Origin of the sequence: Bacillus sp. S4 (assembly GCF_040838205.1) — a bacterium.
Taxonomy (GTDB): Bacteria; Bacillota; Bacilli; order Bacillales; family Bacillaceae_G; genus Bacillus_A; species Bacillus_A cereus_U.
The window spans coordinates 1-42,278 of sequence record NZ_JBFPJI010000011.1; the positions used below are offsets into that span (position 1 = coordinate 1).

Sequence of the window (42,278 nt, forward strand, 5' to 3'; positions counted from 1 at the left end):
ATACAGATGTATTGTTCTCTGACGTATTTTCTAAAATTTCTTTTACACGTCCTAAGAATTTACCACAAATTAAACCATCAAGTACACGGTGATCAAGTGATAAACATAAGTTAACCATGTCACGAGCACCGAACATACCATTATCCATAATTACTGGGCGTTTTACAATTGATTCAACTTGTAAAATAGCCGCTTGTGGGTAATTAATAATACCCATAGATTGAACAGAACCGAATGATCCTGTGTTATTAATTGTAAATGTTCCGCCTTGCATTTCATCAGCTTTTAATGATTTCGTGCGTACTTTTCCTGCAAGTTCTGTAATTTCGCGAGCGATACCTTTAATTGTTTTCTCGTCCGCGTGCTTAATTACTGGTACAAATAGTTCTTCCTCTGTTGCAACAGCGATAGAAAGGTTAATGTCTTTCTTCTGAACGATTTTATCGCCAGCCCACATTGAGTTAATTTGAGGATATTCTTTTAGCGCTTGTGCTACTGCTTTTACGAAGAAAGCAAAGAACGTTAAGTTAAAGCCTTCACGCTTTTTGAAATCGCCTTTAATTGAGTTACGGTATGATACAAGGTTTGTCACATCTACTTCAATCATCATCCAAGCATGAGGTGCCTCGTGTTTACTGCGTAACATATTTGCTGCAATTGCTTTACGCACACCTGTTACCGGAATCTCGATATCTCCAGGCATTGTCGGCACAGAAACTGGTTTTGCAGCTTCTACTTTTGACGCTACCGGGGCTACTGCCGCTGATTTTGGTGCTTCTGGACGCGCTGCTACTGCAACAACTGCCTCTTTCTTCGCACCTGCTTGCGGAATATTTCCAGATTCCACTAGCTTTAAAATATCTTTACGAGTAATACGGCCATTTGCCCCCGTACCTTCTACTAAATCTAAATCAACGTTATGCTCACCCGCAAGTTTTAACACAGCTGGTGAAAAACGTGGTTTTCCATCAGTTGGTTGTTTTGCTTTCGGTGCTTTTTCAGGCGTAGTTACTTCTGCCTTTGGTTCTTCTTTCGTTTTTTCCTCTACAGCTGTTGCTGCTACTTCATCTGCGCCTTCTACTTGAATGACACAAACAACTTCACCTACAGCTAACGTTTCACCTTCGCCAGCTATTAGCTCTTTCACAATACCAGTGAAAGAAGATGGTACTTCGGCATTTACTTTATCAGTCATTACTTCTGCAAGTGGATCATACTTGTTTACGTGATCGCCAACATTAACGAGCCATTTACTAATTGTACCCTCTGTAACGCTCTCCCCGAGCTGAGGCATTGTGATATTTTCTACAGCCATGTATAGTCCCCCCGATTAAAATTCCGCAAGTTCACGCATTGCTTTTTCAACTTTATCTGGATTTACCATAAAGAATTTTTCCATTGTTGGTGCATATGGCATTGCCGGAACGTCTGGGCCTGCAAGACGTGCGATTGGCGCATCTAAATCAAACAGACAATTTTCAGCAATAATTGCTGCCACTTCACTTATGATACTTCCTTCTTTATTGTCTTCTGTTACAAGAAGAACTTTACCTGTTTTAGAAGCTGCTTCAATAATCGCTTCTTTATCTAACGGATACACAGTACGTAAATCAAGAATGTGTGCAGAAATGCCATCTTGTGCTAATTTCTCAGCTGCTTGAAGAGCAAAGTGAACACATAATCCGTAAGTGATAACAGTAATATCATCACCTTCGCGTTTCACATCTGCTTTTCCGATTGGTAATACATAGTCATCTTCTGGCACTTCACCTTTAATTAAGCGATATGCACGCTTATGTTCAAAGAATAATACTGGATCTTCATCACGAATTGCTGCTTTTAATAAGCCTTTTGCATCATATGGTGTAGAAGGGATAACAATTTTTAAACCTGGTTGGTTTGCAAACATCGCTTCTACAGATTGTGAATGATACAATGCACCGTGAACACCCCCGCCAAATGGCGCACGAATTGTAACTGGACAAGTCCAATCGTTGTTAGAACGATAACGAATTTTTGCTGCCTCAGAAACAATTTGGTTTACTGCTGGCATGATGAAATCAGCAAACTGCATTTCAGCGATTGGGCGCATACCATACATTGCCGCACCAATTGCTACCCCAGCAATTGCAGATTCTGCAAGCGGTGCATCAAGTGCACGATCTTCACCAAATTGATCATATAAACCGTGTGTCGCTTTAAACACGCCACCTTTTTTACCAACATCTTCTCCTAAAACGAATACTTTCTCATCGCGTTCCATTTCTTCGCGCATTGCTAATGTAATAGCATCAATATAAGACATTACAGCCATGAAACGTTCCCCCCTATTCTGCGTATACGTGCTTCAATGCATCTTCAGGTGCTGCATACGGAGCATTTTCTGCATATTCTGTTGCTTCATTTACGATATGCATAATTTCATCTAACATTTGTTTTTCAAATTCCTCAGTTAACACGCCAACTTCTTTTAAATAAGCTGCAAATGTTATAATTGAATCTTTTTTCTTCGCTTCTTCTACTTCTTCTTTATCACGGTAAACACGATCATCGTCGTCACTAGAATGTGCTGTTAAACGATATGATACTGTTTCAATTAAAGTTGGGCCTTCACCACGACGACCGCGGTCTGCTGCTTCTTTAACAGCTTTATATACTGCAAGCGGATCGTTTCCGTCTATTGTATATCCAGGCATACCGTAACCAATTGCACGATCTGATACGTTTTTACATGCTAATTGTTTTTCAACCGGAATAGAGATTGCATATTTATTATTTTCACACATGAAAATAACAGGTAGTTTGTGTACACCAGCAAAGTTTGCCCCTTCATGGAAATCACCTTGGTTTGAAGAGCCTTCTCCGAATGTAACGAACGTTACTAAATCTTTCTTCTCCATTTTTCCAGCTAGTGCAATACCAACTGCATGTGGTACTTGTGTTGTTACTGGAGATGAACCTGTCACAATACGATTTTTCTTTTGACCGAAGTGACCAGGCATTTGACGACCACCAGAGTTTGGATCTCCAGCTTTCGCGAAAGCAGATAACATAAGTTCTTTTGCTGTCATACCAAACGCTAATACAACACCCATATCACGGTAGTATGGTAATGCATAATCTTTCTCTCTATCAAGAGCGAACGCTGCTCCAACTTGTGCAGCCTCTTGTCCTTGACAAGAAATTACGAATGGAATTTTACCTGCACGGTTTAATAACCACATACGTTCGTCGATTTTACGTGCAAGTAACATCGTACGGAACATTTCTAATACTTGCTCATCACTTAAACCAAACTCTTCATGGCGCTTTTCTTTTACTTCTGCCATTTTTCATAACCTCCTAAATCCACATTTTTATGCGTGTAACGCTCTTCCATCTACAGCTAATGCAGCTTCACCAATCGCCTCAGATAATGATGGATGCGGATGAATTGTATGTGCTACTTCCCAAGGTGTTGCATCAAGTACTCTTGCAAGACCCGCTTCAGAAATCATATCTGTTACGTGTGGTCCGATCATATGAACACCAAGAATGTCATTTGTTTCTTCATCAACTACAAGTTTTACAAAACCGTCTGATTCTCCGTATACAAGTGCCTTTCCGATTGCACGGAATGAGAATTTACCTACTTTTAACTTATAGCCTTTTTCTTTCGCTTCTCGTTCTGTTAAACCAACAGAAGCAACTTCTGGACTGCTATATACGCATTTCGATACCATAGAATAATCAATTGGTGTAACTTCTTTACCAGCAATATGTTCTACAGCAACAATTCCTTCATGCGAAGCAACGTGAGCAAGTTGTAGGCCACCGATTACATCTCCAATTGCGTAAATATGAGATTCCTTCGTTTGATAAAACTCATTTGTTTGAATGTATCCTTTTTCCACAACAATATCTGTATTCTCTAAGCCCATATTTTGCGTATTCGCTTGTCTTCCTACAGATACAAGCATTTTTTCTGCTTTAAATGCTTTATTCTCACCGTTATGTTCAGCTTGAATTGTTACTCCATTATCTTTTACCAATGTTTCCGGTAATACTTTTGCACCAGTTACCACTTTAATACCTTTTTTCTTGAATAGACGCTGCATTTCTTTTGAAACGTCATTATCCTCTAGTGGTAATATGTTTTTCGCATACTCTAATACTGTAACTTCTACACCGAAGTCAGCAAGCATAGATGCCCACTCAATACCAATTACACCGCCACCAACAATAATGATCGAACTAGGAAGCGTTTCCATTTTTAGGGCATGATCCGAAGACATTACATACTCTCCGTCTAACTCTAATCCTGGTAATGAATTTGGACGAGAACCTGTTGCAACAAGTACATTTTTTGGAATTAACATTTCATTCTCTTCTCCACTTGCAAGTTCAACTGAAATTGTACCTGGCATTGGAGAGAAAATAGATGGGCCAAGAATACGGCCAATACCTTCAAACACATCAATTTTACCTTGTTTCATTAAATGCTGAACGCCTTTATGAAGCTGCGTTACAATCTTCTCTTTACGCTCTTGTACTTTAGCAAAGTTTAGTTCTACGTTACTTGCAATAACTCCGAACTCTTCTCCTTTTTTAGCAGTTGCGTATACTTCCGCACTACGTAAAAGAGCTTTACTAGGAATACATCCTTTGTGTAAACAAGTACCACCAAGATTTTCTTTTTCAACAAGTGCAGTTTTTAACCCTAGTTGTGATGCACGAATAGCAGCAACATATCCACCAGTACCGCCGCCAACGATGACTAAATCATATTCTCTTGCCATTATCTCAACCCCTAGCTACTGTTTGTTTTTCTCGTACAACATATTCTTTTGGAGCTTCTTCTTCACGTAATACACGAAGTGCTCCTTCTGCTAACGCTTGTAATTCATCTTCTCCTGGATGTACGATAACATCTGCAATCCAGTGAACACGTTCTTTTATTTCATCGACAAGAATTTTACTGTACGCAAGTCCGCCAGTTAATACGATTGCATCGATTTTCCCGTGAAGTACAGCACTAGCTCCGCCAATCTCTTTTGCAACTTGATATGCCATTGCTTTATAAATAAGAGTTGCTTCAGGATCACCTTTTTCAACCATTTGTTCTACTTTAATTGCATCGTTTGTACCGATAAGACTTACAAGTCCACCTTGTCCGACAAGTTTTTTGACCATTTCGTCTCGGTAATACTCACCAGAGAAACACATTTCAACTAATTGCCCTACTGGTACTGTACCAGCACGCTCTGGACTAAATGGTCCTTCTCCGTTTAAGCCATTATTAACATCGATAACTTTTCCTTTTTTATGAGCACCAACTGTAATACCGCCGCCCATATGTGTAACTAATAAATTTAAATCCTCATATTTGTGATTTAATTCATCTGCTACTTTACGAGCAACCGCTTTTTGGTTTAATGCATGGAAAATACTTTTACGTTCCATACCAGCAATACCGCTAATACGAGCAATCGGTTCCATTTCATCTACAACGACAGGATCCACAATGAATGCAGGAATATTTAATCCAGAAGCGATTTCATAAGCTAGAATGCCTCCGAGATTTGAAGCGTGATGACCGCTAAACCCATTTTTTAAATCTTCTAACATCGCATTGTTTACTGTATACGTACCGCCTTCGATTGGACGAAGTAATCCACCACGTCCACAAACAGCGTTTAATTTTGAAATGTTAATACCATGAGAATGTAGAACTTCTAAAATCGTTTCTTTTCGAAACTCATATTGGTCGATAATTCGCTTATATTTCCCAATCTGTTCTACGTCATGACGAATAGTTTCTTCTAGAACGGGTCTTTCATTATCAAAAACACCAATTTTTGTGGATGTACTACCTGGGTTAATAACAAGAATTCGATTTACAGACAATGTTGCTACCTCCACTAATAAATTCAAAAGGAAGTGGGAACCTCATAAGAGGTAACCACACCTTTTGTAAAAGTTATATATGAATGATTAGCGACGGCTAATAATATCGTGACCGTTGCGTAAGTATGTGCTACGAGTGTTTTTCAAGCTTGCAATGCGCTCTTCAGCTAGACGATCTGCTGCTACATAAGTTGCTATGCCATCGCGTTTTGAAATTTCGATTACTTTTGCAATTGTGTCATAAATAGACTCAACACGTTTTAATGCACGTTCTCTATTGTATCCATATAATTCGTCTGCTACGTTAATTACGCCACCTGCATTAATAACATAGTCTGGTGCGTATACAATACCCATTTCATGAATGATGTCGCCGTGACGATCTTCTTTTAATTGGTTATTTGCAGAACCTGCGATTACTTTTGCTTTAAGTTGTGGAATAGTTTCATCATTAACTGTTGCGCCTAATGCACATGGTGCGTAAATATCACATTCAACACCGTAAATTTCATTTGGCTCAACTGCTGTTGCACCGAATTCTTCTACTGCACGTTGTACAGCTTCTTTATTAATATCTGTAACGATTAATTTTGCTCCTTCAGCGTGTAAATGTTTGCATAGGTGATATGCTACGTTACCAACACCTTGAATAGAAATTACTCTTCCTTCTAGGTTATCTGTACCGAACGCTTCTTTTGCAGCTGCTTTCATACCACGGTAAACACCGTATGCAGTTACTGGAGATGGGTTACCAGAAGAACCGAATGATGGTGAAATCCCTGTTACAAAATCAGTTTCTTCATGGATAATATCCATATCATCTACTGTTGTACCAACATCTTCAGCTGTAATGTAACGTCCGTTTAGTCCTTGAATGTAGCGTCCTAATGCACGGAACATCGCTTCGCTTTTATCTTTACGTGGATCACCGATAATTACTGTTTTTGCACCACCTAAGTTTAAACCAGCTGCTGCATTTTTGTATGTCATCCCTTTTGCAAGACGCAATGCATCTTCAATCGCCGCTTCTTCAGAATCATATGTCCACATTCTTGTTCCACCAAGAGCTGGTCCAAGTGTTGTATCATGGATTGCGATGATTGCTTTTAAACCAGATTCTTTATCTTGACAAAATACCACTTGCTCATAATCATATTTTTCTAAGTATTCGAAGATTTCTAATGTCATTGTCGTTTCCCCCTAATTGTTTTACCCTATTTGGTTTATTTTGAAGCAGTCGCAACTGCCAATGCTAATGAATATACTTTTGTTTCTGCTGAATCAGCACGTGATGTTAAAACAATCGGTGCTTTAGCGCCAGCAATCATCGCTCCTACCTTTGCATTTGCAAAATAGACGAGTGATTTATATAGCACATTTCCAGCTTCAATCGTTGGGACGAGTAAAATGTCTGCCTTACCTGCTACATCACTTACTATGCCTTTATGTTCTGCTGCAATTTGTGATACTGCATTATCTAAAGCAAGTGGTCCATCAACGACACAATTTTTAATTTGTCCGCGGCGATTCATTTGAGTTAACATCGCTGCATCAATTGTCGCTTGCATCGCAGGATTAACAACCTCTACCGCTGCAATTGGCGCTACCTTTGGCAAATCAATTCCTATTGCCTGGGCAACTTCTACAGTATTTTGTATAATAGCAGCTTTTTGTGTTACATCAGGTGCAATGTTCATCGCTGCGTCTGTAACAAAAATAAGACGATCGTAATTTGGAACTTCAAACGCTGCAACATGTGAAAGCACGCTGCCCTTACGAAGTCCCCACTCTTTATTTAATACAGCTTTCAAAATATTTGCTGTTGGGATGTTCCCCTTCATTAGTACATCTGCTTCGCCATTGCTTACAGCTTTAACAGAAAGTTCTGCAGCCTCAGCACTTGACGCTGCTGCAATCACTTCAATATGTTCTGAAGTTTGTAACCCATGCTCTTGTAGCATCCCTATTATTTTCTCTTGATTTCCATATAGACGAAATTGAGCTAGCTGTAACTTGATTGCTTTCGCTACAGCTTCAATTACTTCATGATCTTCAGCTACTGCTACAGCCATAGTTTTTTTAGGCTGTCCTGCTGCTTGATCAATTAAGTGTTCTAACTTCATATTTTGTAATCAACCCTTTCCGTCGTCCCTCGTCTATTCATTAAGCAAATACCGTGCCAACTTTTAAAATTGGTCTTACCAATAATGAAAACGCATTCAAAATGCAGTGAAATCAATACTTTGGAAAACAACTAAATATTCTGTCTCGTTTTGTCACTTTTTGTATACCATGCAATAAATTGCATGGTGCGCAATTTATTGCATGCTATTTTTTGCACAGTCGTGCTTTTCTATCTTGTAATATAAGTTTCGAACTGAAATCCCTAACGCTTTTGCAGTCTTCGTTTTGTTCCCATCAAATTTCTCTAAATATTCACGGATAATATTCCCCTCAAATTCTGTCACTAGGTGTTCAAGGGCCTTCTCTTCTAATTCAGGTAATAAATTATTTTGTTTCGTCTCTACTTGTTCTTCTTTATGTAAAGGCGGTAAATGATGTACATCAATATATATCTCGTTATAATTCATAAAGATAATAGCTCGTCCTAAAATATTTTCAAGTTCCCTAACATTCCCTGGCCATTCATATGATTGTAAATACGAAATGGCTGAATCGGTGAGTCCTTCTACATTACGACCATAATCTTGATTAATTTTTTGAATTAACCTTTCTGCAATCGCTGGTATGTCTCCTTTACGCTGACGAAGGGAAGGGATTTGAATCGGGATTTTATTTAAACGATAATATAAGTCCTCTCTGAACTTCCCTTCTAAAATAGCTTTTTCTAAATTCACATGCGTCGCAGCGATCACTCGAACATTAATAGGTATCGCTTTCGTTCCCCCTACTTTCACAATTTCTTTTTCTTGTAGTACACGAAGGAGCTTCGCTTGCGTATTTGCAGATAACTCTCCGATTTCATCTAAAAAAACACTTCCATTATTCGCTTCTTCAAAGAATCCTCGTTTCCCGCCTCTTTTCGCTCCAGAAAACGCGCCTTCCTCATAACCGAATAATTCACTTTCTAATAAGGTCTCAGAAATAGCAGCACAGTTTACTCGTACAAACTTATTGTATTTTCGATTACTACCGTTATGAATAGCGTGTGCAAATAACTCTTTCCCCGTACCAGATTCCCCTCTAAGCAATACTGTTGCCGGTGTATTCGCTCCAAGTTTTGCTTGTTCAATAGCTGCCGTCGTTTCATCTGAATCACCAACAATATCATCAAATGAATATTTTGCTTCTAACGTTCGAATGATTTGTCTTGCCCTATTCAATTCATTTGTTAACTTTTGAATTTCTGATACATCGCGAATTACCCCGACGCTCCCTTTCAATATTCCATCAACAATAACCGGTGCTACGTTTACAATTACATCTCGCTTTTTTTGCCCAATCTTCATATGTATTCCTCGTACCGCTCGGCGCGTCCGAAGTACTTTCATATGCATACTTTCACCTTCTACAATATCAGTTGTAGCTGGCTTCCCTATAATATCCTCTTCGGTTAAACCCGTTAACTTCGTATAAGCAGGGTTTATAACTAACCCTCTTCCTTTCTCATCAACAACCGAAATTGCTTCCTCAGATGAGTTAATAATCGCCTCAAGTAGCGTTTGAATTTCTTTTAAATCTGTAACTTCTTCCGCTAAATCTACAACTTCTGTAATATCTTTAAAAATCGCAAATGCTCCTTGAACCTCTCCATCTTCTTTTAATATTGGAATACGCGTTGTAATGATCTTATTTTCATTTTCTAGCGTCAGTTCATGATTCACTTCTATTTGTTTCGTACGTATAATCCGAAGCAACTTACTCGTTGGAATAACTTCTAAAATATATTTTCCTATCGCCTCTTCTTTCTTATATCCGATAATACGCTCTGCACTTTTATTAAACAGACGAACTTGTCCCTCTTGGTCTATAACAATCATACCGTCGTGCGTAGAATTTAAAATTAAATTCCCTTGTTGCGTCTGTTCTTCTAGCTTCCCAATTAAGCTTTCCTTCTCATGCGCTAGTTTCGTAACAATTTTTGCAATATCCCCTGGTATAAGAAGGGTGTCTTTATGCTTGCTTCCCAATAAAACTTTATGTAAATCATAATCACCTGTCATATCAAACATTACATCAATATGCATAGAAAGAAACGGAGTTACACTATCACCAATCGGAGTCCCATATTCCTTTGCGATTTGTAATCCTTTCGCAATTGGATTAATATCAATAACTCCTATAATTTGAAATATATTCGAATTTTGTAACAGACTCAGTAGTATACTCCCACCTTCACCCGCTCCAACAATTAACACCTTTTGTTTCATACATTACACTTCCTCTCGAAGTATCTCTGCAAAATTTTTCACATCCTTATCTTACTCGTTCAGCAATCTCTTGACAAACCCCCTTTTCATATAACATCATTAAAATAAACAAAATAATCTGAAAAGGGGCGTTATGTATGCAGCGTTACCTCGCTCTATCATTAGCACTCATCCCGATTTCATTAGCCGTGCTTGGTATTAAACTAATGAGAGATACTGTATTTGGGATTTTATTCTCCCCAATCCCTATATTATGGTTACAATTTTTAATCGGCGCTCTTTGCTTTGCACTCGGGTTTTATATTTTCGGCGGCTTCGTCTTACACAGAGATCGTAAGAGAAATAAAGTGCAAGCCCGCTTCAGAAGATAGAACAAAGTTTTCACATACCGATAAAAAAATGAGACCATTATATTAGGTCTCATTTTTTATCGGTAATAAAGTTCTTGCTGTTTCAGGATAATCAGTAATAATCGCCGATATGTTCATATCAAAATATTTACGCATAAGCGTTTCTTCATTTATCGTGTAAGGACGAACCTCTACACCACTTTCCATCGTTAATTCAGCGATGGCATCTTGAAGATAACGATAATTCGGATGCACTGCAGTAGCACCCATCTTTTTTGCATATGCCCACGGGCTATGCAAACCTTCCCGATACAAAATAGCTGTTTGAATATCAGGAGCCATCATATGGCACCGTTTCATACTATAGTGGTTAAACGAAGAAAATATAACACGATCCTCCAGACTAAACTTACGCACAAGTGTTATAACCTCTTCTTCTAAACCTCTGTATGGAATTTTATCATTTTTAAGTTCAATATTAAGTAGCAATTGCGTTTTTTCAAGCCATTCCAGTACCTCTTCTAAAAGAGGAATTTTACAAAAGCCTATTTTTTCACTAAATTTATAACTTGCATCTAACTTACATAAATCTTCGTATAAATAATTTCGAACAGCACCTTTTCCATTCGTCGTTCGATTCACAGTTTCATCATGAATAACGACAACTTTTCCATCTTTCGTTAATTGAACATCGAGTTCAATTCCGTCTGCCCCGAAAGCCTCTGCTGCTTCAAATGAAATCATTGTATTTTCCGGATACGTTCCCGCCGCACCACGGTGCGCAAATATAAGAGTCATCCTCACTCCCCCAATCTTATGCTATACTATACGAAAAAGGAGGTACTTCTATGAGACCATTACAAATTTCTCCAGACACTGCAGTCCGCCTATCAAAAGCGTTAGGTGTTCCACTTGAACAACTTATGCATATGCCTCAGCATATTTTAATCCAAAAATTAGTTGAATTAGAAAAACAAAATAAAGACGAAGAATAATATAGTCCTGTTTTGCAGGGCTTTTTATTTTTCTCTATTATATCACGGATAACTTACCCACTAAAATTATGAATGCATGGAACAACAAAATAAAAAGCCTCTATAAAGAAGCTTTTTCTACAAATTGCAAATTTTAATTTCCTCCAACCTATTGAAGGTCTCCAGATTTGTGTAATTCACCTGTTACTCCATCTCCAAAATTATTTAAAGAAAAAGTTTGCTCTTCTAGCGGATCCATAACTCCTGTAGCTTTTCCGATATTACCACCTTGCAGTTTCCAAAAGTAGTTATGATCGTCCACAACTTTACTAAAGTCTTTGTTTATCCATCTTTCAGCAATCGCTAAAAGTTCTTCTTTCGTTTCAAAATTACTCTCATTTAAGATACTTCTTACTTTTTCAGCATTCTCTTTAGACATCGGGATTGCTCCCCATTTTTGCTCAGCTATTACTTTTTGGTGAGTCATACTATGCATCGCTTTAACTAAGTCTTCTTCAGTAGAATCTTTTGTAATTTGAAGTTTCGCACTTGCGCCACCAATCTCACCAAACTGCGCTTCTTTTTCTTTTGGAACTGTTTTATATTCGCTTGTATCTATTTCAGCACTAGCTTGTTTGTCCGCCGGATTATCTGCAAGTTCTAACATTCCATAAGTTATACCAGCAGTAAGCCCAACTAAGCCTATTGCACATCCAATCCAAATTAAAATTTTCTTTTTCATATAAACCTCCCAATATTCCCTAACAAATATCATATCAAGAAATATCCCTTTATAGATAATCTTACTAAATATATGTTTTATTTTCCATATAAATAAATGAATCACCTTTAAATGTGTCATAATCATATTTCTTATGAAATACTACTTCAATATTATCCTTATAACAAAATAAAAGATCAACGAGTGTTTTAAACTCATTGATCTTTTATAAAAAAATTTATTTTGAATATACTAATCTCAGCTAGCCTTATGTTCAAGTCTTAGCTTATCCGCAACCATTGCGATGAACTCGGAATTCGTAGGTTTTGCTTTTGACATGGATACTGTATAACCAAATAAGGACGAAATAGAATCAATATTCCCACGGCTCCAAGCTACTTCAATTGCGTGACGGATTGCGCGCTCGACACGACTTGCTGTTGTATTATATTTCTTTGCGATATCTGGATATAATACTTTCGTAATAGATCCTAGTAATTCGATATCATTGTACACCATAGAGATTGCTTCTCGTAAGTACATATATCCTTTAATATGAGCGGGTACACCAATTTCATGAATGATACTTGTAATACTCGCATCTAAGTTTTTCGGTTTGCCATCAATCGTTGTTGCTGATCGGAAAGATGGTAATGGACGTTTGATGGTAGAATTTTCCTTACCACTAACTTGACGAATATGACTTGTTAAATTCTCCATATCAAATGGTTTTAATATGAAATATGATGCCCCTAAATCAACCGCTTTTTTCGTCACATCTTCTTGTCCGAATGCTGTCAACATAATAACGTTAGGTTGTCTTAACCTTTCAATATGTCGCATTTTCTCTAGCACAGCTAGACCATCTAAATGTGGCATAATAATGTCTAAAACGAGTATATCAGGCTGCTTTTCTTTCAATAAGTTTAAACATTCTTGACCATTGTAAGCAATTCCAATAACTTCCATATCATCCTGAGCAGCAACATAGCTCTCTAGCATCGATACCAATTCTTTATTATCATCCACAAGACATACTTTAATTTTCTCCACAGTTTTTCCTCCCTTACCGAATCGATTCTTCCGACATGTGTAAGCTTCTAGGCTACATGAATTGTTCGACAATTGTGTGAAAATTCCCTTTAAAGTTTCTTACTTTCCGATAAAATCACAAAAAAATATGTTTATCGTTCATTTTTTTCCTTTCGCAACACATTCCATCATAGAATTACAGCGAAACGTTCAACCCTTTGCTTATATTTTACAACAAAAAACAGCTCTTGCGGAGCTTTTACAAAATTTCAACGAATTTTTCAAAAGAAAAGCGAGCTAATATGTATTAGCTCGCTTTTTTCTCTTGATCATAAATATTAATTCCAGCCTCATGTAACATCCATTCAATATGAACACCGTATCCTGACGTTGGATCATTTACAAATACATGTGTAACCGCACCAATTACTTTCCCATTTTGTACAATCGGACTTCCACTCATTCCTTGTACAATGCCACCCGTTTTTGCTAGTAAACGTTTATCTGTCACTTTTATAACCATACCTTTTGTAGCCGGGAACTTTTGTGGTACTGTACTAACAACTTCAATATCAAACGCTTCCACCTTATCTTGATCAATAACTGTTAATATTTTCGCTGGCCCTTCTTTTACTTGATTGGATAATGCGATAGGCATTGCTTTATCCATTATGCCGTTTGTCATATTTGTATTTAATTTCCCAAAAATACCATACGGGCTATTTATTGTAATATTACCAATCACTTCACGATCCGGTGAAAATCTTGCTAATTTTTCTCCCGGGTTCCCGTGACTTCCTCTTTCAATAGACGTTACTGTCGAACGCATAATTTGTCCATCTTCTACTTGAATTGGCTTTTTTGTATCATTATCGGAAATTACATGACCAAGCGCTCCGTATTTCATAGAATCTGGATGTACAAACGTCATCGTTCCGATACCAGCTGCTGAATCACGAATATACAATCCAATTCGGTAAGAAGATTCACCATTGTCTTTTTGTGGTGTTAGCTTAGCACGAATATATTTTCCATCTCTTAATAAAACAAGATTAAGCGGTTCACCTGTTTCTCCACTATTATGAATAAATGGTGCTACATCACTCATTCTTTCAATTGTTTTACCATTGATTTCGGTAATCATATCTCCAATCTGTACACCAGCTGTTTCACCAGGAGATACTTTACCCTTTTCAGTTTGAATTAAATGATGGCCTACAACAAGTACACCTTTTGTGTTCAATTTTACACCAATCGATTGTCCACCTGGAATAACTTTAAAATCTTTTAATACTTTCACATTTACTTTTTTCACTGGAAAACCAGCAAGTTGAAACACCATATCAGCTTCACCATTTTGGTGAGAATTTACCATAAGTTCTTGTTCATTTGAACTTACAGTAAATACATTACGATTTGTAGATGAAGCCTTAAAAACTGGTAATGATGCTATTTCTGATTGTTGTCCTTCAAAAACAACAAGTTGCTTCGGCGATGAAATAAACGTTCGAAGCGGTTTAAAACATCCAATAAAAACTAGAGAAACAAGGAGACAAAGACCTATTATTTTTCGAAATCTTTCTAATTTCAATTTGTTCACTCTCCTCGCTCCTACCCACATTCAGCCTCTTGGCTTCACTTTTTAATCTCTCCTTGCAGTGCTTTATTTATAACCGGAAGAATTAAGAAATCGTCATTTGAGAAAAAAAAGCTATCCATTACTGGATAGCCTCTGCTGTCTGTTTGAAATGATGCGCTTGCGTAAGTAACTCTTTCGCATGCTCTGTCGTTAAATCTGTAATTTCAACACCAGAAATCATTCGAGCAATTTCTGTTACTTTTTCATCCGTACTTAACACAGTAACCGATGTAATCGTCCGATCATTCGCCACTTGTTTTCTAATAAATAAATGCGAGTCCGCCATTGAAGCTACTTGAGGTAAGTGCGTAATACAAAGTACTTGCGAGTTTACTGATACACGATAAATTTTTTCCGCAATAGCCTGCGCAACCCGACCACTCACACCCGTATCCACTTCATCAAAAATAACAGATGCAACACCTTGATGCTTAGAAAAAATGCTTTTTAAAGCTAAAATAATACGAGATAACTCTCCGCCAGAAGCGACCTTTGAAAGTGGCTTTAACGGTTCACCCGGATTCGTTGAAATATAAAATTCCACATGATCGTAGCCATCCGCCGTAAGTTTTACCGGTGTTCCTTCCACGAGAGGTTCTTCTACATTTCCTACCCTCTTCATAATTCTCACTTCAAATTTCGTTTTTTCCATATATAGTTCTTTTAATTCTTGATGAATAGCGCTTGTAAGATGATCCGCAAGCTCATGACGCATAGTACTTAACAACGTTGCTTCTTTTACAATAACACCTTCTAATTTCGTTAACTGCTTTCTCGTCGTTTCAATATGTACGTCTTTATTTTCAATCGTAAAAATTTCTTGTTCAATTTTATCAGCATACGCTAAAATCTCTTCTACAGTATTTCCATACTTTCTCTTTAACATACGGATTTCATTCAAACGTGTTTCAATTTCATCTAGACGTTTCGGATCATATTCCATCATATCTAACTTTTCTCTAAGCTGATATGCAACTTCTTCTAATAAGTAATAACTATTTGCAATGGAATCATGATTTTCTTGATACGCTTCATCTAAGTGCGTAATACTCTCCATTTGTCCCATTCCATTTCTTACGTGATCTAATCCCTGTCCGTCTCCACTTAACGAACGATACGCATCTCCTAATGCTTTATAAATCTTTTCAAAATTGGAGATTTTTAATCGTTCCTCAGTCAATTCATATTCTTCATCCATTTTTAAATCCGCCTTACGAATTTCTTCATGTTGGAATTGAATTAAATCTAGACGATGGGCCATTTGTTGTTCATTTTCACTTAAAGATTTTAGCTGTTTTTTTAACTTCTCATAGTCTGTATATACATTTTGATATATGGCCAATTGTTTAACAATGCGATTTCCATCAAAATGATCAAGCATAAACATATGACGCTCTTCATTCATTAAATCTTGTGTTTCATGCTGTCCATGAATATCAACTAGTGTTTTTCCAATCTCTTTTAATATGCTGAGTGTAACAAGTTTCCCATTTACACGACAGACACTTTTTCCGTTAGCAGCGATGTCACGCTTCAAAATAATCATGCCATCTTCTATTTCTATATCTAACTCTTCTGCCTTTGCGATACATGGATGCTTGGCATCTTCTACATAGAATAATCCTTCTATCTCAGCCTTTTCTGTTCCATATCGAACAAATTCTGCTGAACCACGGCCACCAACAAGCAAACTAATTGCATCAATAATAATGGATTTTCCAGCTCCTGTTTCACCACTTAAAACGGTTAAACCTTTTTGAAAAGAAATATTTAATGCCTCAATAATAGCAAAGTTTCTGATCGATAATTCCGATAACAATGCCCCATTCACCTCGTTATAAACTAATCCCCAATTAAGGGCTTTTCTCAGTATTCTTCATTCAAATAGTTATACTATATGTTTGTATGTATAAATTACTCTTCTAACCCGCTCCATTGTACCAAACATTCGTTTTACGGGTCAATCCACCTATTTTCTAACTTCATTCAAAAAAAATAATGTATTGTATTTGAATATCCATATTTTTCGCCAATAAAAATATCTTGTTTACTTTCCACTTTACAGAGGAAAGTAAACAAGATTTTTCTGTTACAGCATATTTAAGAAACGATCAGAGACAACACCTGTATCTTCAGGTGTACGGCAAATAATTAAGCAAGTATCATCACCACAAATGGTTCCGACAATCTCATCCCACTCTAAATGATCAATAAGTGCCCCAAGTGAATGAGCGTTACCAGGCAATGTTTTTAGCACAAGCATATGTCCTGCCGTGTCTAATTTTACAAATGAATCCACTAGATTTCGTTTTAATTTTTGCAACGGATTAAATCGTTGATCTGCTGGCAAGCTATATTTATAGCGACCATCATGTAATGGCACCTTCACTAAGTGCAGTTCTTTAATATCGCGCGATACTGTTGCTTGCGTTACATTAAACCCCACATTACGTAAAATATCAACTAGTTCATCTTGTGTTTCAATTTCTTTGTTCGCAATAATTTCCCTGATTTTAATATGGCGCTGACCTTTATTCATACATTTGCACCTCACACTATCTCTTACCATAGTTTAAACATTGGTATACTTCATTTATTTATGTTAACGTATAATCCGTTACTTGTATACAATTGTTTTTACAATAATTATACGATTACAACAAAAAGAGGAACAACATATGTTATTCCCCTTTCCCTTTTTGTTTTAGAACATTATGCGCTTCGGTAACAACTTGTTCAATAGAAACCGGAGAATGATTTTCGCCATTCTCACGCTCACCGTGCCACTTTAGATGAATTAAAAATTCAATATTTCCATCCCCACCTGTAATTGGTGAGAATGTTAAACCTTCGACATTATAGCCTTCCTTAAGAGCAAAATCGACAATCATTTCCACGACAGCTTCATGTACTTTTCTATCACGAACAATGCCTTTTTTCCCGACTTGTTCTCGTCCAGCTTCAAACTGAGGTTTAATCAATGCAGCTACATCACCATTTGGCGTAAGCATTGTTTTTAAAACCGGCAATATAAGCCTTAATGATATAAATGAAACATCAATACTTGCAAACTGCGGTAAACCACGCTCTAAATCTGCCGGTGTCACGTAACGGAAGTTCGTTCGTTCCATCACAACAACACGCTCATCTTGACGCAATTTCCACGCAAGTTGATTATATCCTACATCTAATGCGTAGGATAACTTCGCACCATTTTGAAGCGCACAGTCTGTAAAACCACCAGTTGATGAACCAATATCTATCATAACTTTATCTTGTAAATCAAGTTGAAATGTTTCTAATGCCTTTTCAAGCTTATAGCCACCACGGCTTACATACGGCATAACTTGCCCTTTCACCGTAATCTCTGTATCTTGCGAGATTTTCTCCCCTGGCTTATCGAGTCTCATTTCATTCGCATATACAAGACCTGCCATAACAGCACGTTTAGCCTTCTCACGCGTTTCTATAAGTCCTCGCTCTACTAATAGTACATCTACTCTTTCTTTTTTTATGCTCATTTGTTACGCCCTTTTTTGTTTTGATGGAATCATTGTATGAATACGGTCTACAACAGCATCTGTCGTTAAACCAATTTCTTCTAACAGTTTTGTTACACTACCATGCTCTATGAAGCGATCAGGAATACCCATTCGTTCAATTAAAGCACTATGGTATCCGTTCTCAGAAGCAAATTCAACTACTCCCGTTCCAAAGCCACCGATTAAACAAGCCTCTTCAATCGTTAAAATCGGTATATTTCCCCCTAAAAGCTCATGTAAATATGCCTCATCCATCGGTTTAATAAAGCGAGCATTCACTACTTTCACTGATACTCCAGTTTGTTCAAGACGCTCAGCTGCTTCCATTGCCATCGGGATTGTCGTACCAAACGTTAAAATTGCTGCTTGTGTGCCTTCTTTTAACGTTTCCCATGTACCAATTGGAATCGCCTTTAATTCTTCATCCATTTGAACGCCAAGTCCATTGCCGCGTGCATAACGTAAAGCAATCGGTCCATCTTCGTATTGCATCGCTGTATATACTAAATGTTGTCCTTCATTTTCATCTTTCGGCATCATAAGTACCATATTCGGCAAATGACGTAAAAACGAGATGTCAAATACACCTTGATGCGTTTCACCGTCTGCTCCAACTAATCCAGAACGATCTATTCCAATGAAAACATTTAAATTTTGGCGACAAATATCATGAACAACTTGGTCATATGCTCTTTGTAAAAACGTTGAATAAATTGCTAAGAATGGCTTCATTCCTTGCGTTGCCATACCAGCCGCCATTGTTGTAGCATGCTGCTCTGCAATACCTACATCAATCATACGATTCGGAAATTCTTTTTGGAATTTCTCAAGTTTCGATCCAACAGGCATTGCAGGCGTAATTGCAACGATACGTTCATCCGTTCTCGCTAGCTTAAGCACTGTTTCACTAACAACAGCACTCCATGCTGGTGCAACTTCCTTCGGTTTAACGAAGTCACCTGACTCAATTTTGTACGGTCCTGTTCCATGCCAAGTTCCAATAACGTCACTCTCAGCTGGTTTATAACCTTTTCCTTTTTTCGTAATAACATGAACAAGTACTGGGCCTTTTGTTTTCTTTGCATATTGCAACGTTTCGAATAACTTTTCATAATCATGCCCATCGACCGGCCCTAAATATGTAAAGCCTAATTCTTCAAAAAAGACGCCTGATACTAGTAAATATTTTAGACTATCTTTTATTTTCTCTGCTGTCGCAGCAACTTTCCCGCCGACTGCTGGGATTTTCTTCAATATATACTCTAGTTCATCTTTTACCCAATGGTACTTCCCTGCGGTACGTAAACGACCAAGTACATTATGAAGTGCACCGACGTTTGGTGCAATTGACATTTCATTGTCATTCAAAATAACAATCATGTCCGTTTTTTCATGTCCAATATGGTTCAATGCCTCTAAAGCCATTCCGCCTGTTAATGCACCATCCCCAATGATTGGTATAACGTATTCTTCCGTTTTCTTTAAATCACGTGCTAGGGCCATTCCCATTGCAGCAGATAACGACGTGGAACTATGACCAGTTTCCCAAACATCATGCTCACTCTCGCAGCGTTTTGGAAAACCACATAGACCTTGGTACTGCCTTAATGTGCCGAATTCTTTCGCACGCCCTGTTAAAATTTTATGTACATAGGATTGATGTCCTACGTCCCATAAAAATTTATCTTTCGGACTATCAAATAATTTATGCAGAGCAAGTGTGAGTTCTACTACACCTAAATTAGGTGCAATATGTCCACCTGTTTGAGAGAGCTCTTCAATTAAAAACTTACGAATATCCTCACTCAACCCCTCTAGTTCACTGATAGACATATCTTTCAAAAAACTAGGGTTTTGAATTTGCGTTAGATCCACATGGATCACTCACTTTCATTTCATAATCTGTCAACATGTCAAATATTATAAGAAACATTTACACAACACAAGAAATTATCTTTTCTATTCTTCTTATCTTGTCCTGCTTTCAGAAAACACTTCCATTTTTTCACTTATCATATTATACATCATATTTCTTTACGTGATGAAAAAAATAGCCGCTAACACGAAGTGATAACGGCAATGTAATCTACATATATTTTTGCCAATAACAAGAAAAGAAAAACCTTTTCCTACATTTATATCATAAAATGATGAATGACTCAACAAATGGAAACGCTGTTATATTAGTTATTACGTTTTGCGATTAAATCACAAATAGATAGTAAATATTCATCTTGTAATTGTAAGGAGCTAATAGAGTCTTTTGCTTTTGCAATTTTCTCCTCTAAAATAGATTTTGCTCTATCTACAGTAAATAACGTCGTATATGTGCTCTTTTCATTGGAAGCATCACTACCAATCGGTTTTCCAATCTCTTCTTCTGTTCCTTCTACATCCAAAATATCATCTCTAATTTGGAAAGCTAGACCGATATATTTCGCAAATGCAAGTAACTTCTCTTCTTGCTCTTCTGTAGCATCAGAAAGTATCGCTCCTGCAAGTACAGCAAACTCAAGCAGTTTACCTGTCTTATGCTTATGGATGTACTCTAATTCATTAATTGTAAGTCGTTTTCCTTCAGCTTCCATATCTGCCACTTGTCCAGCAACCATTCCTTCAGGTCCTGCTGCTTTCGCAAGCTCAAGTACAAGTCTTACTTTTTTTTCAGCAGAGATTTCTTTTTGCCCATATGCCATAATAACTTGAAAAGCATATGTCAACAAACCATCTCCTGCTAAAACTGCCATTGCTTCACCAAATACTTTATGATTGGTAGGCTTTCCTCGTCTTAGATCATCATCATCCATACAAGGTAAATCATCATGAATTAACGAATATGTATGAATCATTTCAAGGGCACAAGCTGCACCCACTCCAAGATTTCTTTCTTTTCCAAACGCTTGTAACGTTGCAAATAAAAGTAACGGGCGGAGACGTTTCCCACCCGCTTCCAAAGAATATGCCATCGCTTCACGAAGCACATTTGGACATTGTAATTCATTTGCATAGCTTACAAGATTTTCTTCTACGAAAGTTTTACTCTCTTTCAAAAAAGCATCAAAAGCTATATGTGTCACTATGCTTCATCTCCTAAAGCAGTAAACGGTTTAAGCTCTCCATCTTCTCCAAGGATAACTGCCATTTGTTCTTGTACATCTTTCAATTTCTCATCACAAAGCTTAGATAATTCCATGCCTTCTTTAAAATAAGAAATCGCTTCCTCTAAAGGTACATCACCTTGTTCAAGCTTAGAAACGAGATGCTCAAGCTGCGAAATTGCTTCTTCAAAGCTTAACTTATTTTCCATTATTCAATTCACGCTCCTCTATGCTTGATACGCTACAATCTAGTATTCCATCTTGTAATTGAACCGAAACAGCATCTCCAAGGCTAACATCTTTCACGCTTTTTAATACTTGTTTCTCTTCATCGTATACAAGCCCGTACCCTCTCATCATTACTTTAAGCGGGCTTAATACTTCAAGCTTTTGAGCCGCTCTCACAAATACGAACTCCTTCGTTTGAAGTAACGTTTGCATTTCACGTTGCAACTGCTTTTGCAACGTTTCAATTGCCGTTTTCGTTTGTATAATTTTTTGAGATGGGTGGTGCTTTTCTAAATAAAATGAAAGTTGCTTTAATTGATTTACTTTTTTATCTATATAACGCTCTTTCGCTAAAACAAGTTGTTCAAGAGCTCTGTCTAGCTGCTCTTCTTTTTGCTCATACACTTGCCTTGGATAACGGAACGCATAAGATTTTTGTAACACTTGCAGTTTTTCTTCTTTTTTATGTACTCTCTCTCTCATTGCTCTTTGCAATCTCAGAGTTCTTTGTAATACCTTTTCTTGTAACTCTATAATGTTAGGTACCGCCAGCTCAGCTGCTGCAGTCGGTGTTGGTGCACGTAAATCCGCGACAAAATCTGCGATTGTAAAATCCGTTTCATGACCTACAGCTGAAATAATCGGAATCTCACTTGTAAAAATTGCTCTTGCAACTACTTCCTCATTAAAGGCCCATAATTCTTCAATAGAGCCTCCACCACGTCCAACAATTAAAACATCAATATCTCCCATTTCATTCGCTGTACGAATTGCTTGTACAATTGAGGGAGCCGCTGACTCCCCTTGTACAAGTACAGGAAACACAATAACATTTCCAATTGGATAACGACGTTTAATTGTTGTTATAATATCGCGAATTGCTGCTCCTGTTGGCGACGTTATAACACCGATTGTTTTTGCATATGCAGGGATTGGACGCTTATAAACTTGAGAAAACAGCCCTTCTTCTTCTAATCGGACTTTTAATTGTTCATAAGCTAAATGAAGATTTCCAACTCCATCAGGCTGCATGTCTTGAATATAAATTTGATAAGAACCACTCGCCTCGTAAACAGAAATCTTTCCTTTTACAAGTACTTTCATTCCATTTTCCGGTCTGAATTTAATGTTACGATTATGACCCGCAAACATAACCGCTGCAATTCTTGCATTTTCATCTTTCAATGTAAAATACATATGACCACGACTATGATATTTAAAGTTGGAAATTTCTCCTTTTAACCAAACAGACTGTAAATGCGGATCATACTCTATTTTTGTTTTAATATAGCGTGTTAATGCTGTAACGGTTAAATATTGTTTCTCCATTGCTCTCTCCTCATAGCCGATTCAAATTATTGACAAACAACTCCTGCACGCTTTGCAGACTCCACAGTGTTGTGAAGAAGCATTGTAATAGTCATTGGGCCGACTCCTTTTGGCACAGGCGTAATGTAACCTGCAACGTCTAATACATTGTCAAAATCAACATCACCACAAAGTTTGCCTGTTTCTAAACGGTTAACACCAACATCAATTACAACCGCACCTTCTTTAATATAGTCAGCTGTTACCATTTTCGGTCGTCCAACGGCTACGATTAAAATATCAGCTAACTTCGATAATTCTTCTATATTTTGCGTCTTAGAATGACAATATGTGACAGTTGCATTTTCATTTAAAAACAGTTGCCCCACTGGTTTACCAACAATATTACTTCTTCCAATTACAACAACATGCTTTCCAGAAATATCAAGATTCGTTTCTTTTACTAATTCTAAAATGCCATGCGGTGTACATGGAAGGAATGTGTCTTGTCCCGTCATCATACGTCCTACGCTGATTGGGTGAAATCCATCTACATCCTTTTCCGGTGAAATTCTTTCAATGATAGCTTTTTCTTCAATATGTTTTGGTAAAGGCAATTGTACCAATATGCCATTAATGCGGTCGTCTCCATTTAAGCGATCGATTTCAGCAAGCAAACGCTCCTCGGTAATCGTTTCAGGAAGTTCAATTAGCTCTGAATAGATTCCTACTTGCTCACAGCCTTTTTCTTTTCCTTTTACATAAGAACGAGATGCTGGATCTTCTCCAATTAAAATAACTGCTAATCCTGGTACAATCCCTTGCTCTTTTAACTTCACAACTTCTTCTTTTAATTGTGCTCGTTTTTTCTCCGCAACTTCATTTCCTTTGATGATTACTGCTACCATTTTAAGTTTCCCCCTTAAAGAAATTACAGTGTATCTTTTATATTAGATAAAACGCCGTTAATAAAACGACGAGATTCCTCATCCCCAAATGTTTTCGCGATTTCAATTGCTTCGTTAATTGTTACATTGTGCGGAATTTCTTCCATGTATTTCATCTCACACACAGCTACACGTAAAATACTGCGATCAACAATACTAATACGCTCAAGCTTCCACTTTTTTAAATTTTGACGAATTGCTGCGTCAATCTCTTCTTTGTTGTCTACAAATCCTACAACAAGTGATTCTAGAAACTCATTTGTTTCTTCGCCTTCATCTAGCGTATTTTCCACCGCTACTTTCGGTTCTAATTCACCTGTAATATCCATTTGGTATAATGCTTGCATTGCTCTTTCTCTAGCCGTCCTACGTTTCATTGTAACTCTCCTTTATACTTCAAGTCTTTCCTTATGTTTTGTTATATTATTATAATTTATAAGCCGTCAATTCACTTACTCTTGCAGTTTTCATTGATTTTCCAACCTTATAATACAATGATAATAACACAATTTATCGTTTCACACACGGGGTACAAGGCTGAAAAATAATAAAAAGATTAACTTCAAGTTCCATATCTTATCACAATGTACGTTTTTTGGAAAAATGAAACATCCCGTTTTATATTTCTTATTTTTTAAAATAGTATAATAATTTGAGGGTTTTAATTTGTGAAGAAATGAAACGATAAAAAAGATGCCTATTTTACTAGGCACCTTTTTTCACTCTTACACTGGTTCGATTTCTGTTTTTTGTGTTTCGAATGTTACGCCAACGATGTGAACGTTCACTTCTTTTGGCTCAAGTCCTGTCATTGTAAAGAGTGCTTGGCGAATATTGTCTTGAATTTTTTGTGCAACAACCGGAATTGCTACACCAAAATACATCACAACATAAAGGTCAACAATAATATCTTCGTTTGCTAATTCAACCTTTACACCTTTACCATGATTTTTCTTACCTAACTTCTCAACAACATCTGTAGCAAAATTACCACGCATTGCCGCTACACCTTCTACTTCAGCAGCTGCAATACCTGCAATTACTTCGATTACTTCTGGTGCAATTTCTACTTTTCCAAGAGTTGTATCTTGACCCATATCTAACATATGTTCAGCCATGAAAAAAACCTCCTTTAATGTATCACTGCGTCACAAGTTCATGCTCTTCCAAAAATTTCGTGTTAAACTCACCTTTTACAAAATCAGGATGATCTAACAATTGCAAATGGAACGGGATTGTTGTATGTACGCCTTCAATGACAAACTCACTGAGCGCTCGCTTCATTTTTGCAATTGCCTCTTCACGTGTTTTTCCGTGAACAATTAATTTAGCAACCATCGAATCATAGAAAGGTGGTATTGAATATCCCGGATATACAGCTGAATCGACGCGAATACCAAATCCGCCTGGTGGTAAGTACATTTCTACTCTACCTGGAGATGGCATAAATTTTTTGGCAGGGTTTTCCGCATTAATTCGACATTCCATTGCCCAACCATTAAATTGTACTTCTTCTTGCTGTAACGATAACTTTTCTCCAGAAGCAACAAGAATTTGTTCTTTAATTAAATCCATCCCTGTTACCATTTCAGTAACTGGATGTTCAACTTGGATTCTCGTATTCATCTCCATGAAATAAAAGCTTTTCGTTTTATATTCATAAATAAACTCAACCGTACCAGCACCTGTATAATCAACCGCTACCGCCGCTTTAACTGCTGCGTCACCCATTTGCTTGCGAATATTCTCATCAAGTGCAGGTGATGGACTTTCTTCTAATAGTTTTTGCAGACGGCGCTGAATTGTACAATCACGCTCTCCTAAATGAATGGCATTTCCATGTGTATCTGCCATTATTTGAATCTCAACATGGCGGAAATCTTCAACGTACTTCTCTAAGTATACACCAGGGTTCCCAAAAGCGGTACTGGCTTCTTGCTGTGTAATTTGAATTCCTTTTACAAGCTCTTCTTCATGGCGCGCAACACGAATACCTTTTCCGCCACCACCTGCAGTCGCTTTAATAATAACTGGATATCCAATTTGATTAGCAAGCTCGATCGCTTCTTCGGTATTTTTAATAATCCCTTGTGAACCTGGTACAATCGGAACCCCTGCTTCTTTCATTGTATCACGTGCAACGTCTTTTGTGCCCATCTTTGAAATAGCTTCCGGGCTTGGACCGATAAAAATCAAGTTACACTCACGGCATAATTCTGCAAAATCTGCATTCTCTGCTAAAAATCCGTATCCCGGATGAATTGCATCACAACCTGTCAATTTTGCAACGCTAATAATGTTCGTCAAATTTAAATAGCTTTCTTTCGAAATCGTTGGTCCAACACAATACGCTTCATCTGCAATTTGCACATGAAGTGACTCTTTGTCTGCTTCAGAATAAATTGCAACTGTTTCAATATCCATTTCTTTACAAGCGCGAATAATTCGTACAGCAATTTCTCCACGATTGGCTATTAATACTTTTTTTATCATCACAAAGACTCCCTTATTACGCTTTTACAAGAAATAGCGGTTGTCCATACTCAACAAGCTGTCCGTTATTAACAAGAATTTCAACAATTTCGCCCTCTACATCTGCGTCAATTTCGTTAAATAATTTCATAGCTTCAACAATACATACGATAGAATCTTTCGATACTCTGTCCCCAACACTTACATATTGAGGTGTATCAGGCGAAGAAGAGGAATAAAATGTCCCTACCATCGGTGATGTGATTTTATGTAGGTTTTCATTTTGAACAGCTTTCTCTTCTTCTTGTTTTTGCACTTCTACTTGCGCTGCCGCTACTGTTGTTTCTACTTCAACAGATGCTGCTGGTTGTACTACCTGTTTCGTTACCGGTGCTTGCACAGCAACAACTTCATTACCACGTTTTTTCATTTTGATTGTTGTACCGTCTTTTTTGTATTCAAATTCATCAATATTAGAGCTATCAATTAATTTAATTAATTCACGAACTTCTTGAATTTTAAACATGTAAAATCCACTCCCATACTCTTGTTTGTCCCGTTTTTACAGATTGGCATCAAATTGATTTACTGTAAAAATACGATGTATTCTATTAGAAAATTTATTCCTATGACATTTACTAATAGAAATATTTACTATTCCCATCTTACGCTAAATTTTTTAAACATTCCAATTTATATTTCTTTATTATAAATCGAAACTCCTGTAAAAATATTATTCCACCAAAAAATTATTACCTAGTAATAATACCAAGTTTCACACAAAATTGGCAAGACCACTTCCTAAAAAACATTCTTTACTTTTTCAAAACTGTACAGTATAAAAACGTAATTCCCTCAACATTCTTCATTTTATCTACGGTAAAAAAACATATTTTTACCAAATATTATTTTTTTGTTTACGTGCCGTTCATTCTTCCTTCATAAAAGAATAGTATGTTCAAAGTGTAGAAAATTTATTGTAGTGAGGTGCGGACATATGATATGGCTCATCCTGTTCTTGCCTGCCGTAGTGATTTGGACATTGGTCCTCTTCATTCACGTCAAATCTGGAAAAACTAATCACCATCATCACGAACCATTAATCTTTTACTCACAGCGTATTTCCCCGTTTCCAATTGAAAATACTAAATACAACTGCAAAGATGAAATAGAAAAAAGCTATCGAAAACGATAGCTTTTTTCTATTATTCTTTTATCTAATTTGAAGCAGCAACACCTATTATAATTTCAATTTATTTTACTGATGGATCAAATTTCACACCTACATCTTTTGGACCACCTTCACTTCTTACAAGCTGAATAATTTTATTCGCTTCTTTTTGTGAATGCTTTGCCGATTTAACTGTTACTTTAATGTCCGTTCCATCAGCTCTTACAAGAGCATCCTTATATCCGCCTTGAGATTTAATCACTGTCTCAAGTAATTGTTGCTTCGTTTCCATCGTAGTGATGGCATCAAGATTATCTTTCGCTTTACTCTTTTCTTCTGCTGAAGATTTTGATGACTTCATTACATTTTGTAACTTTTCTTTCTCTACACTACGCTGATCTTCCATTTGCATACGTAGCGCTGTAAAATTCTCATCGCTTGATTGAACTGTTACGCTAGCCTCTTTTTTACTTGTTTCTTTTTTGTCATTCTCTTTTTTGTCTGTTTCTTTATTTGTAGTTTCCTTGCTTGTATTTTCTTTTGTTGTCTCTTTATTTGTAGTTTCTTTCGTTGTTTCTTTTGTAACTGCTTTATCAACACCTTGCTTTTCTTGTCCCATCTTTTCACCCGTTGCCGGTGCTGCTGTATTCATTTTATCAGGAGTTGTTACGTAATAAACAGATAGTACAACCACTAAACTTAACATCGTTAATAGCCAAACCGTTTGTTTTTTTAACACTTTATTTCCTCCCTATCAATTTTTCGGTGATACTGAAACGCGATGAGCTGGTACATCTAATAATCGCGTCACAGCTTCTTTTACCATTGCTTTTATTTGTATATTATCCACTCCCTTTGCTACGACCAGAACACCCCGTACTTTCGGTTTCTCTGTTCGCAAAACAATTGGAGTTTCTTTATCACCTTCACGTATAATGACTGTCTTTTCATCAAGAGACTCGTCTTCTACTTCCCTTTTCCCGCCTGCTTTATCAGTTTCACCTGTCGTTTGTGAACGTTTTACTGTATTTTTCTCGAGTATTTTTTCTTCAGATGAATCTAAGTTCACTTTAATAGTTACATCTTTTACTCCGGCTATCTCTTCTAAAGAAGCTTTCAATTCTTGTTCATACGCTTTTTCGTATTTTTCTACATTTGACATATTATCATTGTTTTTTTGACCGAAAGTTGGTACATCTTTATCTTGGCTTTGACTTGTCTTTTCGTTAAACACAGGCACTTCTTCTTTTTTAGGTGATAAGTAATTACTAGAAAACATAAGCGCAATCCCAAGTATGAGTAGGACAAGCAAAAACTTAGGTGTTACCTTTTTCCCCTTCTCATTACTTTCTTTTCCATCCCCATTTAATAGGTTTCGAAAAAATGAGAACCTCGAATTTTTATCTTTATTGTCCATTTACGCTACCTGTCCTCCCTTCCATCTGAACTTGGATTTGTTTATCCTCTAGTTGCCACCTGCTTGAAAAGAAATCTTTCATTTCTACATTCGTTTCTTCTATTTTTTTTGGAGGTTCTTTCATATTAATTTCAATGGGCTTTACTGTTTCGATTGCATCATTTTTACTACGTTCTTTTTCTTTCAACGTCACAACAACAGATTGAATATCTTTCGCTGACTTTACTTCTTCTGCATGTTCCACTGCAACTATTTGTATTTCAGAGACTGTCATACCATACTTTTTCTCAAACTCTTTTCCTACGTCTTTTTTCATTTTGGTAGCCATCTCTTCTAAACTATATGCACGTGTTAGAGCTTGTATTTCTTTTTTCTTCGAATCTATCGAATTTTTTACAGATCCGTCTGCTACGTACTTCTCTTCATTGAAATTTGCGATAACTTCATTTACATCTGTTTGTAACAACTTAAATAGAGGCGTTAAAATTAATACGACTAACAATAGACTTACAACGAATTTAACGTACTTTTGCAAATTTGAATTTGGAAGAATAAGATGAAGCATTGTCGCTAAGAGTAAAAAAACGATAATATTTCTAATCCACTCTGTAACAAATTGCATACTCTTCACCTCCTACCGCATCATGAGAGTAATGTTCCCGGCAGCAATAATAATTGTGATACTTAAAAAGAACATAAATGATACGATAGCTAAGCAAGCAAATACGTAAATGATACTTCGTCCAATGATATCTAAACATTGAATAATTGCTCCTCCGCCTACTGGTTGCAATACTGCTGCTGCGAATTTATAAATAAACGCGATACAAAAAATTTGAATCGCTGGGAAAGCGACAATTAAGCATAAAATAACGAGCCCGATAATTCCGACTGTGTTTTTTAATAATCCAGATGCACTAATAACAGTATCCGCCGCCTCAGTAAACATCCTTCCTACTACAGGAATGAAGTTTCCTGTTACAAATTTAGCCGTTTTCACAGCTATACCATCAGCAACGGCTGACGCTGTTCCCTGTACAGATAATACGCCTAAAAAAACCGTCAAAAAGATACCAATAATCCCAACACTAACGTTTTGCAAAAGCTTGGACAATTTCGTAACTTTATATTGATCACTCATCGTGCTTACAATACTTAATATAGTTGCAAGTAATAAAAGTGGTAGAACGATATAGTTCATAAGAAGCCCACTCGTATTCATTAAGAAAATGATGATTGGATGAAAAAATGATACAGAAACAACACCGCCGCCTGTTGCTACGAGTGCAAGTAAAATTGGTAATAACGCTAGTATAAAATCTACCATTGTTTGTATCGTCTCTCTTGCATATGTCATAACGACATAAAAACTATTTAAAGCGAAAATAATAAGTACCATGTATACGACTGCATCAGCGATTTTACTCACGCTACTCTTTGAAAAAGCAGATTGCAACGATTGCAACAATGCACTGAAAATCGTGAGCATAATGAGCGTTCCAAGTAACTTTCCATTTGCAACAAGCTCATGAAATAAATATTTTAGTAGACCTATCATCCACTCTTTTATGGAGAACTCTTTTTCTCCCTTTACAAACTCCATAAAGCTTCCTTTTTGACTCTCTGGTAAATAGCCTCCATACTTTGTAACAAGCCCGTCCCAAAATTGCTTCACATCTTCAATTCCGAGCTTATCCAATTGTTGATCAACGACGTTTGTTTCTATAGGAGAAGCTTGTACAACAATCGGTAAAGAAAAGAAAAGGAAGCAAGCAAATAATAGCTTAGCTCCAAACTTCCTCAACATTCACTCCCCCTTATCCCGTAGGTAAAAAACCGAGAATTGTTTCAATTACAACCGTCAAAATAGGAATTGCCATGACGAGAATTAAGATTTTCCCAGCTAATTCAATTTTCGAAGCGATTGCACCTTGACCAGCATCCTTTGTAATTTGCGCACCAAACTCAGCGATATAAGCAATCCCTATAATTTTCAATAACGTTTCTACATATACGTTGCTAACCTTCGCTTCACTCGCCACTCTCTCAATCATTTGTAAAATAGAATGAATTTGATCGATTAAGAGAAGAAACATCATGCTACCAATGAACACAATAAATAACGATGTAATACTAGACTTATGCTGATTTAAAACAGCAGCTAAAAATGTAGCAACGAGGCCTAATCCGACAATTTGTATAATTTCGATTCGAACCGCCTCCTTTACTGGAAGAGAAAGACACTTTTAATCTTGTCGAATAGAGTATTAATTAAAAATGCAACATGAAACAAAATAACGACAAAACCGACAAGGATAACCCAATTTGCAATATCCTCTCGCTTTAATTCTTTTAGTACAGTATGAATGAAAGCTAAAACAATGCCGATTCCGGCGATTTGAAATATTAATCCAACATCAATGGACATCGCCTTTCTCCCCCCTATAGCAGTAAAATTACGATAAGTAGCCCTGCTAGTACTCCTAAACTCTTTATCATTTTTTCATATTGTAGTTGTAATGCTTTCGCTTCTCCTTCTTCTCTCTCCAAATGTGTAATACATAAGCGAATATGTTTTTGCTGTGATTCACGATCATGTTGTCCAAGTGTTTCACCAAATTGTTGCAGTATTTCATACTCGGTTTGTTTAAACGCCGTTAACGTCCAGTTCTCCTTCAAACTATCAATCCAAGCTTCTCTAACTGTTTGCTCCCCGTCCTCTAGCCGTTTCGAAAAGCTTTGAAATATCCAATTTAACGGCTTCGGCATTTGTTTGACTAAACGCTCTGCAGCCTCAGATAACGGCGTGTGTCCATACATAATTTCAGCTTCTAATGATTGCAATGCTGCCTTCAATAACCTAAGTTGCCGCGGTCTCTCACTGTACCTTTTAGCGTATGAAAATCCGAAAAAAGTGCTAACAGCAACTATTAATACCGCACCAAATATTTTCACCATACGCCTTGAGCCTTTCTATGAGGTAATACTGATTTTCCATATTTATCTTTCACTTGCATAACCGTTCCTGGCCCTCTCGCTTTTGATAATTCCACAAACCTATCAAATACACCAAGTTCCAGCACCGCCTGTAACGATGGACGTTTCACAACATCATCATAAGAAAATCCATGTGCACTTATAAAAAGCTGAACACCTGCATGTACCGCCTCCATAATCGCTTCACTATCTTCTTTACGTCCAATTTCATCTACGATTAATATGTCTGGGCTCATAGAACGAATCATCATCATCATTCCTTCAGCTTTTGGACAAGCGTCTAATACATCTACTCGCACGCCAAAGTCATATTGCGGGATTCCTTTCACACAGCCCGCAATTTCTGATCGTTCATCAACAATCCCCACTTTACATGAAGGAATTTTCGAAGCACTTACACCTTGACTCATACAGCGTGCTACATCTCTTAAAAGTGTTGTTTTCCCCGTTTGCGGTGGGCCGATTACCATCGTGTTTAACCATCGCGATTCATAAAGATATGGCAGAAGCGGCTCAGCAATCCCTATTTTTTGACGGGCAATACGAATATTAAAAGAAGAGACATCCCGAATCATTTTCACTGTACTTTTTTCTGTAATGACTTTTCCAGCTAGGCCAATTCTATGTCCTCCTCGTAGTGTCACATATCCACGTTTCAATTCCTCTTCCATCGTATAAATTGAGAATTGACTTAATTTATTCAATAAATGGATTGCATCTTCCGCTGTAGCGATATAGTCATAGAAAAACACTTCTCCATGTGCAATACACTCTAGTGGCCTTCCAATTCGAACGCGAATTTCCTCTAGAGTATCGTATTGCTTACAACCTTCAACTAACTGTTTCATCGTTTTCGGTAAAACTTCTAATACTTCTTTCATAAGCTTCTCCCCACTATACTCGACTTACTATTTCAACAACGCGATAAAAATGCAGCCAATTCCAAGTGCTAGAAAAAAGAGTTTCAAGAAAGAAATCTCACTTGCTACACTCGCTATGCCAATTGTCATTGTTAAAATTAATACGGTCGGTCCAACAAACGCCAACATACCATTTATAAACAATGCTTTCTTTGCATCATTCACGTAAAGCATAAGCAAAGCGGCGAATATTTCCGCGCTTCCTGAAAACAACCGAAGTAACCCCATAACAAGCACGGATGTTTCCATTGCCGCTAGCCACTGTTTCATTCTCCCACCTTCTCCCATAACAGTTACTACTTCCTTATTCTGAAAAAGAATATATTTGTACAACCATATGCAGAGGTTGTCTATTTCAGAAGTAAAAACATAATTTTTCTCTATCGACTTGATCGAAAACTGAATATTCCAATTGATTTATGGTATATTTAATAGAAAAGGAGCATAGATGATGAAGCAAGTTACTTTATTACCGCTCGATTTACGATATGCAAATGTGATTTTTGAGCTATCAAGCAATCCACATGTAAAAAATGCATTAGGGATAAAAGTAGAATCAGTGGAAGATACAAAGGCGTTCATTCTTTTTGCAATTGGAGAGGAACGAAAAAAACACTCCTTATCAAGAGTGATTGTAAGTGAGGAAAATGAAGTAATTGGCCTCACGACACTTAAACATATTAATTACGAACAAAAGCACTCACATATTGGAAGTTGGCTCAGCTATCAATATTGGGGAAGAGGATATAACGAAGCTGCTAAAAAAGAGATCTTTAAAATCGCTTTTTTAGACTTGCAACTTACATACGTATTTGCCGGTGCTAAAACGACTAACATTCGCTCTTTAAAAGCACAAGAGAAACTACCTTACATTTCATTACATGTGGAAAAACAATTTCCAGACGTACATGCTGCTTTGGAGAAAGAAGTAAAATCACCTTGCGTACTGCATGTTGTATCATGCGAAAAATTTTCAAATTGGTTAAAAGTACAAAATGAGGGGGGAAAATATGAAGGGATTGAAAATTAGTTTAACAATTGTAGTAGAATTAGCTATTATTTATCTTTTTTCAAAAATGGTCGGCTGGTCATTTATGGAGAGCTTTTTCCTTGGCAGCCTAGCAATATTTGCAATTACGTGGTTAATTATTATGAGTACCTTTAGAAATAACAATATGGATCATGCAACGAATAAAACTTTTACCGGTATTGAAACTGGTGAAATACGCCCGTTTCAAATTGTTTTGACTCCATATATTATGGGTACCCTTTCACTCGTCACAGTTAGTTTTGTTATAACCGCAATTTACTATCTTCCCTATTTCCTATAAAGTGAAACTATAATCAGCGGGGGAGTTGTTCATCCCCCACTGATTATTAGCCCGCAAATAACGGGATAAAAAAAAGCACTCGTGATAATCACGAGTGCTTTTCTACTATGCACGAGAAACGTATTTACCTTCACCAGTGTTGATGATAAGCATTTCGCCTTCGTTAATGAAGATTGGTACTTGTACAACAAGACCAGTTTCTAATTTAGCTGGTTTTGTTACGTTAGAAGCTGTGTCACCTTTAATACCAGGCTCTGTTTCTGACACTGTTAATTCAACTGTGTTCGGAAGTTCAACACCAAGTACTTCATCTTGGTATGTCATAATAGATACTCCCATGTTTTCTTTTAAGAATTTTAATTCGCGCTCGATTTGGTTTTCGCCAAGTTCGATTTGCTCATAAGTTTCGTTATCCATAAATACGTGAGACTCACCGCTCGCGTATAAGTATTGCATACGACGGTTTTCGATGTGTGCTTTTTCTACTTTTTCACCTGCACGGAATGTTTTCTCTTGAACAGATCCTGTGCGAAGGTTACGTAGTTTAGAGCGAACGAATGCAGCACCTTTACCTGGCTTTACGTGTTGGAAATCCATTACTTGCCAAAGGGCATTGTCCACTGAAATTGTTAAACCTGTACGAAAATCGTTTACTGAAATCATGTAAAAAAATCCTCCTGTGTATTACAAAATAATAAGTTCTTTTGGTGATTTCGTTATTACTTCATTACCTTCACTTGTTACAATGATATCATCTTCAATACGTACCCCGCCAACACCTGGAATATAAATACCTGGTTCTACTGTTACAGCCATACCTGGTTCAAGTACTGTATCAGAACGGAACGCTAAACCTGGTGCTTCATGGATTTCAAGACCGATTCCATGACCAGTAGAGTGTCCGAAGTATTCACCATATCCTTTTTCCGTTATGTAATCACGCGTTAATGCATCAGCCTCACGACCCGTTAAACCAGCTTTAATACCGTTCACACCACGTAGTTGTGCTTCTAAAACGATATTATAAATTTCTTTTAATTTATCAGATGGTTCACCGACTGCAATCGTACGAGTAATATCAGAGCAATATCCTTTGTAATAAGCGCCGAAGTCTAATGTGACGAAATCTCCTTTTTCTATCACTTTTTCAGATGCCACGCCGTGCGGTAATGCCGAACGAAGACCTGAAGCAACGATAATATCAAACGAAGAAGATGTTGCTCCTTGTTTTCTCATGAAAAATTCAAGTTCATTTGACACTTCAATTTCAGATACTCCCGGGCGAATGAATGATAGAATATGCTCAAAGGCAGCATCTGCAATCTGTGCAGCTTCCTTTAATATCTTAATCTCTGAATCAGTCTTTATCAAGCGTAACTTTTCTACAAGCCCAGAAGTTGGGATGAATTCAGCTTCGATCGCTTCATTATGCGTTACGTAAGAGCTATATGTAAGAGTATCTTGCTCAAAGCCTAGCTTTTGAATTCCAAGTTCTTTAACTTGTTTCGCAACTTCATCAAGAATTAATCCTGCATGCTGCACTATTTCGTATCCAGCCGCTTGCTTACTAGCTTGCTCTACATAACGGAAATCTGTAATAAATAGAGCACGCTCTTTTGAAATTAGTACAACACCAGCTGTTCCTGTGAAATTCGCCATATATCTACGGCTATGTTCATTCGTTAATACGATACCGTCAATACCAGCCTCATCAAACGCACTTCTTAATCTCTCGATCTTTTCCATTACTTTATGCCTCCCTCAATTTCTCCATTAATGCAAATAGCGCTAGCTTATAGCCATAAAAACCAAATCCAACAATTTGTCCCGCACAAACAGCCGCTGTCACAGATTCATGACGAAACGACTCACGCCCGTGAATGTTAGAAATATGTACTTCAATAACTGGAATCGACACGCTTGCGATAGCATCCCGAATCGCGTAGCTATAATGCGTAAATGCTCCAGGATTTAAAATGATCCCTTCATATATATCTTCAGCCTCATGAATGATGTCAATAAGAGCACCTTCATGATTCGATTGGAAACATTCTAATTCCACTCCCATTTTTTCTGCTTCTTGTTTCATATCTGCTTCAAGCGTCGCTAACGTTCCTTTTCCGTATACATTTACTTCCCTAACGCCAAGGCGATTTAGGTTCGGACCGTTTACGAGGAGTAACTTTTTCATTTTCTTAAAACCCCTTAATATTAAAGAATGTCTATACGACATTTTAACATAGGAATCACTTATTTGAATAGTTTGTCTTCTCGGCCCCTTCTCCTCTATTCGTATTATTCGATTCGAATGCTACAGAATACGAAATAAAAACACCATATAATATAAAGATACATATTGTCGTTACAATTGTTTCTTTCGGTAAATGGAGTGCACTTTTAATAACAGGTGCCATTAGCCCCATCCCCAAAAATAATAATGCCCACCAAAACAAACCGTATAGTACGCCAGGTAATACTCCTTCAAACTTTTTAAAAAGAGCTTTATAGAGAAATGCCACTAAAATTGAAAGAAGTCCCATACAAACGATACCTAGTACATTTCCCCAAACCCCTTCTTTCCAATCTCCAAATGCAAACGGTAAAAGTAAATAGTTAGGGCCAGCTTCTGTAAATGAGAATATATGAAGGAAATACCATATCCCTCCCCAAAATAAGCCACCAAATAAACCAATTTGTACAAAGTTTCTTATTGTTGATTGTTCTTGATTCACATTGACACCTCCGCTCAATAGTATGCCCGAAACTATTTTGAAGCATGTTTAAATCCTGCAAAATTTGTCTATAAAAAGAATAAGAAATGTCCGACTCTCGTAACATTTTCACTTGTCATCTACCTGTATTTGTCGATAAAATAAAGGAAACTCGGTGATTGTCTTATTTCAAGATGACAGAACCAAGTATGACAATTGCCTCTTTTTCTACATAAGAGAGAAACAAATACAGGTTGGTGTTAACATGGCAGAAGAGTCAAAACAAATATATGGCGGGCAGGCAGTCATAGAAGGAGTTATGTTTGGCGGTAGAGAATATACTGTTACAGCGGTTCGTCGTAAAGATAAATCGATTGAATTTTATCGTTTACCACGCGTTCGTAATAAAGCATTGTCTCTACTAAAGAAGATTCCATTTTTACGAGGTATTGCCGCTATTGTGGATGCAAGTGCGAATGGAGCGAAACATTTAAACTTTGCTTCAGAACGATTTGATGTCCACCCCGAAGATGATGAACAATTTGCAAATAAAAAAGAAGAACAATCAAAATTAACGATGGTATTAGGAGTTGCAGCAGTTGGCGTTTTATCGTTCATATTCGGTAAAGTAATTTTCACAGCAGTTCCTGCACTTTTAGCTGAATTAACGAGACCGATTTTCCCATCTCATACAGGGCAAATCATTGTCGAAAGTGTCATTAAGCTCATGCTATTATTGAGCTATATATACTTCATTTCTTTAACCCCACTTATTAAGCGGGTATTTCAGTACCACGGTGCGGAACATAAAGTAATCAATGCTTATGAGAATAATCTTCCACTGACTGTAGAAAATGTTCAAAAGCAAACTCGCCTCCATTATCGCTGTGGCAGTAGCTTTATTATATTTACGGTCATTATTGGAATGTTTGTCTATTTCCTCGTCCCTACAGATCCGCTTTGGGCAAGGGTAGTAAACCGAATTTTATTAATTCCAGTTGTTCTCGGTATTTCTTTTGAAGTATTACAATTTACCAATCGATTACGAGATGTCCCTGTTTTGCGAGTACTTGGATATCCAGGATTATGGCTGCAACTATTAACAACAAAAGAACCAACAGATGATCAAGCGGAAGTTGCAATCGCATCGTTTGAAGAATTATTACGTTTAGAAAACAAACAATAATTATTTAAAAATGGTGTTCAACTCCTTTCCTCATCGTTAATATACTAATTTTAATATATGTTTTTAGGAGGTGTCCCTTATGAACGGTCGTTCGTTTACATTCGCTATATTTGTGCTTATTATCGGATTAGCAATATTCGGCCTTGTTTCATCTGTTATTACAAATCCAATGCTAGTATTGAAAAACATTGGTATCATGTTGGCTGTCGTCGGTATCTTTTACTTACTCTACAAAATGTTTACAAACTCTAGTGGTTCTGCAAATTCGCAAAGCTCATATAAGCGTGCAGCGAAACAATCGAACCGCAAACACGGGAAACAAAATGTAGCACCCCTAAGCAATTCTTTCTTGAAACGAAATGCTTCTGATGACAAGGGGAAAAAGGGTAATTCTCCATCGTTGAAAAGAAAAAGAAAACAATCTCATTTAACTGTCATTGAAGGTAAAAAAAACAAAAAGAAAGACCGTGCTTCCTTTTAGGAAATACGGTCTTTTTTTACCCCGGTTGGTGCGGAGCTAATAATCAGTGGAAGATGCGAAAAACCCTACTGATTAAAGTTTCCCTTTATATGTTGAAGCACTTCTTTCAAACTTTTCTCTTTCATACTTTCGATACGAAGGTGATGGTTTTCAAATTGCAAATTTCTTGTCACATCATTAGGCACGACGACACACTTTAATCCTGCTGCCACCGCTGCTTTCAATCCATTTAATGAATCTTCAAATACAACAGCTTCTGATGGTTCAATTCCTAATTCTTCTATCGTAACTTTATAAAGAGCTGGATCTGGTTTTACCTTCTCTACATCTTCTCTCGTTTTAATCACTTCAAAACAATCTCTAATTTGTAGCTCTTCTAAAAAACGAACGACCCACTCCCTAGATGAACTAGAGGCTAATGCGATTTTCAATCCAAGTTCTTTCGCTTCTTCTAAATATTCTTTTACCCCGTCACGCGCTTTTGGTATTTTCATTTTCTCTTTATGTAAAGTTGTTACTTTTCCCTTTAATGCATGCTCGTTAAATTTTTCTTTTAATTGCTCTTTTAAATATGCATAAAGCACTTCATCTGTCGTTCCAATACATTTTGCAAATTCCTCTAAAGGTAACTCGCCGCCGTATTCACGAACAGCATCTCTGAAAGAGTGAAACCATATTGTTTCTGTGTCCACAATTAATCCATCAAAATCAAAAATAATTGCTTTCATTATTCTCCCGTCCTTTTCGATTGAAATAAAAAAGGAAACGCCACACGTTCCCCTTAATTACTTTTCTCTTCATTTGCTTTTTGAACACCACGAAGTGTTTCTACTCGAACTTCATCTTGTTCAAAGTATTGTACTAAATCACCGATACGGTCAATTGATTCCCAACTTAAATGATGTTCAATTCCTTCTACATCATTATAAATTTTGCTTTCATCCACACCGATAATGCGCATAAACTGTTCTAACAATTCATGACGATATACGAGACGTTCTCCGATTTTTTTACCTTTTGATGTTAATACAAGCCCTCTATATTTTTCATAAATTAGATATTCGTCTTTGTCTAATTTTTGCACCATTTTTGTTACAGAGGATGGATGTACACTAAGCGCTTCAGCAATATCAGATACACGGGCATAACCCTTTTCATCAATCAACAAATAAATTTGTTCAATATAATCTTCCATACTAGGGGTAGGCATCGGTTTCCTCCATCCAATTTCATTTTGCTTATTCCGTACGAAGCAATCAATAAAATGATACACCAGAAAGAATAACGTGACAAGGTGGAAACGAGCCTAAATATATAAAACAAAAAAAGAATACAGATTCCCCTTATGTAAAATATTGAATTTCTGCATCAGGAAAATACTCATATATATAACCTCTTATTGTTTCTTCCAATACTTCTGCATCATCCTTTTGATATACATATTTCCCAATCCCGTATCGTCCCCATTTATATTTACGCTTCTCTTCATCCATTTCAAGCTTTGTATTTGGATAACGCTCTTGAATGACCTTTTTTGCCGGTTTCGTAAAGCGATGCTGAATTAATTCGAACGTTAAATTTGGTATCACCATATCTTTCAACGCATTGTACAATCGCTCAAATAATTCTCGGTATCCTTCTTCCCACCCTTCATGCATATAAATTGGCGCAACTATAAAGCCAAGCGGATAATTAGCCCCCGCTACTTTACGAGCAGCCTCAATTCGCTCTTCAAATAGCGACGTCCCCGGTTCAAAATTTTTAATCACATAACGTGAATTAATGCTAAATCGAAAACGCGTTTTCCCATTATGCTTTGCGTCTAATAAATGATCAACATGCGAATATTTCGTAACGAAACGTAAACGTCCATGTTCACTTTCTCCGATAAACTCTATCGCCCGCTTTAATGCATGCGTTAAATGATCAATTCCAACGATGTCTGATGTACACGCCGCTTCAAATCTTGTTATTTCAGGGGCCCTTTCATCCATATATTGCTTTGCCTTCTCAAATATTTCATCTAGATTCACATACACGCGAACGTAAGGTTTATTCCCAAGCGTCGTTTGCAAATAACAATAATGACAATGTCCCATACACCCTGTTGCAAGCGGAATTGCATATTCAGCTGACGGTTTTGATGTATCGAACTTTAACGTCTTCCTCACCCCAACGACAAGTGTTGCTTTTGCATTACGATACTTTTGCAATTCATTTTCGCCTGGCAAATTTCTAATTTGATTGTGTGATGTCGTTTCACGAATTTCTAATCCCATCTTCGTAAACTTCTCATAAAGCTCTTTTCCAAGCGGATATTCGAGTGCCCTCGGTTCAAAGTAAACGAGTTTTGGCATAAATGGTTTCATGTGCTCCCCTCCTCTCGTTAGTATGGGAAGCACATGAAAATTAACACAGATTAAAGTTTTCCACTTCAGTAACTTGCGTTGCAAGTTACTGACTGTTATAATTTAGATAACAGCTACCTTGCAAGGCAAGTTACCTGGATAAAAGGTGGTGAAATCATGCACAGCCAAATGTTAAAAGGTGTACTAGAAGGTTGCATTCTATATATCATTTCACAAGAAGAAGTGTACGGATATGAACTAAGTACAAAATTAAATAAACACGGCTTTACATTCGTAAGTGAAGGAAGCATCTATCCTTTATTGTTACGCATGCAAAAAGAGAAACTTATTGAAGGAACATTAAAAGCTTCCTCACTCGGTCCAAAACGAAAATATTATCACGTAACCGATAAAGGATTAGAACAGCTTGAAGAATTTAAAAAAAGTTGGGGAATGGTTTCAACGACGGTAAATAACTTATTACAAGGGGAGTGATAGGGATGAAGGCGCAAGACATGGTTGAATTGAACAATAAAAAACGCGAATTTCTAACACCTGAAAACGAAGCTACTTACGGTGATATGTTAGTATATCTTCGGTTATCTAACGTACCCGAACATCAAGTAGAAGAACTTTTATTAGAAATATTAGATCATCTCATCGAAGCACAAGCAGAAAATAAAAATGCTTATGATATTTTCGGAAATGATTTACGATCTTACTGTGATGAACTTATATCAGCTTTACCAACCCAAACAAAGCTAGAAAAAACTTCTTTAATCGGTTTTATTATTAGCTTACTTCTTGCTATACAGTTTGGAATAGATGCACTTGTTTCGACTTTCATTTTAATCTTCGGGAAGAATATCGAACAATTAAGCCCAGCTTTTAGCATCCCTGGAACCACTTTGTTCGTTTCACTTATTATACTAGGCATACTTTTCATTTTATATTTATTAAAGCGCTATTCCTTTGATCAAAAGATGAATTGGAAAAGAAGGATTCTATTTGGATTTGCATTTGCTACTCCATTTTGTTCAGCTGTATTTTTAAATGTCTATTTCAAAAAACAACCTTATCTCATTTATCATCTAACCTTTTGGCAAAACGCTTTAATCGCTATTCTAT

Annotated in this window: 49 protein-coding genes; 9 read left to right on the forward strand and 40 right to left on the reverse strand. The window is 37.0% G+C overall.

Translation table 11 applies throughout. The features are described from left to right. From AB3X48_RS03015 to AB3X48_RS03050, 8 genes are all read right to left on the reverse strand, one after another. A partial coding sequence (locus AB3X48_RS03015; RefSeq protein WP_367958764.1) for a dihydrolipoamide acetyltransferase family protein occupies positions 1-1,315 on the reverse strand: 1,315 nt, incomplete at its 3' end. 15 nt (positions 1,316-1,330) lie between these two features. Continuing rightward, positions 1,331-2,314: a 3-methyl-2-oxobutanoate dehydrogenase subunit beta gene (bfmBAB, locus tag AB3X48_RS03020; RefSeq protein ID WP_000290070.1), complete on the reverse strand. Its 984-nt coding sequence runs from the start codon at positions 2,312-2,314 to the stop codon at positions 1,331-1,333. A gap of 13 nt (positions 2,315-2,327) precedes the next feature. Continuing rightward, positions 2,328-3,329, reverse strand: coding sequence for a 3-methyl-2-oxobutanoate dehydrogenase subunit alpha (gene bfmBAA / locus AB3X48_RS03025; protein WP_002111726.1), 1,002 nt, complete (start codon positions 3,327-3,329; stop codon positions 2,328-2,330). A gap of 27 nt (positions 3,330-3,356) precedes the next feature. Beyond that, a complete protein-coding gene (gene lpdA, locus AB3X48_RS03030) occupies positions 3,357-4,778 on the reverse strand; it encodes a dihydrolipoyl dehydrogenase (protein ID WP_002111728.1) in 1,422 nt (473 codons plus the stop codon). Positions 4,779-4,782: 4 nt separating this feature from the next. Then, positions 4,783-5,886 (reverse strand): butyrate kinase, encoded by a 1,104-nt coding sequence (gene buk / locus AB3X48_RS03035; protein ID WP_002111730.1) that lies wholly within the window; start codon positions 5,884-5,886, stop codon positions 4,783-4,785. Between the two features lie 87 nt (positions 5,887-5,973). After that, positions 5,974-7,074 (reverse strand): leucine dehydrogenase, encoded by a 1,101-nt coding sequence (locus tag AB3X48_RS03040; RefSeq protein ID WP_002145827.1) that lies wholly within the window; start codon positions 7,072-7,074, stop codon positions 5,974-5,976. 35 nt (positions 7,075-7,109) lie between these two features. Then, the gene (gene yqiS, locus AB3X48_RS03045; RefSeq protein WP_016106123.1) at positions 7,110-8,009 is read right to left on the reverse strand and encodes a phosphate butyryltransferase; all 900 of its coding nucleotides are present in this window, start codon (positions 8,007-8,009) and stop codon (positions 7,110-7,112) included. A gap of 195 nt (positions 8,010-8,204) precedes the next feature. Next, positions 8,205-10,277 (reverse strand): sigma-54 interaction domain-containing protein, encoded by a 2,073-nt coding sequence (locus tag AB3X48_RS03050; protein WP_016106124.1) that lies wholly within the window; start codon positions 10,275-10,277, stop codon positions 8,205-8,207. Between the two features lie 137 nt (positions 10,278-10,414). Between AB3X48_RS03050 and AB3X48_RS03055 the strand changes: the two genes are divergently transcribed. Beyond that, positions 10,415-10,648: a DUF2627 domain-containing protein gene (locus AB3X48_RS03055; protein ID WP_002111735.1), complete on the forward strand. Its 234-nt coding sequence runs from the start codon at positions 10,415-10,417 to the stop codon at positions 10,646-10,648. A 42-nt stretch (positions 10,649-10,690) separates the two neighbouring features. Here the strand turns inward: AB3X48_RS03055 and AB3X48_RS03060 are convergent, their stop codons facing one another. Next, positions 10,691-11,425, reverse strand: a complete 735-nt coding sequence (locus tag AB3X48_RS03060) for a glycerophosphodiester phosphodiesterase (RefSeq protein ID WP_016106125.1) — start codon at positions 11,423-11,425, stop codon at positions 10,691-10,693. 50 nt (positions 11,426-11,475) lie between these two features. Here AB3X48_RS03060 and AB3X48_RS03065 point away from each other — a divergent pair, with 50 nt between their 5' ends. After that, a complete protein-coding gene (locus AB3X48_RS03065; RefSeq protein ID WP_001247671.1) occupies positions 11,476-11,622 on the forward strand; it encodes a YycC family protein in 147 nt (48 codons plus the stop codon). Between the two features lie 148 nt (positions 11,623-11,770). On the opposite strand, the gene AB3X48_RS03070 is transcribed toward AB3X48_RS03065, so the two are convergent. From AB3X48_RS03070 to accB, 15 genes are all read right to left on the reverse strand, one after another. Continuing rightward, entirely contained in the window at positions 11,771-12,343 is a 573-nt protein-coding gene (locus AB3X48_RS03070) for a PRK06770 family protein (RefSeq protein WP_016106126.1), read from the reverse strand. 237 nt (positions 12,344-12,580) lie between these two features. After that, positions 12,581-13,375, reverse strand: a complete 795-nt coding sequence (gene spo0A, locus AB3X48_RS03075) for a sporulation transcription factor Spo0A (protein ID WP_016100158.1) — start codon at positions 13,373-13,375, stop codon at positions 12,581-12,583. 286 nt (positions 13,376-13,661) lie between these two features. Beyond that, on the reverse strand, positions 13,662-14,954 hold the full coding sequence (gene spoIVB, locus AB3X48_RS03080; protein ID WP_033711018.1) for a SpoIVB peptidase: 1,293 nt from the start codon (positions 14,952-14,954) through the stop codon (positions 13,662-13,664). A gap of 118 nt (positions 14,955-15,072) precedes the next feature. Continuing rightward, positions 15,073-16,812: a DNA repair protein RecN gene (gene recN, locus AB3X48_RS03085; protein WP_367958771.1), complete on the reverse strand. Its 1,740-nt coding sequence runs from the start codon at positions 16,810-16,812 to the stop codon at positions 15,073-15,075. A gap of 270 nt (positions 16,813-17,082) precedes the next feature. Beyond that, a complete protein-coding gene (gene argR, locus AB3X48_RS03090) occupies positions 17,083-17,532 on the reverse strand; it encodes an arginine repressor ArgR (RefSeq protein ID WP_002015076.1) in 450 nt (149 codons plus the stop codon). 142 nt (positions 17,533-17,674) lie between these two features. Beyond that, a complete protein-coding gene (locus AB3X48_RS03095; protein ID WP_002160533.1) occupies positions 17,675-18,514 on the reverse strand; it encodes a TlyA family RNA methyltransferase in 840 nt (279 codons plus the stop codon). A gap of 3 nt (positions 18,515-18,517) precedes the next feature. Continuing rightward, on the reverse strand, positions 18,518-20,410 hold the full coding sequence (gene dxs, locus AB3X48_RS03100) for a 1-deoxy-D-xylulose-5-phosphate synthase (protein ID WP_016106128.1): 1,893 nt from the start codon (positions 20,408-20,410) through the stop codon (positions 18,518-18,520). 308 nt (positions 20,411-20,718) lie between these two features. Next, entirely contained in the window at positions 20,719-21,612 is an 894-nt protein-coding gene (ispA, locus tag AB3X48_RS03105; RefSeq protein ID WP_002145801.1) for a (2E,6E)-farnesyl diphosphate synthase, read from the reverse strand. Next, entirely contained in the window at positions 21,612-21,842 is a 231-nt protein-coding gene (xseB, locus tag AB3X48_RS03110; RefSeq protein WP_000428422.1) for an exodeoxyribonuclease VII small subunit, read from the reverse strand. The genes ispA and xseB overlap by 1 nt, the downstream gene beginning before the upstream one ends. After that, entirely contained in the window at positions 21,832-23,190 is a 1,359-nt protein-coding gene (gene xseA, locus AB3X48_RS03115; protein ID WP_002111752.1) for an exodeoxyribonuclease VII large subunit, read from the reverse strand. The genes xseB and xseA overlap by 11 nt, the downstream gene beginning before the upstream one ends. 26 nt (positions 23,191-23,216) lie before the next feature. Beyond that, entirely contained in the window at positions 23,217-24,077 is an 861-nt protein-coding gene (folD, locus tag AB3X48_RS03120) for a bifunctional methylenetetrahydrofolate dehydrogenase/methenyltetrahydrofolate cyclohydrolase FolD (protein ID WP_002160530.1), read from the reverse strand. A gap of 23 nt (positions 24,078-24,100) precedes the next feature. Next, positions 24,101-24,493 (reverse strand): N utilization substance protein NusB, encoded by a 393-nt coding sequence (gene nusB, locus AB3X48_RS03125; RefSeq protein ID WP_002067080.1) that lies wholly within the window; start codon positions 24,491-24,493, stop codon positions 24,101-24,103. 348 nt (positions 24,494-24,841) lie between these two features. Beyond that, positions 24,842-25,234 (reverse strand): Asp23/Gls24 family envelope stress response protein, encoded by a 393-nt coding sequence (locus AB3X48_RS03130; protein WP_000807630.1) that lies wholly within the window; start codon positions 25,232-25,234, stop codon positions 24,842-24,844. A 22-nt stretch (positions 25,235-25,256) separates the two neighbouring features. Next, positions 25,257-26,609 carry an acetyl-CoA carboxylase biotin carboxylase subunit gene (gene accC / locus AB3X48_RS03135; protein WP_002160529.1) on the reverse strand — a complete coding sequence of 451 codons (1,353 nt, stop codon included), beginning with the start codon at positions 26,607-26,609 and terminating at the stop codon, positions 25,257-25,259. 16 nt (positions 26,610-26,625) lie between these two features. Beyond that, on the reverse strand, positions 26,626-27,114 hold the full coding sequence (accB, locus tag AB3X48_RS03140; protein ID WP_002160528.1) for an acetyl-CoA carboxylase biotin carboxyl carrier protein: 489 nt from the start codon (positions 27,112-27,114) through the stop codon (positions 26,626-26,628). Between the two features lie 471 nt (positions 27,115-27,585). On the opposite strand from accB, the gene AB3X48_RS03145 reads away from it, so the two are divergent. After that, complete coding sequence (locus AB3X48_RS03145) at positions 27,586-27,783, forward strand: hypothetical protein (RefSeq protein ID WP_012261697.1); 198 nt, start codon at positions 27,586-27,588, stop codon at positions 27,781-27,783. Between the two features lie 58 nt (positions 27,784-27,841). On the opposite strand, the gene AB3X48_RS03150 is transcribed toward AB3X48_RS03145, so the two are convergent. From AB3X48_RS03150 to AB3X48_RS03190, 9 genes are read right to left on the reverse strand one after another with little or no spacing between them, the layout of a single operon-like run. Then, positions 27,842-28,498: a SpoIIIAH-like family protein gene (locus AB3X48_RS03150; RefSeq protein WP_002067104.1), complete on the reverse strand. Its 657-nt coding sequence runs from the start codon at positions 28,496-28,498 to the stop codon at positions 27,842-27,844. A gap of 15 nt (positions 28,499-28,513) precedes the next feature. Next, positions 28,514-29,176 (reverse strand): stage III sporulation protein AG, encoded by a 663-nt coding sequence (gene spoIIIAG, locus AB3X48_RS03155; RefSeq protein ID WP_002067103.1) that lies wholly within the window; start codon positions 29,174-29,176, stop codon positions 28,514-28,516. Next, on the reverse strand, positions 29,166-29,798 hold the full coding sequence (gene spoIIIAF, locus AB3X48_RS03160; RefSeq protein WP_002015059.1) for a stage III sporulation protein AF: 633 nt from the start codon (positions 29,796-29,798) through the stop codon (positions 29,166-29,168). Before spoIIIAF ends, spoIIIAG begins: the two co-directional genes overlap by 11 nt. A 12-nt stretch (positions 29,799-29,810) precedes the next feature. Continuing rightward, positions 29,811-30,983, reverse strand: coding sequence for a stage III sporulation protein AE (gene spoIIIAE, locus AB3X48_RS03165; protein ID WP_002067101.1), 1,173 nt, complete (start codon positions 30,981-30,983; stop codon positions 29,811-29,813). A gap of 10 nt (positions 30,984-30,993) precedes the next feature. Next, entirely contained in the window at positions 30,994-31,377 is a 384-nt protein-coding gene (spoIIIAD, locus tag AB3X48_RS03170) for a stage III sporulation protein AD (protein ID WP_078172833.1), read from the reverse strand. A 23-nt stretch (positions 31,378-31,400) separates the two neighbouring features. Further along, positions 31,401-31,604, reverse strand: coding sequence for a stage III sporulation protein AC (spoIIIAC, locus tag AB3X48_RS03175; RefSeq protein ID WP_000020914.1), 204 nt, complete (start codon positions 31,602-31,604; stop codon positions 31,401-31,403). A gap of 14 nt (positions 31,605-31,618) precedes the next feature. Then, the gene (gene spoIIIAB / locus AB3X48_RS03180; protein ID WP_002088574.1) at positions 31,619-32,134 is read right to left on the reverse strand and encodes a stage III sporulation protein SpoIIIAB; all 516 of its coding nucleotides are present in this window, start codon (positions 32,132-32,134) and stop codon (positions 31,619-31,621) included. After that, the gene (spoIIIAA, locus tag AB3X48_RS03185) at positions 32,128-33,054 is read right to left on the reverse strand and encodes a stage III sporulation protein AA (RefSeq protein WP_002067099.1); all 927 of its coding nucleotides are present in this window, start codon (positions 33,052-33,054) and stop codon (positions 32,128-32,130) included. Before spoIIIAA ends, spoIIIAB begins: the two co-directional genes overlap by 7 nt. 27 nt (positions 33,055-33,081) lie before the next feature. Then, positions 33,082-33,363, reverse strand: coding sequence for a YqhV family protein (locus tag AB3X48_RS03190; RefSeq protein WP_000816054.1), 282 nt, complete (start codon positions 33,361-33,363; stop codon positions 33,082-33,084). Positions 33,364-33,541: 178 nt separating this feature from the next. Here AB3X48_RS03190 and AB3X48_RS03195 point away from each other — a divergent pair, with 178 nt between their 5' ends. Both AB3X48_RS03195 and AB3X48_RS03200 read left to right on the forward strand, forming a co-directional pair. After that, positions 33,542-34,123, forward strand: a complete 582-nt coding sequence (locus AB3X48_RS03195) for a GNAT family N-acetyltransferase (protein WP_199715359.1) — start codon at positions 33,542-33,544, stop codon at positions 34,121-34,123. Next, positions 34,104-34,424, forward strand: coding sequence for a hypothetical protein (locus AB3X48_RS03200; protein ID WP_002160523.1), 321 nt, complete (start codon positions 34,104-34,106; stop codon positions 34,422-34,424). The genes AB3X48_RS03195 and AB3X48_RS03200 overlap by 20 nt, the downstream gene beginning before the upstream one ends. Before the next feature lie 105 nt (positions 34,425-34,529). Here AB3X48_RS03200 and efp read toward each other — a convergent pair whose 3' ends face one another. The 4 genes from efp to AB3X48_RS03220 are packed head-to-tail and all read right to left on the reverse strand — an operon-like array spanning position 34,530 to position 37,156. Beyond that, positions 34,530-35,087, reverse strand: coding sequence for an elongation factor P (gene efp, locus AB3X48_RS03205; RefSeq protein ID WP_002033989.1), 558 nt, complete (start codon positions 35,085-35,087; stop codon positions 34,530-34,532). Positions 35,088-35,108: 21 nt separating this feature from the next. After that, positions 35,109-36,170, reverse strand: a complete 1,062-nt coding sequence (gene pepQ / locus AB3X48_RS03210; protein WP_002160522.1) for a Xaa-Pro dipeptidase — start codon at positions 36,168-36,170, stop codon at positions 35,109-35,111. A 4-nt stretch (positions 36,171-36,174) separates the two neighbouring features. Next, positions 36,175-36,615 carry a type II 3-dehydroquinate dehydratase gene (gene aroQ, locus AB3X48_RS03215; RefSeq protein ID WP_002160521.1) on the reverse strand — a complete coding sequence of 147 codons (441 nt, stop codon included), beginning with the start codon at positions 36,613-36,615 and terminating at the stop codon, positions 36,175-36,177. 55 nt (positions 36,616-36,670) lie between these two features. Then, the gene (locus tag AB3X48_RS03220) at positions 36,671-37,156 is read right to left on the reverse strand and encodes a YqhR family membrane protein (protein ID WP_016106130.1); all 486 of its coding nucleotides are present in this window, start codon (positions 37,154-37,156) and stop codon (positions 36,671-36,673) included. Positions 37,157-37,400: 244 nt separating this feature from the next. Between AB3X48_RS03220 and AB3X48_RS03225 the strand changes: the two genes are divergently transcribed. Together AB3X48_RS03225 and AB3X48_RS03230 are read left to right on the forward strand one after the other, a co-directional pair. After that, positions 37,401-38,321, forward strand: coding sequence for a DUF1385 domain-containing protein (locus AB3X48_RS03225; RefSeq protein WP_002160519.1), 921 nt, complete (start codon positions 37,401-37,403; stop codon positions 38,319-38,321). 79 nt (positions 38,322-38,400) lie between these two features. After that, complete coding sequence (locus AB3X48_RS03230; protein WP_016106131.1) at positions 38,401-38,802, forward strand: SA1362 family protein; 402 nt, start codon at positions 38,401-38,403, stop codon at positions 38,800-38,802. Between the two features lie 65 nt (positions 38,803-38,867). Here the strand turns inward: AB3X48_RS03230 and AB3X48_RS03235 are convergent, their stop codons facing one another. The 3 genes from AB3X48_RS03235 to splB form a co-directional block, all read right to left on the reverse strand. Further along, entirely contained in the window at positions 38,868-39,530 is a 663-nt protein-coding gene (locus AB3X48_RS03235) for an HAD family hydrolase (RefSeq protein WP_016106132.1), read from the reverse strand. 53 nt (positions 39,531-39,583) lie between these two features. After that, on the reverse strand, positions 39,584-40,012 hold the full coding sequence (mntR, locus tag AB3X48_RS03240) for a transcriptional regulator MntR (RefSeq protein WP_001143080.1): 429 nt from the start codon (positions 40,010-40,012) through the stop codon (positions 39,584-39,586). A gap of 133 nt (positions 40,013-40,145) precedes the next feature. After that, a complete protein-coding gene (gene splB, locus AB3X48_RS03245; RefSeq protein WP_016106133.1) occupies positions 40,146-41,171 on the reverse strand; it encodes a spore photoproduct lyase in 1,026 nt (341 codons plus the stop codon). Between the two features lie 156 nt (positions 41,172-41,327). Between splB and AB3X48_RS03250 the strand changes: the two genes are divergently transcribed. Together AB3X48_RS03250 and AB3X48_RS03255 are read left to right on the forward strand one after the other, a co-directional pair. Then, positions 41,328-41,645, forward strand: coding sequence for a PadR family transcriptional regulator (locus AB3X48_RS03250; RefSeq protein ID WP_000556081.1), 318 nt, complete (start codon positions 41,328-41,330; stop codon positions 41,643-41,645). A 5-nt stretch (positions 41,646-41,650) separates the two neighbouring features. Next, positions 41,651-42,278: DUF1129 domain-containing protein (locus AB3X48_RS03255; protein WP_367958788.1), on the forward strand; the 628-nt coding region annotated here is incomplete at its 3' end.

What these genes read in the sequence shown, in the direction of transcription:
- xseA (WP_002111752.1), bottom strand. Translation starts at nt 23,190, where the DNA reads ATGGAGAAACAATATTTAACCGTTACAGCATTAACACGCTATATTAAA.
- mntR (WP_001143080.1), bottom strand. Translation starts at nt 40,012, where the DNA reads ATGCCTACCCCTAGTATGGAAGATTATATTGAACAAATTTATTTGTTG.
- accC (WP_002160529.1), bottom strand. Translation starts at nt 26,609, where the DNA reads ATGATAAAAAAAGTATTAATAGCCAATCGTGGAGAAATTGCTGTACGA.
- spoIIIAC (WP_000020914.1), bottom strand. Translation starts at nt 31,604, where the DNA reads ATGTCCATTGATGTTGGATTAATATTTCAAATCGCCGGAATCGGCATT.
- AB3X48_RS03190 (WP_000816054.1), bottom strand. Translation starts at nt 33,363, where the DNA reads ATGAAACAGTGGCTAGCGGCAATGGAAACATCCGTGCTTGTTATGGGG.
- AB3X48_RS03195 (WP_199715359.1), top strand. Translation starts at nt 33,542, where the DNA reads ATGATGAAGCAAGTTACTTTATTACCGCTCGATTTACGATATGCAAAT.
- AB3X48_RS03050 (WP_016106124.1), bottom strand. Translation starts at nt 10,277, where the DNA reads ATGAAACAAAAGGTGTTAATTGTTGGAGCGGGTGAAGGTGGGAGTATA.
- AB3X48_RS03225 (WP_002160519.1), top strand. Translation starts at nt 37,401, where the DNA reads ATGGCAGAAGAGTCAAAACAAATATATGGCGGGCAGGCAGTCATAGAA.
- AB3X48_RS03130 (WP_000807630.1), bottom strand. Translation starts at nt 25,234, where the DNA reads ATGGCTGAACATATGTTAGATATGGGTCAAGATACAACTCTTGGAAAA.
- argR (WP_002015076.1), bottom strand. Translation starts at nt 17,532, where the DNA reads ATGAATAAAGGTCAGCGCCATATTAAAATCAGGGAAATTATTGCGAAC.
- efp (WP_002033989.1), bottom strand. Translation starts at nt 35,087, where the DNA reads ATGATTTCAGTAAACGATTTTCGTACAGGTTTAACAATTTCAGTGGAC.
- AB3X48_RS03070 (WP_016106126.1), bottom strand. Translation starts at nt 12,343, where the DNA reads ATGAAAAAGAAAATTTTAATTTGGATTGGATGTGCAATAGGCTTAGTT.
- spoIIIAG (WP_002067103.1), bottom strand. Translation starts at nt 29,176, where the DNA reads ATGGACAATAAAGATAAAAATTCGAGGTTCTCATTTTTTCGAAACCTA.
- xseB (WP_000428422.1), bottom strand. Translation starts at nt 21,842, where the DNA reads ATGGAAAATAAGTTAAGCTTTGAAGAAGCAATTTCGCAGCTTGAGCAT.
- pepQ (WP_002160522.1), bottom strand. Translation starts at nt 36,170, where the DNA reads ATGGAAAAGATCGAGAGATTAAGAAGTGCGTTTGATGAGGCTGGTATT.
- splB (WP_016106133.1), bottom strand. Translation starts at nt 41,171, where the DNA reads ATGAAACCATTTATGCCAAAACTCGTTTACTTTGAACCGAGGGCACTC.
- folD (WP_002160530.1), bottom strand. Translation starts at nt 24,077, where the DNA reads ATGGTAGCAGTAATCATCAAAGGAAATGAAGTTGCGGAGAAAAAACGA.
- AB3X48_RS03230 (WP_016106131.1), top strand. Translation starts at nt 38,401, where the DNA reads ATGAACGGTCGTTCGTTTACATTCGCTATATTTGTGCTTATTATCGGA.
- spoIIIAE (WP_002067101.1), bottom strand. Translation starts at nt 30,983, where the DNA reads ATGTTGAGGAAGTTTGGAGCTAAGCTATTATTTGCTTGCTTCCTTTTC.
- aroQ (WP_002160521.1), bottom strand. Translation starts at nt 36,615, where the DNA reads ATGAAAAAGTTACTCCTCGTAAACGGTCCGAACCTAAATCGCCTTGGC.
- spoIIIAB (WP_002088574.1), bottom strand. Translation starts at nt 32,134, where the DNA reads ATGGTGAAAATATTTGGTGCGGTATTAATAGTTGCTGTTAGCACTTTT.
- yqiS (WP_016106123.1), bottom strand. Translation starts at nt 8,009, where the DNA reads ATGAAGTTAGAACACTTAATTGATCAAGCAGCAGGACAGCCTAAAAAA.
- bfmBAB (WP_000290070.1), bottom strand. Translation starts at nt 2,314, where the DNA reads ATGGCTGTAATGTCTTATATTGATGCTATTACATTAGCAATGCGCGAA.
- AB3X48_RS03235 (WP_016106132.1), bottom strand. Translation starts at nt 39,530, where the DNA reads ATGAAAGCAATTATTTTTGATTTTGATGGATTAATTGTGGACACAGAA.
- AB3X48_RS03065 (WP_001247671.1), top strand. Translation starts at nt 11,476, where the DNA reads ATGAGACCATTACAAATTTCTCCAGACACTGCAGTCCGCCTATCAAAA.
- AB3X48_RS03040 (WP_002145827.1), bottom strand. Translation starts at nt 7,074, where the DNA reads ATGACATTAGAAATCTTCGAATACTTAGAAAAATATGATTATGAGCAA.
- AB3X48_RS03060 (WP_016106125.1), bottom strand. Translation starts at nt 11,425, where the DNA reads ATGACTCTTATATTTGCGCACCGTGGTGCGGCGGGAACGTATCCGGAA.
- AB3X48_RS03250 (WP_000556081.1), top strand. Translation starts at nt 41,328, where the DNA reads ATGCACAGCCAAATGTTAAAAGGTGTACTAGAAGGTTGCATTCTATAT.
- spoIIIAA (WP_002067099.1), bottom strand. Translation starts at nt 33,054, where the DNA reads ATGAAAGAAGTATTAGAAGTTTTACCGAAAACGATGAAACAGTTAGTT.
- nusB (WP_002067080.1), bottom strand. Translation starts at nt 24,493, where the DNA reads ATGAAACGTAGGACGGCTAGAGAAAGAGCAATGCAAGCATTATACCAA.
- AB3X48_RS03145 (WP_012261697.1), top strand. Translation starts at nt 27,586, where the DNA reads ATGATATGGCTCATCCTGTTCTTGCCTGCCGTAGTGATTTGGACATTG.
- lpdA (WP_002111728.1), bottom strand. Translation starts at nt 4,778, where the DNA reads ATGGCAAGAGAATATGATTTAGTCATCGTTGGCGGCGGTACTGGTGGA.
- accB (WP_002160528.1), bottom strand. Translation starts at nt 27,114, where the DNA reads ATGTTTAAAATTCAAGAAGTTCGTGAATTAATTAAATTAATTGATAGC.
- AB3X48_RS03095 (WP_002160533.1), bottom strand. Translation starts at nt 18,514, where the DNA reads ATGAGCATAAAAAAAGAAAGAGTAGATGTACTATTAGTAGAGCGAGGA.
- spoIIIAF (WP_002015059.1), bottom strand. Translation starts at nt 29,798, where the DNA reads ATGCAATTTGTTACAGAGTGGATTAGAAATATTATCGTTTTTTTACTC.
- AB3X48_RS03055 (WP_002111735.1), top strand. Translation starts at nt 10,415, where the DNA reads ATGCAGCGTTACCTCGCTCTATCATTAGCACTCATCCCGATTTCATTA.
- AB3X48_RS03200 (WP_002160523.1), top strand. Translation starts at nt 34,104, where the DNA reads ATGAAGGGATTGAAAATTAGTTTAACAATTGTAGTAGAATTAGCTATT.
- bfmBAA (WP_002111726.1), bottom strand. Translation starts at nt 3,329, where the DNA reads ATGGCAGAAGTAAAAGAAAAGCGCCATGAAGAGTTTGGTTTAAGTGAT.